The sequence below is a fragment of the Catenuloplanes japonicus genome (genome assembly GCF_000717135.1).
Classification (GTDB): Bacteria; Actinomycetota; Actinomycetes; order Mycobacteriales; family Micromonosporaceae; genus Catenuloplanes; species Catenuloplanes japonicus.
In genome coordinates this window covers 169,455-226,294 of the sequence record NZ_JNXY01000017.1, presented here as the reverse complement: position 1 = coordinate 226,294, position 56,840 = coordinate 169,455, and the positions used below count along the sequence as shown (strand labels likewise).

Sequence of the window (56,840 nt, the reverse complement as noted above, 5' to 3'; positions counted from 1 at the left end):
CCCGCAGCACGTCCATGTCCCGCGCGGTGTCCCGCGAGCCGACCGCGCCCAGCACCTGCGCGCCGCCGGACAGTGTGGCGCACCCCTCCGCGATCGCCCGGGTGTTCGCCTCCGTGTACCGGCCCGCCGTGGTGATGAACTCCGCGGCCGTGTCCGTCTGCGCGTCGGTGAAGCAGTCCAGCGCGGGCCGGGACGCGCCCACGCCGCGCGGGTCGAACCCGACCAGGTCGAACCGTTCCGTGATCGGGCTGCCCGCCAGGTTCGCGGCCGTCTGCACCGCGAAGTTCATGCCGGTGCCGCCGGGCCCGCCGGAGTTCAGCAGCAGCGGGCCCAGCGACGCGCCGCGCGCGGGCACCCGCAGCATCGCGATCTCGCCGGTCGGGCCGTCCGGCGCGTCGTAGTCGAGCGGCACCAGCATCCGCGCGCACTCCTGCCCCGCGAACAGCTTCTCGTCGGCCGCCGTGGTCGCGTACCCGTCGCAGGACCCGAACGTCAGCGTCTGCCCGGTGAACCGCTCCAGGCTGTCGGATTCCGCGGGCTGCGGCGCGCAGGCTCCGAGCGCGAGCGTCAGCGCGATGGTCATGAGTCTTCTCATTCCTCGATCCCACCTGCTGCGGCCGTTGACCGGCAGGGCCGCCACGTCACCCCGGAACGTGACGTGGTGTCACTACTCGCCTTTCGGCGGCACGGAGGCCGCAGTCGATCGCTCAGCCGCTATTTCATGAAATTTCGGGACACGGAGTGCCCGGCGGTCGCGCGGGGCCCGGTGGAACTCGGTAACGCCTCAGACCGTGCGCACCACCGGACGCCCGTCCGCGCCGATCGTCACGTCCGCGTCGACGCGGTAGACGCGCCGGATCAGCGCCGGCGTCAGCACCTCGGCCGGCGTGCCGCACGCGACCAGCCGGCCCTCGTGCAGCAGCGCGATCCGGTCGCAGAACGCGGCCGCCAGGTCCAGGTCGTGCAGCGCCGCCACCACGGTCAGCCCGCCGCCGCGCAACCGCCGGAACAGGTCCAGCCGGTGCCGGAGGTCCAGGTGGTTGGTCGGCTCGTCGAGCAGCAGCACGTCCGGCTCCTGCAGCAGCGCCCGCGCGATGTCCGCCCGCTGCCGCTCCCCGCCGGACAGCCCTGCCCACCGCCGCGCCCCGATCCCCGGCAGCCCGGCTTCCACCAGCGCTTCCTCCGCCAACCGCCGATCCGCCACGGTGGCGGGCGCGAACGCGGACCGATGCGGGATGCGCGCCAGCAGCAACACATCAAGAACAGACATGTCCACATCGGCGGGTACGTGCTGGGTGACGATCGCGATCTGCCGGGCCAGCGCGCGGCGCGGCAGCGTGGCCCGGTCCACGCCGTGCAGCAGCACGCTGCCGTGCTCCGGGCGGCGCAGTCCGGCCAGCACCCGCAGCAGCGTGGACTTGCCGGAGCCGTTCGGGCCGAGCAGCCCGGTCAGCTCACCCCCGGGCGCGTCCAGCGTGACGTCGTCGAGCAGCACCTTTCCCCGTACCCTCGCGATGATTCTGTGGGCTTTGATGGTCATCCTGCGGTTCCCCTGCGACGCAGCAGCACCGCGAAGGCCGGCACCCCGATCAGCGCGGTGACCACGCCGACCGGCACCTCCTGCGGCGCGAAGACGGTCCGGGCCGCGGTGTCGGCCCAGATCAGGAAGATCGCGCCGGTCAGCGCGCACACCGGCAGCAGCACGCGGTGCCGCGCACCGGCCAGCGCGCGGGCCGCGTGCGGCACGGTCAGGCCGACGAACCCGATCGCGCCGGACGCGGCCACCAGCGCGGCGGCCAGCACGGCCGTGACCGTGAACAGCAGTGCCCGCACCCGGGCCGGCGAGAAGCCCAGCGACTGCGCCACGTCCGTGCCGAACGTGAACGCGTCCAGCGCCGGCGCGGCCGCCCAGCAGCAGAGCAGCGCGATCGCACCGACCGCCGCGCACGTGGCCGCGGACGCCCAGCTCGCCGCCGTCAACGAGCCCAGCAGCCAGAACGTGATGCTGCGCGTGTTCTGCGCGGTCGCGTCCGACACCACGATCAGGCTGGTCACGGCCGAGAACAGCTGACCCGCGGCCACGCCGGCCAGCAGGATCCGGGCCGGCTCGGTCCAGCGGCGACCGGCCAGCGCCAGCGCCACGGCGAACGCGGCGGCGCTGCCCAGGAACGCGCCCGCGGACAGCGCCGCCGCGCCGCCGGCGAAGCCGAGGACCAGCACCGCGACCGCGCCGGTGGACGCGCCCGCGGAGATGCCGAGCAGGTACGGGTCCGCGAGCGCGTTGCGGGTCAGCGCCTGCAGGACCGCGCCGCAGACCGCCAGCCCGGCGCCGACCAGTCCGGCCAGCAGCACACGCGGCAGCCGCAGGTGCCAGACGATGCTGTCGGCCAGCGGGTCCAGCGGCGTGACCGGCAGGCCGGCGTGCCAGGCGAGCGCGCGCAGCACCTGCGTCACGGACAGGTCCGCGGCGCCGACCGCGACCGCGCCGGCCGTGCTGAGCAGCAGCACGACCGGCAGTCCGATGAGGACGATCGCGCGTCTCATCGGCGGGCGAACACCACGTAGTCGTCGAGGTACTGCCACACCGTGCCCGTCTCGGTGAAGCCCGCGGCCTCCAGCGCGGCCAGGTGGAACGCGAGCGGCGCATCCGGCTGCGGCGGCCGGTCGGCGAACCTCGTCGCGCGCGTCTCGCGCTCCTCGGCCGTGGGGGCGGCATGCTCGTACCACTGCTGGTAGTTCAAGGCCCCCGCGGCGAACGCCGCCGCCTGGGTCTGCGCGTCGTGCCGCGCGGAGATCTCCCGCAGCGACGGATTGGCGGCACCGAAGCGCAGGTGGTCGGCGTTGAGCAGCACACCGCCCGGCTTCAGCAGGCCCGCGGCCGCGGTGTAGACGGCGGACAGCTCGGTGGGGGAGAACCAGTGCAGCGCCGTGGAGCTGAGCACGGCGTCGACCGGCGGGATGCCGTCCGTCCAGTCCGGCGCGGTCAGGTCCGCGTCGATGATGGTCACTCTCCCGGCCGGCAGTGCCCCCGCCGCCACCCGCAGCAGGATCGGGTCGTAGTCGACCGCGACCACGCGCGCGTCCGGGAACGCGGCCAGCACCCGGTCGGAGATCGCGCCCGGCCCGCAGGCCAGGTCCAGCACCGTTTCCGGCGGGTTCTCGCGCAGCACCTCCAGCATCACCTCGAAGCGCTGCTCGCGGTAGGCGATGTACGCCTCCTGCTGACGGTCCCAGGCCTCCAGCAGCTCCCTCATTTCTGCAGCTCCTTGAGCCCGGCCGCGACCTGCTCGGCGGCGGTGACCGACCGGATCGACGGGTCCATCGACGACCCGGCGACCGTGATGAACCGGTTGTCGCGCACCGCGTCCAGCTCCCGGGTGACCGGGTTCGCCCGCAGGAAGTCCATCTTGGACTGTGCGCTGTCGCCGTCGCCGCCGCGCGTGAGGTCGGCCAGCACGATCACGTCCGGGTTGCGCTGCGCGATCTCCTCCCAGCTGCCGGCCGGCCAGGTCTGCGCCGCGTCGCCGTAGGCGTTGCCCACGCCGAGGTGCGCGCCGATCGCGGCCGGCACGCCGTTCTGACCCGCGACATAGGGCGTGGAGGTGCCGGAGTAGTACCAGAGCAGGTCGGTGTCCTTCTTTCCCGTGTTCTCCGTGGCCGCCAGCCGCTGCTGCTGGTCCGCGACCACCTGCGCGCCCCGGTCCGCCACGCCGAAGATCCCGGCGATCTCGGTGACCTCCGCGAGGATCCCGTCGAAGGTCACCGCGGACTCGCCGGTCGCCGGGTCCTCGCAGGCGAACCGCGACAGGTAGGCCGGGACGCCCAGCTGCCGCAGGTCCGCGCGCGGTCCCGCCGCGTCCGGGGCGTAGGCGGACGTGAACGTCGAATAGACGAAGTCCGGCTTCGCCGCCAGCACGGACTCGCGGTTCGGGTAGAGCTTCGCGAGCACCGGGACCGCGTCGTAGCCGGTCTTGAGCGCGGGCAGGACCGGGTCGGTCTGGTAGCTGGTGCCCGCCATCCGGTCCGCGAGCCCGAGCGTCAGCAGGATCTCGGTGGCGTTCTGCTCCATGGCGAGCGCGCGCTGCGGCGGGGCGGCGACGGTGAGCGGAAGGCCGCAGCTGGTTGTCGCGGTGCTGGTGCCGGCGTTGCTCGCGCTGCTTGCGCCGCCCGCGCATCCCGCGGTGACGCCGAGTGTCACCAGCAGGGTGGATATGACAACGGTTTTCATGACGGGGAAGCTAGCACGGCCTCAAAGTTGACCCAGTCGGCGCCCCTGACGTCAGTGAGCAATCGTCGGAAAACGGCGTGACCAGCGGCGCTCCGTCAACTCCGCCACGATGAACGCCGCCAGATCGGCCCGGGTGATCTGCCACCCGCCGGCCGGCGTGCCGCCGTCCCCGACGCGATAGGCGCCGGTCGCCGGGGTGTCGAGCAGGCGCCCCGGCCGGACGAACGTCCAGTCCGGCGCGCTCTCCCCGACGATCCGCTCCATCTCGGCCATGTCCGCGTACTGCTCCCGCACGATCGGCCGCACCAGCCACCGGTAGGCCGCCGAGAAGTGCGGATCATCCGCCCGCACGCCACTGGAGGTGATCCCGATGACGCGTCCCCGCGGTGCCGCTGCGACGATCGCCCGTGCCGCCCCCGAGTAGAGCCCGTGCGCCTTCCGCCCCGCCGGCCCGATCGCGCTGATCACCACGTCCTGTCCCGCGAGCGCCTCGTTCAGCCCGCCTTCCTCCGACGCGTCCGCGCGCACTTCCCTGACCCCGTCGAATCCACCGGGGGTACGCACCGCGGCGGTCACGCGATGGCCGGCGCGGCCCGCCTCGGCGACGATGAGCCGCCCGGTGCGCCCGGCGGCGCCGATGACGACGACGTTCATGGTGGCTCCCTCTGCCCGCACTGACGAACGCTGTTCGTTACGAACAATGCTCGTTACGAACGCCGTTCGTCAAGTAGCCTGGCCCGGTGAGGACCGACACGCCACGCACCCGCCCCGCCAAGCCGCCGCTCAGCCGCGCCGCCATCGTCGCCACCACGCTCGCGCTGGTCGACGAGCTCGGCTTCGCCGCCGTGAGCATGCGACGGGTCGCCCAGGCCCTCGACACCGGTCCCGCGTCGCTCTACGTCTACATCGCCGACCGCACCGAACTGATGGCCGCCGCCTACGACCTGGCGCTGGCCGACGTCGAGATCCCCACCACCGGCCCCTGGCGCCCCCGCCTCGAACTGCTGGTCACCCGCGCCATCGAGTCCCTGGGCCGCCACGACGACCTGGCCTCGGTCACCTTCGCCGACGTCCCCACCGGCCCCCACGCGCTCCGCCTCACCGAGGCCATCCTCACGCTGCTCCGCACCGCCGCCCTGGACGACGCCGCCTGCGCCTGGGCCGCCGACCTCCTCGACGCCCACATCACCTCCTCCGCCCTGGAACTGGCCGCCCGCCACCGCGACCAGCGCACCGCCGCCACGCCTCCGCCCACCACGGCACCCGACCACCACGCGCCCTCACCGACCGGGCCGGCCGATCCCCGCGCCGCGTCACCGACCGCGCTGGCCGAGGCGACCGGCGCCCGCCTGCGCGCTGTCTACGACGCGCTCCCGCCGGACACGTTCCCCTCCATCCACGCGCTCCGCGCCCACCTCGTCGGCGGCGACCGCGCCGCCTGGAAACTCCGCGTGCTGATCGACGGCTTGCTGGCCCAAAGCCGCCCCCACGACTGACCTTTCGGCGTGGAGGCCCGGAGCTGCCGGGATCGACGGGCACTCCGAAGCGCCGCGACGCGCGTCGAGCCGTCGCGCCCCCGTCCCGAACGGTGCGTCCCGCTCCGCACGGCCGGGAGGCCGGGAAGCTCCTCCCGTACCCGCGGAAATGCTCTTAAAGGTCTTTGTGCTGGAAAGCCGCGACAGCCATCGAAAGCATGATCACCACCCACACCCCGGACCACACCAGATAGACCCCGCTCAGCGGCGTCGCGCTGAGAAACGGATGGCCCTTGAAAGCCTCGCTGAACCCGGCGATCAACGTCGGATCCTGGAACGCATGCATCGCCCCGCGCCACAGCCCGTCCGTCGGGAGCAGCGCATGCGCCACCGTCCCGATGCGGCGGATGCTGTCGTTCCCGAGCGCGCCGCCGAAACCGCCGATCACGCCCGCGATCCACGTCGCGCCGAACAGGCCGACCGCGACGATCCCCGACGCCATCGGCGACACCGCGGTCGACAGCAGCAACCCGAGCGTGAGCAGCGCGATCGCCTGAGCCGCCAGCAGTGCGAGCCCGGTCAGCGGCGCCGGCGGCCAGTACCCGGTCGTCACCCACGTGATCATCAACTGCGCGGATCCGGCGACCGCCACGAAACCACTGCCGAACACCACCAGCCCCAGCCACTTGCCGAGCAGCACGGACCTGCGACGGACCGGCCGCGCGAGCACGGCGAGCGCGATCCCGGACTCGGTCTCACCGGCCAGCGTCGGCCCGGCCAGGAACGCGGTGCCGAGCGCGGCGATCAGGCTCAGCCCGAACATCACCAGGTTCAGCACCAGCGCGGCCACCAGACGGGACTCGCCGCTGGTCAGGCCGCCGAACTCGGCGTCGATGCGCGAGAAACCCCACGCGCTGAGCGCCAGCAGCAGCACGGTCAGCACGGCCAGCGAGCGCAGCACCCGCCGCCGTGCCGCCTCCCGCAGCGTCAGCGCGGCGACGGTGAACACGGTGGTCATCGGGCCTCCCGCAGGATGGTGAGCAGGCGGTCCTCCAGGCTGACCCGGCCGGGCTCCACCGCGGACACGCGCACACCCAGAGAAACAAGATCAGAAACCAGGGTGGGTACGTCGTCCGGTAGCGCGATCGTCCACCACTCCCCGTCGCGGGCCGCCTCGGCGCCGAGGCGGGCGGCCGCTTCCGGGCCCACGCCGTCCAGATGGAGGCGCAGCTGCCGGCCGCCGAGCAGCTCGGCCAGCGTGCCGGACGCGGCGACCTTGCCCCTGTCCAGGATGACCACGCGGTCGCAGACGCGTTCGACCTCGCCGATCAGGTGCGAGTTGAGCAGCACGGCGACGTTGCGCTGTCTGAGCGCGAGCAGCAGGTCGCGTACGTCGGCGCGGCCGATCGGGTCGAGCGCGCTGGTCGGCTCGTCCAGGACGACCAGCTCGGGCCGGGCGGCCAGCGCGACGGCCAGGCCGAGGCGCTGCTGCATCCCCTTGGAGAAGCCGCCGACCCGGTCCCCGGCGCGGTCCGCGAGACCGACCGCCTCCAGGACGTCCCGGTCCGCGGGGACGCCGGCGAGCCGGGCGTGCAGCGTCAGCACCTCCTGCGCGGTCAGCCACGGCTGGTAGCGGAACAGTTCGGGCAGGTAGCCGACCCGCGCCCGTGCGCGAGGGTCGACGGCGGGGCGGCCGAGGAGCATGGTCTCGCCGGCGTCCGGGCGTACCAGGCCGAGCAGCATCTTGATCACGGTGGTCTTGCCGGCGCCGTTCGGACCGAGCAGCCCGACGACCTCGCCACGGCGGACGATGAACGAGACACCGTCGACGGCGATCCGGCGGCGGTAGCGCTTCTTCAGGTTGCCGGCCCAGACGGCGGGGCTCTGCGCGGTGGTTTCCCCGGCCGTCTGCTGCGGGCCGGCCGCGGGGCCGGCGGTCATCGGAGCTGCCGGGCCACGGTCAGGACCTCGTCTGCGGTGAGCGAGCCGGCGACGACCGTGACCAGGCCGTCGCGGACCCAGACCACGGCCGCGAGCACGCCGTCCCGCGACGTGAGGAGCGTGGCCGATGCGCCGTTCACGTCCGCGGGCGTGCTGGTCAGCCGCCCACCGCCAATGGGTGACGGGAGCGTGGTGCCGTCGCCGGCGAACTGCCGCAGCATCCCCTCGGGCACCCCCGCCCGGGACACCAGGTAGTCCCGCGCGACCACGAAGTCCGCACCGGACTCCGCGTGTGCCGCGGGCGCGACGGCCCGCCCGACGAACAGCGCCGGCACACCCCGGTCCTCCGCCCACACCGCCGCGACGCCGGGCCCGGCCGTGAGCCGGAACCGGCTGCCGTCCAGGGCCGCGTCGTCCGGCGCGTCGAGCGTGAACAGCAGCGTGGCCCGGTCGCCGGCGTGGAAGATCGGCTCGCCGGTCACGCCGCGCGGCAGCGCGTCCACCACCGGGAGCGCCAGGCCGTTCACCTCGCCGCCGGCCACCTCGCGGACGTGCGGCTCCTCGACGACCTGCACCTCGCCGTACGCGGAGAGGTCCGGCAGCGCGAACAGATCCTCCCGGCTGACCGCGACCGGTACCATCTCCTCCGCGCCGAAGACGGGCAGCCGATCGGTGGCGACGGCGACAACGGCCGCGGCCAGCAGCGCGGCGGCGACGGCATACGTGCTCCTGAAAGTCCTCACGCTGCTGTTATAGGCGTGACGGTGGCCTTTCGGACCCGGCATGCGCGGGATCAGCGCGGGACCTTCACAGATCCATCACGTGGTGCCGGTCAGCGGCAGGCGACCAGGCCCGCGATCAGCGCGTCCAGTTCGGCCGTGCGAGGGGAGTGACCCAGGGAGGCGTAGATGTCGCGGGACTCGGTCCAGGCGGTGATGGCGGCCTCGGGGTCGACCGGGGCCTGAGCGTCGCCGAGCGTGCGGAGGGCGTCGGCGAGGAAGGCGCCCCAGCCGCGCTGCCGCCACAGGCGGATGGAGGCGGAGAGGTGGTCGATCGCGCGGCGGTGGTTGCCGTCGGCCAGTTCGACGGCGCCGAGCACGCCGAGCGCGTCCGCGGTGTGGTGGGGGAGGTTGTACTCGCGGGCTATGGTCAGCGCCTCGGTGGCGTATCCGCGGGACGCCGGCGCGGGCAGATGGGCGCGGGCCAGCGTGAGCATGGTGAGCACCTCGGCATACCGGTCCTGGTAGCGGCGCAGCACACGCAGCGACTCGTCGAGCGCGACGATCGCGGTGCCGACCCGGCCGGCGCGGGTGTGCAGCACGCCGATGAACTGCAGGACGGTGGCGACGTACCGCTGGTTGCCGAGCTCACGGGCCACGCGCAGCGCGGTGGTCAGATGCTTCTCCGCGACCTCCAGCTGCAGCGACTCGCCGTACGCGACCGCGCTCGCCACGTGCGCACGGGCCTGCCCGCCGAGGTGATCATGCTCCTCGGCCAGCCGGATCGCCTCGGCCGCGTGCGCGATGGCCGGCGGATAGTCTCCCTTGGCCGCGAGCGCCCAGGCGACCATCACGGCCGCGTCGGACCTGCCCGGACCGTGCCCGACCTGCGCGAACAGCTCCGCGGTCCCCTCCGCGTCGCTGAGCAGGCGGTCCATCGCAGCGCCGGGGTGGTCGACCTCGTGCCAGGCCGCGAGCTCGGAGATGCCGCGCAGCATGACGGCCTCACCGAGCCGGTGCCCGGCCGCGCGGCAGGCCGCCAGCACGTAGTCGCTGGTGGACCGCCAGTCGATGTAGACGCCACGGATGTCGAAGTACTTCTCCATGCACCCGGCCAGGTCGAACGCGGCCTCGATCTCCCCGGCGTCGCACGCGTGCCGGACCACGGCCAGCAGCGACGTACGCTCGGCCGCGAACCAGTCGATCGGATCCGCGTCGTCCAGGCCCTCGACCGGGACCAGCGGGAACTCGCCGTGGATCGCGGCGTAGCAGGGGCCGGGGATGAGCGTGGCCATCCGGCGCGCGAGCCAGAGGTAGGCTCCGAAGCCGGCGCGCAGCACCTCCGTACCCTCGTGCGGCTCTTCGTCCTCCGCACGCTCGCGCAGGTAGAGCCGGACCAGGTCGTGGAAGTGGTAGCGGCCGGCCCCGGTCTTGTCCGTGCCGGCGTCGAGCAGCAGGTGCGCGTCGACGAGCCGTTCGAGCAGATCCTCGGCCACGGTCACGGGCACGGCGAGCACGGCGGCGGCCAGCCAGGACGGGAAGTCCGGCAGCGTGAACAGGCTGAGCCGCCGCGCGAGGCGCCGGCCGTCCTCGCCGATCGCCCGATAACTGGACGCGATCGACGTGCGCACCGCGAGATCGCCGGCGACCAGGTGGTCCAGGCGGCGCTGCTCGTCGCGCAGCGCGGTCGCGAGCCGGGCCATCGGCCACGCCGGGCGGGACCGCAGGCGCGCGCCCGCGATCCGGACCGCCAGCGGCAGCCGCCCGCACAACCGCAGAATGGTGGCGCTCTCGGCCGGCTCCCGGGCCAGCCGCTGCGGCGCGGCGACGCTGCCGAGCAGCGCGGCCGCGTCCTCGTCGGTGAACACGCCGAGCTGCACGCGGCGCGCACCCTCCAGGCCGTCGAGCCCGGCGCGGCTGGTGACCAGCACGGTGCAGGAGCCGTCGCCGGGCAGCAGCGGGCGGATCTGCGCCTCGTCCGCGGCGTCGTCCAGCAGCACCAGCACGCGCCGGCCGGCCATCCTCGACCGGTACGCGTCCGCGCGCTCGGTCAGGTCGATCGGGATCGCGCGCTCGTCCACGCCCAGCGCGCGCAGGAACCGGGCCAGCACGTCACCCGGCTCGACCGGCTGCGGCTCGGTGCCGCGCAGCGTCGCGTACAGCTGCCCGCCCGGATAGTCGGCGAGCGCGCGATGTGCCGCGTGCACCGCGAGCGTGCTCTTGCCGACGCCGCCCATGCCGGTGATCGTCACGACCGGCAGCGGCCGCCCGACCGGCGTGAGCGCGGCCTCCAGCCGGGCCACCTCGGCGGACCGGCCGGTGAAGTCCACGATGTCCGGCGGCAGCAGCGCAGGCCCGACCGGATCCGGCACCGACTCGTCCTCGCGGAGGATCATCCGCTCCGTCTCCAGGAACGCCGCGCCCGGCTCGAGACCGTGCTCGTCCGCGAGGAACCGGCGCGACTCCCGGCCGGCCGCGAGCGCATCGGCCCGGCGCCCGCACCGGTGCAGCGCCAGCATCAGCGCGATCCACAGCCGCTCCCGGGTCGGCGCGTCACGCGCGGCCCGGGTCAGGTCCGGCACGATCTCCCGGTGCCGGCCCAGCTCCAGCTCCGCCTCGTAGAGATCCTCGCAGGCCGCGAGCCGCTCCTCGCCGAGCTGCAGGCGGGCGGTATCCACATAGGCCCCCGCCGCGTCCGCCAGCGCCGGACCGTGCCACAGCGCCAGCGCCTCGCGCAGCATCGGCACACGCTCGGCCGCGGGCGCACCACGCGACCGCGCGGTCAGCGTGGTGAACCGCAGATAGTCGAGCTCGTCCGGCCCCGCGGCCAGCACGTATCCGCCGGCGCGCGTGGTCAGCTGCAGCGCGCCGACACCGGCCCGCCGGATCGCGGAGATGTCCGCCTGCAACTGGGACCGGGCCGTAGCCGGCGCCGCGCCACCCCACATCGCCTCCGTCAGCGCCGTCACGGTCACCACGCGACCCGCGTTGAGCAGCAGATATCCGAGCACGGCCCGGTGCCGCGGGCGCGGCAGCGCGGCCTGCGCGTCGCCGAGCCACAGCTCTACGCCGCCCAGGATCCGGAAACGCGGACGTGAGGCTGGCATCGAGGCCAGACTATCGCCGATTCCGCTCTACCGGCCGTTTCCGGACACGCCGACACGCCGCCCGGGTCCCCCTCACCCCGGGCGGCGCTCGTCTCCGCGCAACCGATGCGGATACGCCCCGTGTCGCACCGATTCGGTTGTCCCCCGATCGTCGGTCACGGCGCTTATACGAACGCTATATTTGCGGCTCCGCATGACCACTGCGCCCGCGCGCGACCTGCGGAATCACACGTGCGGCAGCAATAGAGTTCAAGATCTGACTGCATCTCCCGCTTCCGGCGTGGTGGCGGTCCGTTTGCTCCCGCGGGCGCTTGAGTTTTCCTGGGGGCGACCCCAGACCCCGAGCCCGCTGGCGCGATGGCCTGATCCGTGGATCGCCGGCGGTAGGCGCGCCGGTGGGGAGGCGGCAGACCCAGATCAAGATCTGGGGCATTTTCCCGCTTCCGGGGTGGTCCGGCAGCGTTGCTCCCGCGGGCAAACCTCGCTGCGCGGCAAGACTCCGCTGGCGCTCCGCTTGCCGCTTCGCGTCGGAGCCGGGTTCGTCGTGGTCGGGAAGAGCTACGCGAGTTCCGGCGTGGTCGCGGTGAGCGAGGCGTGGTCCGGTGCCGTCTCCGTCGCGGGTGTGGGCGCGACGGGATCGCGGGTCCAGTGCCGTCTTGTCGCGGGGGCGGGCGCTGGCGCGCCCGATATTTCGTGTTATTGGTTGCGACGGGTGGGCTGGTTGCGTTTTTGCCTCCGGCGGGAGCCTCCGACGCCGGGGCGGTGTAATGGCAACGTCAACTGCGATGCCCCACACCCGTGGGTGGCTGGGTTTCGTGCGGCCTGGCGGTCACCTGTGTGGGTGCTTGCGCATAAAGACAGAAACCCGCCGGCGGGCGGGTGTCGGGGCTGTTCAAGATCTTTGCGTCTTTGGTGGCCCTTTCGGCCCCCGGGAGAGGGTCGCCATAGACGCAAGGATCTTGGGTCCCGGGCATTGGAATGATGATCTCGGAATGCGGAAAGGGCGGGCGGGGCTGCCGTCGTGCCAGGGCTGCAGCCGGGGCTGCGGTGCGGGGCATCCAGACTGTGAGATGGCCCTGGCGGAAGCGTGCGAGCTGCAGTCGGGGCTGCGGTGCGGGGCTGTGCGCCCGAAATATCGGCGTTTTTCTGGTGGGGCTGTGTGTGATCTACCGATGGGGGCCGCAAGGGCGGCCGTCGAATGTACGGGAGAGGCGTTTTGAGGGGCGAATAACGACTCTCCCGTACATTCGACGGTTGATCTTTCATTTCCCCTGATCGATCGGCTGCGGTGGCGCTGATAAATGCTGAAATTTCGGGCGAGGACTGCGGAGGTGTGGCGCGGGGAGGGCGGGGAGCACCGAAATATCGGGAAATAGTGACCGACGGGTGGGCTGAGGGCGGATGCCGTCGAAGCGGGGTGGGCTCTGGGGTGGCCGGGCGGGGTTTTCGGGACCAGCGGCGGGACCGGCAGGGAGGAGCGCCAGCGACGACCGGTGCCCGCGGGAGCGTGCGGACCGCAACCACCCGCGACGTGGGAAGAAAGGTTTTGGGGGTTGATCTAGCGGTTGAGGTTGTAGCGGCGGTGGATGATTTTTTCCATCAGGGTGGCGGGGGTGAGCCAGCGGACGGTGAAGAGGAAGGGGGCCCGGCTGCCGATCGCGTATCGGGGGTGCGGGCGGTCGGACTCGATGGCCTTGAGGATGGTGGTGGCGACGCGGGACGGTGGGGTGCCGGCGCGTTCGTCGCGGTTGAGGGCGGCGAGCATGGTGTCGAAGTCGCGGCGGTGCGGGGAGTCCGGGGCGATGTGGATGGTGCGGCGTTCGGTGATGCCGGTGGCGATCGAGCCCGGGTCGACCGTGGTCAGCCACACGCCGAACGGGGAGAACTCGTGCCGGGCCGCGTTGCTGAATGCCGTGATCGCGGCCTTCGAGGCGGTGTAGGCGGACCGGTAGGCTACCGGGAACGACGTCTGCATCGACCCGACCATGACGATCCGGCCGTATCCGCGTTCCCGCATTCCGGGCAGCGCCAGCTGCGCGAGCCGCACGGGGCCGAACACGTTGGTCTCGAACAGGCGCCGCAGCCAGTCGCCCGGCACCTCCTCGAACGGTGCGGACTGGCTCTCGCCCGCGTTGTTGACCAGCACGTCCACGGTGGCGAGCGTGCCGGCCAGCGTCTCGACCGAGTCCGGATCCGCCAGGTCCAGCGGCAGCGTCTCCACGCCGGGGATCTCGGCGCCGCCGGGCTTGCGGCTGGTACCGAACACGCGGTATCCGCGGGTGGCCAGCAGTTCCGCCGTAGCTCTTCCAATGCCTGAGGATGTTCCGGTGACCAGCACAGTGCGGCTCATCGCAGCACCATAAGCCCTCAGTCGGTGAATGCGCTCTCGTACCGCAGCATCGTGTCCACGAACGTCCGCCGCTCGTCCGGCGAGAGTGGATCGAGCGCCACCCGCCAGGCCTGGCCGCCGCGCGCGAGCCACGCGGTGATCGCGGCGCGGTGGGTGTCGCTGATGTCGACGATCCGGCGGCGGCGGTCGGTCTCGTCCTCGCGGCGGGCCAGCACGTCCTTCCGGCTCAGGTCGCCGACGAGCAGGCTGACCGTGGTGGGCGCGACGTGGAGCGACGCGGCCAGCTCGGAGACGGTCTGCGGGCCGTCGAGCAGCAGCATCGAGAGCAGTGAGAGGTGGCGCGGGGCGAGGTCGAGCTCGCGGAGCGCCTCCGGGATCTCGATGCGCTTGATCCGGCCGATGATGCGCGGCATCAGCGTCAGCAGTTCGCGGACTTCGTCGTCCGTTGACATCGGACAGCCCCCTGTTTATCTTTGCTTACAAAGCTAATTTGTTGTCAAAGGAGATTGTAATGCCTCATCTGCGCGTGGACGTGCTCGAGTCCGACCTGGCGGGAAACGAGGCGGCGCTCATCGCCGGGCTGACGGACGCGGTGGTGGAGGTGTACGGGCCGTGGGCGCGGGAGATCGCGGTCGTGCGGCTGCACGGTGTGGTCGCGTCACGGTGGGGGATCGGCGGCGTGACCGCGGTCGCGCCGGCGCCGAGCGTGACGTTCGGGATCAAGGAGGCGGCGTTCGCGCGTCCGGAGATGATCGCGGCGCTCGCGTCCGGCGTCACCGAGGCGATCGCGGGCGTGCTCGGCGACCGGGTGCGCGACGGCGTGACCGTCGAGTTCGTCGGCACGCCGGACGGCCGCACGGCCGTCGGCGGGAAGATCTCGTGACGGCGGTGGCCGCGCCCGCGGGCACGGCCACCGGGAGACGTCAGATGAACGGCACGTTCGCGGGCTGGCCGAGCACGATGCGGCCGGCCAGGGAGTACTGGGTGGTCGCCAGGTTGGCGGCCTGGGCCGCGGCCATGCCGTCGCGGAAGATCCGGCCGAGGCGGTTGGCGCGGTAGAGCGGCGTGGAGCTGCCCAGCTCGTACATCGAGGTGAGCACGGTCCGGGAGACGTCGGTGACGTGGCAGATGGCACCGCGGAGCGCGGCCCGCTGCAGGTCGGTGGCCGGGCGGCCGGCGGTCACGGCACGGTCGAGGTCGCGGGCGGTCTCGAGCAGGAGCCCGCGCGCGGCCGCCACCTCGGCGGTCGCGCGGCCGACGGCGGTCTGGACGTGCTCCCGGGCGGCCGGCGGAGAACCATCCATCGTGGACTTCGACCGGGCCGGCGCCACCAGCTCGTCGATCGCGCCCTGGGCCATCCCGATCAGCACCGCGGCGCAGCCGGGGTAGACCAGCGCAACGGACGAGTGGCGGTAGGCGGGACGGTCGTCGAGACGGTTGGGCGCGAAGAAGTCGACGGCCATGCCGGCCGGGACGAACACGTTGTCCGCGACCACGCTGTGCGAGGCGGAGGCCCGCATACCGGCCACGTCCCAGGTGTCGAGGATCCGGACGTCCGCACGCGGCACGACACACAGGAACAGGCCGGCACCCCAGCCCTCGCCGGACGACTCGGCCGAGGCGGGCGTCATGCCGGCCAGCACGAACCAGTCGGCCATCGGCGCGCCGCTGACGATCTTCCAGGTGCCGGTCAGCCGGAAGCCGCCGTCGACCGGCAGCATGCCGCCGGGGGAGCCCGAGTTGGCGATCAGCGGATCGGGGTCCTGCCAGATGCGTGCGACGCCGTCCTCGTCGATCTGGCCGGCGATGAAGCCCATGTTGAGGTTCCAGACGATCCAGGCGGTGGGCCCGTCGAGCCGGCCGAGGCGTTCCAGCACGTCCAGCGCGACCGCGGGCGGCGCCTCGAAACCGCCCAGCTCGCGCGGGGTGTAGAGGCGGAACGCGCCGGCCGTGCGCAGCGCGTCGAGCAGGTCGTCCGGGAGGCCGCCGATGTCCTCGGCCTCGTCGCGGTACTTCTCGATCGCGGACCGCAGCAGGTCGGGCAGCTGCTCGGGCGCAGGGTGGGTCATGAGAACGGTTTCCCTTCCGTAGGTTCACGGACGGGATGCACGGGACCGGGGAAAGTGCGTGTGACCCGCGTCTCTCAGGCGGCGCGCGCGTAGGCCATCTTCAGCGTGCGCACCCGGCCCTCGTGCAGCGCGTGCAGCCAGACCATGCCGGGCGGGCAGTGCTCGGGGTCGTCCGGCGGGTTCACGAACTCGGTCTCCCAGACCATGGTGCCGGCGCCGGCCACGGCCTCCCGCAGCCGCACCTGCACGCCCGCACCGTACGTGTAGTCCATCATCCCGGCCAGCGCCCGCGCCCCGCCGATCGGCCGGCCCTCCAGCGTCAGCACCGCATTCCGGAACCGGCCACCGAACAGGTCGGCGTGGTCGCCGCGGCTCCCGGCCGCCAGCGTCGCCTCGGCCTCGGCGCGGGCAGAAACAGAAACCCTTGCATCGGGGTACGACTCCGCGGTGGCCCGCAGCGTCGCGGTCAGGGCCCGCCGGCCGTCACGGAGGCGGCTGCGCACGGTGCCGACCGGCACCCCGCAGACGTCCGCGATCCGCTGGTACGACGAGTAGTCCGTGAAGTACCGCAGCAGCATCGCCTCACGCACCGGCTCGGACAGCGTGCCGAGCGCGTGCCACACCCAGTCGCGCTCCGCGGCCCGGTCCAACGCCTCGTCCGGGCGCGGCCCACCGGCGGGCAGCAGCGGTTCGGGGTCGGCCACCGGCGTGGCCCGGCGCACGGATCGCAGCCGCATGCGGCAGTTGTTGCGGACGATCGCCTTCAGCCACGGCCCGGCCGCCTCCGGATCACGCAGGCCGGTGATCTGCCGCAGCGCCGTGAGCAGCGCGTCCTGAACAGCGTCGTCCGCGTCGTCGGTATAGCCGAGCAGTGCGATCGCGGTCGCCCGCATCCCGGCCAGGTGCCGCTGGGCCAGCGCCGCGAAGGCGGCCGCGTCACCCTCGCGCGCGTCCGCGACGAGCGTGGCATCGGTCGTCTCCATCGCCACGACGGTACCCGGGCAGGGACGGCGCGCGCGATCCGGCTGGGAACGGCCCGCGCGCGCCGCGATTCAGGAGCCCTGCCTCTCAGGCGGCCGCGCGAACCGTGGCCAGCGCGCCGGACCAGGCGATGACCTGGTCGAGCAGCGTCTTGACGTTCGCCTCGTGGTGTCCGGCAGGCTTGAAGACGCTGTAGTTCTCGAAGTCGGTGACGATCGACAGCGCCACCTGCGCGCGTACGTCCGCGACCTGCAGCTCACCCATGATCAGGCGCAGGTGCTCCACCGCCCGGGTGCCACCCGCCGAGCCGCCGTAGGACACGAACCCCGCCGCCTTGTTGTTCCACTCCCCGTAGACGAAGTCGATCGCGTTCTTCAGCGCGCCGGACGGCGCATGGTTGTACTCCGGCGTCACGAAGATGTACCCGTCGAACGAGGCCACCTTCTCGGCCCAGAGCTTGGTGTGCTCCTGCTGGTACTGCCCGAACGACGCAGGCGCCACCTCATCGAGGTGCGGCAACTTGTAGTCGAGCAGATCCACCAGCTCGAACTCCGCGCCACCGTGCTGCTGCGCCAGCTCAAGCACCCACTTCGCGACGGCCTCGCCGTTCCGGCCGGGACGGGTACTACCGAGGATGATGCCAATCTTCGTCATGGGTTTCGTCTTCCTGAGGAGCAGTTGTGCCGGGCTGCCGATGTGCGCCCTTCACGACGATCATGTAAGCAGATAGTTGTCCTTTCAAGCACCAGAGAGAAGCGCCACAGCGATTGGCCCAGCCCCCTAGGACGCTCAAGCGCGTGCGGCAACCGTCACGCGCCACGGCAGGCCGACCTCGGCACGCGCCGCTCCGCAAGTGCACTATCTACCGAAATTTCGGGCGCGACAGCGCCCGCCCCCGCGACAAGGCGGCGCTGGACCGCGACTCCGGCGCGCCCGCCCCGGCGACAAAGGCGGCACTGGACCGCGCCTCGCTCACCGCAACCACGCCGGGAATCGCGTCGCTCTTCCCCCGACCACGACGAAACCGGCTCCGACGCGAAGCGGCAAGCGGAGCGCCAGCGGAGTCTTGCCGCGCAGCGAGGTTTGCCCGCGGGAGCAACGCTGCCGCACCACGCCGGAAGCGGGAAATGCCCCAGATCTTGATCTTTTGTAAGAAGTGACAGGACCACTGCCGGGCAACGCCCGCGAACGGTGAAGGGCCCCCGGACGACTCCGGGGGCCCTTCACCGAGAACAAGAAGCGAATAATAGCTAGATCATCAGGCCCGCATGACCGTCGCGATAGGGATCCGGGCTGCTCGGATCGCTGGTACGAACCCGCCCAGTACCCCCGCGATCAACCCCGCCACGATCCCGGCCACCGCCGCCTGCCACGGGAACTCCAGCCCGGCCAGGAACGGATCACCGTCCCCCATCACCAGCACCGCGACCTTCAGCGCCCCCGCCGCGAACCCGATCGCCGCGGCCGCCGTCAGTAATCCGGTCAGCAGTGTCTCCGCCAGTACGATTCCGGCCAGCAGCGCGCGTGGCGTGCCCACGGCCCGGCGCAGCGCGAACTCCTCCACCCGTTCGCCGACCGTGGCCAGGCCGACGTTGAGCACGCCGGCGACGCCGATCAGCAGGACGAATCCGGACAGGCCGAGGAACAGCAGCCGCATCAGGCTGATCTGCTCCTTGAAGTCCTCGCGGGACTGGACCTCGTACGGATCGAAGGGCACGTTCTTGGCGCGCAGCTTGGAGGTCAGCACCTGTTCGACCGGCGTCTGTCCGGCCAGCAGCACCTGCATGCCCGCGTTTGCGGTGGTGGTCCAGGCGGTCAGCTCGTCCATTCGCACGTACGCCTGCGGCCAGCCCTGCCCGTCGTCGACCACGCCGATGAACTGCGGCGTGATGCTGTTCGTGGCGACCGCGCCGTCGATCCGCATCGCGGCCGGGACCTGGTAGAGCCCGAACGCGACCGCGGCCTCCTTGTTGAGCACGATCCGCGGCGCCATCGCGGGCACGGTGCCGAACGTCAGCCATTCGCCGCTGACGTGCCGGTACGGCCGGAATGTCCGCACGTCGCCGGTGACCGCGTTGAGCTGCACCGAGATGGCCTTGCCGATCGGCGGGCAGACGGGTGCGGCCTCGGTCATCGTGTTGCAGTAGTCGGCCGGCCCCTCGGTCTTCGCGTCCTCGTAGCTGCCGCTCGGGCCCATCTGGATCGGGCTGACGCCGGCCTCGCCGATGGTGGCCTGCACCTGCACCAGCGCGACCGCGTCCGCGCGCCCGGTGACGGTGTCCACGACGATGTCGACGCTCTCCGGCGGGCCGCCGTAGAGGTCCGCGACGCGGGTGCCGTCGAATCCTGCGGTGAGTTCGATGTCCGCGAGCAGTGCCCGTTCGGCGATGCTGGCGCCGGCCTGGACCGCGACGACCGCGAGGATGCCGAGGAAGAGGCTGACCATGGAGAGCAGCGTGCGCAGTTTCCGGGCGCGGATGCCCTGCAGGCCGATGATGAGCGCGGAGCGGTTGCGCCCGGAGAACCGTCTCACGCGCGCACCCGCTGGGTCAGCACGCCGTCGGTGAGGTCGTGGATGCGGCCCATCCGGGCCGCGTGGTCGCGGTCGTGGGTGACGAGGACGAGCGCGCAGCCGCGGGTGGTGGCGCCGAGCAGCGTCTCGATGACGGAGGTGCCGGTCTCGGTGTCGAGCGCGCCGGTCGGCTCGTCGGCGAGCAGGATGCGGGGCTCGCGGACCAGCGCGCGGGCGATGGCGACGCGCTGCTGCTCGCCGCCGGACATCTTGGCGGGCCGGTTCTTGGCCAGGTGGGCGATGCCGACCTGGTCGAGCGCGGCGAGCACACGGCGGCGGCGCTCGCGGCGGGGGAGCCAGCCCTGGCCGTTGACCAGTGCCATCGCCACGTTCTGCGCGGCGCTGAGGTGTTTGAGCAGGAAGAAGCGCTGGAACACGAAGCCGAAGTGGGAGCTGCGCAGTTTCGCGGCGCGGCGTTCGGCGAGTTTGCCGATCTCCTGGCCGTCGAGCAGGTAGCTGCCCTGGTCGGGCCGGTCGAACAGGCCGAGGATGCTCAGCAGCGTGCTCTTGCCGGAGCCGGACCGGCCGACGATGGCGAGGCTTTCGCCGGCTTCGACGCGCAGGTCCACGCCGTGCAGGATGGTGCGCCGCTGTTCCTGGCCCTTGAGCGTCTTGGTGATGCCGTTGAGCTCGATGAGCGCGGTCACCCGCCCACCCCCACCAGCCCGGGTGCGCCGCTGCCGCCGCCGGCGTCCTGTGGTGGCGCGTCCGGCAGGTTGGGGCCGGGGATGGCGACGGTCTCGTCGCCCTTGAGCCCGGACTTGATCTCGACGACCTTGCCGTCGGTCAGGCCGAGCTCGACGTCGACGGTGGTGCGCTGCCGGTTCGCGTCGACGAGGTCGACCTTGCCCTTGCCCTGGCTGCCCGCGACGGCCTCGACCGGGAGGACCAGCACGCCGGCGGCCTTGGCGGTGACCATCTCGAGCGTGACCTCGACGCCGTTGATGAGCTTGACGTCGTTCGGCGCGGTGCAGACCAGGCGCAGGCCGGTGGCCTCGGAGCCGCCACCGCCAGGGTTCTGCGGCTCCGCGGGGTCGGGGGTGCCGGTCGGCTCGGGCGCGGCCGGGACGGTGCCGGCGGGCAGCGCCGCGATCGCGCCGAGCGGCTTGCAGTCGAACGGGCCGGGCCCGTTCTTGATCTGGGCCTTGACGCTCTCCACGGAGTCGGTGAGCCGGTAGGCGTGCTCGCTGGAGATCTCCGCGACGATCGCGTACCCGGAGTGCTTGGCGGAGACGACCGGCATCCCCTCGGTGACCTTGGTCTTGTCCGCGGCGAGGCGGCCGGCGTAGATCGCGCCGATCGGCACGTTGACCGCGTGTGGCTCGCCGTCCTTCCAGATGCTGGCGACCCAGAGCTCTTCCTCGGCGGGCAGCCCGGTCGGCTGCCGGCTGGCCCAGCGGATCTCGCCGGAGACCGGTGAGACGATGCCGAACACCGGGTCGATGGAGACCTTGCCGGTGAGGCTGATCGCGTTGGTGAGGTCCTGCCGGGTCGGCTGCACCGTGGTCAGCACGGTGTCGGGCGCCTCGAGCGTGGGCGTCTGCGCCTCTTCGCCTGAGGGGAGCGAGCATCCCGTGACGATCGCCAGCGCCGGTACGAGCGCCAGCAGTCTTCGTCTACCCACACGTCCTCCATCACTCGGTGTGACCGGATGATTGCCGGTTTTCGATGCCATACCGGCCGGGCAGACCCTACAAGAACAACGCAATCCAGTGGGGGCGCGGGTTTATTCGCGCCCCCAATAATGACGGTGTGTGACGAATTAAAGAGCCACGATGGTGTGGTTGTGACGGAACATGTTCGATGGGTCGTACTTCTGTTTGACGTCGGCGATCCGGTCGTAGAGCGCGGCGCCGTAGATCGCCCGCAGTGCCGTGGCGGTCAGGCCCTCGTCCGGCGAGATGAAATTGACCATCGACCGCTCGTGCGCCCACGGCCGCAGGCCCTCGATCAACGCGGCCAGTTCCGCGCGGTTGGCGGGCGCGGCCTCGGCCGGACCCACCCCGAAGGCGAAGAGCTGGAAAGGCAGACCCCGCGAGGGTACGGCGTCCGCCGCGGCAGGCGCCCGGTCGAGCGCGTGCGCGCCCAGTCGCGCCAGACCGGAAGCAGTTCGGCGACGCGCTCGCCGGGGAACCAGAGGCCGCCGCCGTACACGTGGGTGATCGGGAAGAGCGAGAACTCGACCGCGGTGACGACGCCCAGGTTGCCCTTGGAGCCGCGCAGCGCGAAGAACAGGTCCGGATCGTCGAACATGCCGACCGTGCGCAGCTCGCCGTCCGCCCGTGCCCGGAGTTCACCGGGGGTGACCGGCGTTACAGGCCCTACCGGTACGGCCTGGTGAACGTCCCTTCGATCCGCACGCCGCGGAACCTGCCACCGCCGCGCTCCATCAGGTCCTCGGACAGGCCGTACCGGTAGGCCTGTTTGAGCAGCCGGCCATGGGTGGGCTCGGCCTTCGCGGCTGCCCGTCCCTGCGCCGTCCAATAGGCGCTGGACGGCGGCTCGGTCCAGTCGCCGGTGCCGGGGATGAACTTGAGGTACTCGGTGACCTGTGCGGTGGCCTGCGTGATGCGCTCGATGTACTGCGTGTCCATGACGCCCTTCGCCGGGATGGCGATGCTCGCGTACCGGCCCGCGGTGCCCAGCCACTCCCCGGCGTCGATCAGCGTGGACGGCTCCGGGCCGCCGTAGAACGTCTCCCAGGTGGTGCCGAAGCCGGGCGCGTCCAGCGCGATCCCGAACGGCTCGCGCGTCGATCGCTTCCCGCACAGCGGGCACGGGCCGTCGAACCAGAGTCCCTCCGGGCGCTGCGAGGCGGCGGGCGGGTCGATCGCGCCGCACGCGCACGGGTGCAGCATCAGGTAGAGCTCGGCCTCGACCAGGGTCCGGGCGGCCGGGACGCGCTTGCGCCGGAAGAGGGGCATGGTGGTCCTCCCTAGGTGTCGAGCCGGTGCGCGAGCCGCTCGGCGAGGTCGGCCTCGTCGTCGCGGTGCAGGCGGTGGAGTGCGGCGGCGCGCAGGCGGTGGAGCGCGGCGCTGTCCCGGCCGATGCCGGACGCGATCTCCAGCATGGACAGTGCCCGCGCGTCGCGGTGCAGGCGCAGCAGCGCCTCGCCGAGCCGGGCGTGGACCTCGGGCAGCCCGGTGAGGTCCGATCCGTCGGTCGCCCGCAGCGCGGTCTCGCCGATGTCGACGACGCGCGGATGGTCGCCGGCCGCGAGCAGCAGCGTCATCCGGGCGGCGGCCGCGGGGAGATGCCCGGGGTAGGCGCGCAGTGCCCGCTCGTAGGCGGCCGTGGCCTCGGCCGTCCGTCCCAGGTGCTCCAGGATCCGGCCGGCCTCGAAGTGCGCGTCGGCGAACGCGGGCTCGTGGCGGGCCTCGGTGAGGAACGCGTCGAGCGCCTCCCGATCCCGCCCGAGCCGCAGCAGCGCGACGCCCCGGCCGAAGTGGGACTCGGGGTGGCGGAAGTCCGCCCGGACCGCCTCGTCGAAGGCGGCGAGTGCCTCGGTGGCGCGGCCGTCCTGCAGGTCGCGCAGTCCGCGGTGGTGCGAGACCTTGGCCGGGGCGATCCGGGCGGCGCTCTCCCGGTCCTCGTCGGCGGTGACCGGCTCGTCGCACACCGGGCAGGTCCGGGCCGGGACGAGCGCGGCCGTGCACCGGTCGCAGTAGGTGCGGCCGCAGCAGGTGCAGTTGGTGTGCGTACGGGACCATCCCTCCGGTGACCGGCGCGCGACCGCGTTTCCGCCGGGCACCTGGGAGACGGAGATCAGCCGGTCGCAGCCGGTGCCGTTGCACGCCAGGACCGTCATCGGGTGCCCCCTTCCGGGAAGTCGAAGTCCCAGTCCAGCTCCCACAGGCGGGCCACGCCGCCGTCCACGACGAGCAGGAGCCGGCCGTCGTCGCCGGACGCGGCCGCGTGCCGGCCCGCGCCCAGCGTGGTCACGATCGTGCCGGTGCCGAGGTCCCAGATCCGGATGACGCCGTCCACGCCGGTCGAGGCCAGGAAGCGGCCGCCACCGACGAGCGTGAGTGTGTCGACTCCGGTGGCCGTCATGCCGGGGTCCGGGTTGATGTGCCCGTCGAGGACGTGCCGGAGCGCGCCGGTCTCGTTGTCCCAGACCCGGACGGCGGTGTCCTGTCCGGCCGTGCACACGGTGCGCCCGTCCGCGGTGAAGAGGGCCAGGCGGATCGCCTCGGTGTGCCCGCTGAGCCGGTGCCGCAGCGCGCCGGTGCCGAGGTCCGACGTCCAGGCCGTGCGGTTGCCCCACTCCAGCAGCAGCGCGGTCTTCCCGTCGCCGGAGACCGCGAGCGGCGTGGGGACCACGGAGCCGGCCGGTCCGGGACGCTGCCCGCCGCCGCGGACGTCCCAGACGGTGAGGCGGGACGACCGCTGCCGGTCGCAGAGGAGCAGCAGGTCGCCGTCGGGGCCCGGCACGGCCGCGACCGCGCTGTCCGGCGCGCCGGCGGGCAGGGGCAGCGGCTGCCGCGCGGCCGGGTCGTAGAGCCAGTAGCGGTCCCACTCCCGGTTCGTGCCGCGGAGGACGGCGAGCCTGCCGTCCGCGCTGATGGTCATCGACTGGACCTCGCCGCCGGGCAGCGGAGCCTCGTGAAGACAGCGCCCGGTGAAGGCGTCCCACACCCGCAGCGGGCCGTCCCGGCCGGCGGACAGCAGGAGGCCGGTCGCCGGGACGAGCGCGCAGGCGGTCACGTGCTCGCCGGGCGAGGTCTGGAACGTTCCGGCGCGCGCGTCCCAGATGCGGAGCACGCCCTGGCTGAGCGTGACCGCGGCGCGTCCGTCCGCGGTCATGGCCACGGTGGAGCCGCTGGAGCGGACCGCGGTCGTCGTGTCGTACAGCGGCAGCTCGCGTACCGGCCAGGCGTCCAGCAGCGCGACCGGGTGGCCGTGCCGTCCCGCCTCCGTCCACAGTCGCCGCAGTTCGGGGTCGCGCCGGTGGCCCGGGTCGGTGCGGGCCGGGCGCAGGATCTCGGCCGCGTCCGCGCCGGTCCGGGTGCTCGCGCTGTCCAGCGCCTCCCGGACCGCGGTGGCGGCCGTGCTGACCGTCTCCGCGCTGCGCGGGCGGGCATACGCCCACGACGCGGCCGGTCCGGCCGTGTGAACCTCCCTCCAGTACCGGGTGACGCCGTCGGCCCACGTGACCCACCCGGCCGCTCCCTGGACGGCCGCGCCGGTGTCCGACTCCCCTGGCCGGATCATGCGGGCGGTACGCAGATCCCACAGGTAGTCCTCGTAGAGCAGGGCGAACGCCCCGTCGATGCCGACGGCCTCGAGCCGGTCGCCGTCCGGGTCCAGGCGCAGGGAGGACGGCAGCGGCCGGGTCAGCAGCCCGGCGAGGTCGTCGTCGTCCGGGCCCTCGTCGTCGGGCGACTGCGTGAGGCGGTAGGAGAGCAGGATCGTGGTCGTGGTGCCCGGGTCGTGCCGGGTGCCGGTCGGGCCTGTCGGTCCCTCCGGGGGCATGGGCCCGCAGTCCCGCCCGTACGGGACGGAGTCGAACAGGATCCCGGTGCTGGTCTCCCACGTGCGCCGCCGGAGCAGCAGCAGGTCGAGCCAGTCGAGGGTGAGCCCGCTCGGGCCGAACCGCAGCCGCCCGGTGACGTCCCGCGCGAACCGGATTCCCGGCTGCATCGTCTGCCGCAGCGTGCCGGTCGCGGTGTCCCAGGTGGTGATCGAGCTGTCCGTGCAGGCCACGGCCAGCACGCCGCCACCGGGGCTGAGCGCGAGCGCGCGCGGTTCGGCGGGCGGCGTGATGCGGGCCCGTTGCGTCCCGTCCCCGGCGTCGTGCACGGTCACGGTTCCGCCGGGCCGTGTGCAGGCCACCGCGGCGCCGTCCGCGCTGATCGCGACGAGGCCGGTGGCACCGCCCCAGCCGCACAGCCGCTGCCCGTCGCCGACCCGGTGGACCTGGACCGTGCCGCCGGTCAGGGTGGCGAGGAGCCGGCCGTCCGGCGTGACCGCGGACGCCTGCGGGTCCGCGCCGGTGAGCAGCTGCGCCGCTGCTGCCGGGTCGCCGCTTTCCAGGCGGATCGTCGCGCGCAGCCGGGCGGTCTCCGGGTCGCCGCCCCGGGCCGCCGCGGCCGCGGCCAGGTCGGCGTCCAGCCGGTCCGGCGTCTCCTCGGCACGCCGCCAGCGGTGCAGGCCGCGGTTGTAGACGGAGTAGCGGTGGTACGGCTCGACCTGCAACGCCTCGTCCCAGGTGCGTTCCGCATCGCCGGGCCGGTCGAGGTCGAGCAGGGACAGTGCACGGTTGTTGAGCTCGTCCGCGCGGAGCGTGGCCGCGACCGGTTCGCGACGGGGGTACGGTGCGCCGGCCTCGGTCTCGTACGCGCGGATCAGCACGTCGATCGCGTCGGCCATCCGGACCGTACGGCTGCGTGGGTCCCGGGTGAAGCACTCGCGCAGCAGGCCGGCGACGCTCGGCGGCATGCCCGGCGCCCCTTCCGCGTGCCAGCGCCGGAAGACCTCGTCCGCGAGCTGGCCTTCGAGCGTGGTGCGGCGCCCGGCGAACAGCTCGAAGACGGTCAGCGCCCACGACCAGACGTCCGTGGCCCGGGTGAGCGCGGCCGCACGGCTCGCCTGCTCGGGCGAGCGGTATTCGGTGGTGTGCAGCCCGGCGCCGGTGGCGGCCAGCGTCGTGCCGGGACTCGCCGGGAGTGTGCCCGCGGCCGCCGCGCGCGCCCTGGCCAGGCCGAAGTCGGTGACCTTGACGGTGCCGTCGCCGGTGACGAGCACGTTGGACGGCTTGATGTCCTGGTGGATCAGGCCGGAGTCGTGCGCGTGCCGCAGCCCCCAGGCGAACTGGATCGTCACGTCGAGCAGCGTCCGGACCGGTGCGGGGCCGGTGTAGAAGCGGCCGTCGGTGATCGCCTTGTCGAGGGTGCCGCCGTCGACCCATTCCGCGAACACCAGTGGTACGTCACCGTCCCGCCGGACATAGGCGCAATTGACGGTGTGCGGATGCAGTCCGAGCCCGACCCAGGCCTCCGCCTCGTGCTGGAAGAGATCCATCCGTTCGGGCGTCATCGATTTCGGCGCCTTGACCGCGAGATCGGTTCCCCAGCCGAGGTGATGGACGCGGTAGACCGTGCCCATGCCGCCGGTGGTGATGACGTCCTTCACCTCATAGAGATCAAGGACGGTCTCTCCGATTATCCAGTTGCCCCCCATGAGATCGAATGTAGACGGAGTGTTCCAGACTTGCCGGATACGCTGGTGTCGGTTCGATGACCTCCAATGGAGTGATTACATGGGATTCCGATATTTCGTCTATATCAGTGACCGCATGGTCGAGATGCTGCTCCCGCAGATGGACCGCGGCAGCACACGGTCGCGGACCTGGGAGATCGGCTTCGACCTGAAGGTGCTCCGCGGCGGGCTGACCGGGGAGCCCCGGGCCGGCGCCGACCGGGTCGAGCGGCTGGAGCGTGTCGTGCGCTGGCTGCACGACCACGGCGACCTCGGCACCGTCGACCAGCCCGGCCAGTTCGTGTGGGGGCTGATGCCGATGCGCTGGGGCCCGATGACCGGCCTGGACGGCCTGCCGATGATCTACCTCGGCGGCGAGGACGGGAAGACCGTGGTCGGGCTCGGCGGCTCCCGGAAGCACGTCTTCGGCCTGCCCGGCGCGGAGGTGGCACCGGAGACGTCGCTCAGCCGGTCGATGCTGCCGTCGCTGCTGAAGGGCATCACGCCGCCGCAGGCCGACCCCGCGCCGGACGGTGAGGCGGCCGCGCTCGCGGCGGTCCACGCGGCCACCACCGGGCTGCGCGGCGTGCCGCAGACCATGGAGTTCATCGCGAAACGCCTGCTGCAGGGCGACGGGCCGGACGGGACCACGGTGCTGCTCGGCTCGCCGCTGTACGTCGCGCAGGCCGACTGAGGTGGACCGGGCGGTCCTGCTCACCGTCGACGGGCGGTGGGGCCGCACCGTCACCGGCCCCCGGCGGATCGTCGTCGGCCGTGGCCCCCGCTGCGACCTGCGCCTCGACGACCCCCGCGTCTCCCGCGAGCACTGCCTGCTCACCATCGACCCGCCCCACGTCGAGGTCCGCGACCTCGGCAGCCGGCACGGCACCCGGCACGACGACCCGCCGATCACCGACGGCGCGCGCCTGCGGCTCGGTGACACCACGATCGGCGTCGCGATCGTCCCGGCCGCGCTGCCCGGCCTCACCATCAGCCACGAGGCCGGCCGCGGCGCGCAGGGCGCGGTCTTCCTCGCGCGCGACCACGACGGCGTCCCGGTGGCGGTGAAGATCCTGCACGACGTCGGCGCGCCCGAGCAGGACCGGCGGATGCTGCGCGAGCTGCACGTCGTCCGCGCGCTGCGCCACCCGAACATCGTGGCGTTCCGCGCGTCCGCGGCCGACCCGGTCCCGCACATCGTCAGCGCCTGGTGTCCCGGCGGCACCCTGCAGCAGTTCGGCGTCCAGACGCCGGCGCGCGCGGTCCGCCTGATCCGCGGCGTGCTCGACGGCCTCGCCTACGCCCACGGCACGGCGCTGCTGCCGGACGTGCCGCTCGCGGACGGCACCACGCGCAGCGCCCGCGGGCTCGTGCACCGCGACATCACGCCGCGCAACGTGCTGCTCGACGGCGACACCCCGCGGATCGCCGACTTCGGCCTGGCCAAGGCGTTCGCGCTGGCCGGCCGCTCCGGGCACACCCGCACCGGCGAGCACGGCGGCAGCTTCGGTTTCATGCCCCGCGCCCAGCTGTTCGCCTACCGGGATGCCGAGCCCGCGGTGGACACCTGGGCGGCCGCGGCCACGCTCTACTGGATGCTGACCGGCAGCACCCCGCGTGACTTCCCCGACGGCTGCGACCCGGCCGGCGTGGTGATGCGCGAGCAACCGGTGCCGCTCGCCACCCGCGACGACCGGCTGCCCACGCGGCTGACCAGGCTCGTCGACGAGGCGCTGTCCGAGACCCGGCCGATGTCCGCGGCGGAGCTGCGCGACGCGCTGGACACGGTCAGCCCTTACTGAACCTTTCGGCATCGGCGTGAGGCCGGGGTAGGCCCACGGACCGCTATGTCGTGGAATTTCGGGCGTGGAGCGCCGGCGAAGCGGACCTCGGCGTCGAAAGCTCAGCAAGCGTGCCGCCGGCGCTCAGTCCGCCGTCGTGGCGGCGATCGCGGCCACGCCGAGGATCGCGGCGAAACACGCGACCGCCGCGCCCGCGAACACCAGCTGCGGATACCGGGGGAACAGCACCGGCCCGCCGAGGCGCAGCCGCAGCTCGGGGAGGCGGGCCGCGAGCGCGACCGTGGTCAGCCAGGCCGAGCCGAGGATCCAGCCGGCCAGCACGTCCGTCGGGTAGTGCACGCCCAGGTAGATGCGCGACAGGCCGATCCCGGCGCCGAGCAGGACCGCGGCGACCCAGGCGGTCGCCCGTACCATGTGCGCGTTTGTGGTCATGGAAACCAGCCAGGCGACCGTGCCGAGCACGACCACGGAGGTGGTCGAGTGCCCGGACGGGAACGAGAAGCCGCTCTCGGTCACGGCGCGCAGCAGCGGGTCCGGGCGGTCGCGCGCGATCAGCGCCTTGATGCCCGCGACCAGGAGGCCGCCGCCCCCACCGGAGATCGCGGCGATCAGCACCGGACGCCACGCCCGCAGCCGCCACGCGGTCCACACCGCGGCGCCGGTGAGCAGCGCCGTGATCAGGATCGTGCCGCCGATGTCGGTCAGGCTGATCACCAGCGTGTCGCTCCATGCCGCCCGCTGTTGCGCGATCCAGGAGACGACCGGCCGGTCGATCACGGTCAGGTCGTCGCCCTCCAGCACCGCCTCCATGATCTCCATGAACACGTTGAGCAGCGTCACCACCAGCAGCAGGCCGGCCGCGGTCAGCAGCAGGCTCGGCGACACGCGCGCCACCACCCAGCCGAGCACGGTTCGCGGGTGCCGTGCGTCGCGCAGCCGCCGGGCCGCCGGGCGTCCGGCCGCGACCGCGCCGAACGCGACCAGCACGGTCAGGAGCGCCAGCGCGACGCTGATGATCGTCGTTGAACTCATGTCACCGATCCTCCACCTTCAGGACAGTTCCCGGCCTATACCCCGCTTACCGTGGTGTGCATGGCATACACCACGGTCGCGCCGTGGGTCGTCACCGACGACACCGGCGCGTTCCTCGATTTCGTGTCCACTGCCTTTCAAGGCGAAGAGCTCGCGAGGGTACGCACGGAGGACGGCCTGATCGGCCACGCCGAGATCCGCGTCGGCGACACGGTCGTGCTCGGCTTCGACCGCCGCCCCGAGTGGCCGGCGCTGCCCAGCCTGCTGCGCGTGTGCGTTCCCGACGCCGACGAGGCGGTGGCCCGCGCGCTGTCCGTCCCCGGCACGCGCCTGGTCACGCCGGTCGCGGACGATGCGTTCGGGCAGCGTGGAGGCAGGGTGCGGGACCCGTTCGGCAACATCTGGTGGGTCGTGGCCCGCGTGGAGGCGGTGTCCGAGGACGAGATGTGGCGCCGCCTCGCCGACCCGGTCCACGCCGGGACCATGCGCATCGCCCAGCAGACGCTGGACGCCGAGCTCAGCGGGCGCGCGCTCGGTCGCGACAGCACACCGGTGCGCCCGCCCCGCGCATAGTCAGTTGCTCTTATAGTCAGAGTGTCTTTATATTGTCGGTCATGCACGAAGCGACGCTCTGGATCCTCTCCGCGCTCGCCGACACGCCCCGGCACGGCTACGGCGTGATCCGCGAGGTGCAACGACTCTCCGACGGCAAGGTGCGGCTCCTGGCCGGCACGCTCTACGGCGCGCTCGACCGGCTGGCCGCGGAGGGCCTGATCGCCATCGACCGGGACGAGGTGGTCGGCGGCCGCAGCCGTCGCTACTACCGGCTCACCGGCGACGGCGAGTCCGCGCTCGAGGCCGAGTCCGAGCGCCTGCGCCGCGCCGCCGAGGCCGCCGCCGCGCAACTGGCCGTCCGCCGCCGGCTCGCCGGACCGGCCGCGGCCCAGAGGATCGCCTGGTGATCCCGCTGCGCCACCGCCTGGCCGGGCTCGCGTTCCCGCCCGGGGAACGCCGCGACGAACTGATCGGCACGCTCGCGGACGCGGAGGAGGACGGCACGCGCGCGCCCGGCCCGCTCGAATCGGTCAACATCCTGTGGCACGGGCTGCGCGCCCGCCTCGGCCGGCCCGGCAACCACCTGGTGGTCCCGTTCGCGCTGGTCATGATGCTGCTCGGCGCGTTCGCCGGCGGCGCGGTCGCGACGCGGCTGGCCTGGGCGTTCGTGCCACCGCTGCCGACCGGCGACCGGGCCGCGGAGATCAGCGGCACGGTCTTCCCCGGCCTGACCGTCTACGGCGGCGGCGAGGCCGCGGACTTCGCCACCGAGCCCAGCGCCGAGGGCGGCCCGGTCTACGGCTTCGTCGACCACACGGTCACGCACACCGCCGAGACCCGGAACACGGTCGACTACGGCCGGGACGCGCGTGCCCGGCTCACCGCCGCGGGCTGGGAGACCCACGACCTGTACGACCAGGAGCGCGGCGGCGACTACCAGTTCTGGGCGCAGCGCGACGGCCTGATCCTGCGGTTCACCATCGTCTACCGGGCGGGCGTGCCCTCCTACGACTCGGACGGCGGCGCGACGTACACGCTCAGTCGTACCCCGCCGGCCTGGATCTGGTGGGCGGCTCCCGCCGGTGCCCCGATCGGCGCACTGGTCACCTACCTGGTCTTCGGATGGGTCAGCCGCCGCACCGACCGCGAGGACAGCCCGATCGTCGTCCTTGCGATGATCTACCTCTTCCCGCTGCTGTTCACGTCGCTGTTCGTGTGGGAGGGCGTGAAGGAGTGGTGGCGGCCCGGCGTCGCGTCACCGCAGCTCCGGCCGTTCTGGGCGCCCACGCTCTACGACTTCGCCGCGTTTCCCACGATGTTGCTGCTGTTCATGACGGCCGGCGCGATCCTGCTGGCGGCCGCGCACCGTCCGTACCCGCTGGCGGGTCTGTGGTCCCTGCTCTCCCGTCGCCCGCGCCTCCGGCGGGCCGGGACGGCCGCCGTTGCGCTCCTGCTTCTCGTGCCGGCCGGGGTCTGGGCCGTCGGGGCGCTGCGACCGTGCGGGCCGGACGGGCTGCCGGTGCAGCCGACCGCTACTGAGGCGCGACTCAGTCTCCAGGCCCGGGTCTACGTCACCGCGGAATCCACCCAGGACGAACGCAACCTGCTCCAGGCCGCGATAGGGCGTACCGGCGGCTCGCCCGGCTGGCACGGTGATCAGCGTGGCGAGCTTCCGATCGGGTGCGGGGCGCCGGTTCCGTGGTTCGACGTCGCCTTCACCGGTCCGGGCATGTTCGGCCGGCTTCAAGCCGAGGTCACCGGACTTCCCGGCGTGCTGGCGGTCCACCGCGCGGCCTGAGCCTGACAGGGACCGTGTGACGGCCATGCCGGCCCGCCTCGGCGAGTCCGCGCGGGGCCGCGCACGGCCTGCCTAGGCAGGGGTACAGATCCAGCGGCCGTCGTGCCAGCCGCAGGTCTGCTCGTAGCCGGAGCGGAACGACCCGAGCCACGGGATGTCGTCCCGGTAACGCGTGGGCGGCGGGGCCGGCGTGAAGTTCGCCGCGTCGTCGGTGCTGCCGCTCCCGTCGTAGCGGGCCACGGTCGGATACGGGTAGACCGGCCGGGTCCGTGCCACGGTGTCGTCCTCGCGTTTCGTGGCGACGAGCCGGCCGGGTGCGACGCCGTTCTCGACCCAGGCGAGGGTGGGGGTGAGCGCGTCGATCGCGTCCGGTCCCTGACCGGCGCCGCAGTGGGCGACGCCCGGGAGCATGAACAGCCGGGCGAACCGCTGCGTGGCGTCCGTCCCGCCCATCCGCTCGGTGACGGCGTGATAGTAGGCGATCGTCCCGTACGGCGAGATCGCCTGGTCCGCCCAGCCGTGCCAGAGGAGCAGCTTCCCGCCCGCGTCGCGGAACGCCGTCAGGCCGGGGTTGCTCGCGTCGTAGATGCCGGCCTGCCGGGCGATCTCGTGGAACGTCGCCGAGTCGTAGCGCAGGTCGCGCAGCGTCGCCGTCGGCCGGGCGTACGGGTAGGCGAGGTACTTCAGCGCGTTCGTGGCGTTGCCCTCGGCCACGGCCGGGGCGCCGGTCGCGGTCGGGGTGACCCATCGGGCCCAGTTCGCCTCCGAACCCACCGGCTCACCCCCGGGGTACATCAGCCGGCCCCGCTCGTCGCGTGGCCCGTCGTACAGCTTGCGTACCGCCTCGGCCTGCGCGTCGGAGAGACAGTTCGCACCGTCGGTCCCGGCCGGGCAGCGCAGGCTCCGCGGGTCGAACGCGCAGGCCCGAGGGTCGTCGATCTGCCCGTCGGCCAGGCCGTCCCGCGCGTCGCACTCGCGCAGGACGGCGGCGTGCAGCGCGGGCAGCTTCGCGGCGGTCAGGACGGGCCGGCCCCGCGCGTCGGTGTTCGCCGTGGCGTGCCAGCCCGCGGACCACACGATGAGCGAGGTGAGCAACGACGCCGGGGCGCCGGCGATGATGCCGTCGAAGTCGTGCGGGTAGCGCTGCGCCTCGGTCAGCCCCTGATGGCCGCCCTGCGAGCAGCCGTCGAAGTAGGAGTAGCGCGGGCCCTGCCCGTAGTAGACGGCGATGAGCCGCTTGGCGACCAGCGCGACCACGTGGTCGGCCCGGTAGCCGAAGTCGACCCGCAGCTGAGGGTCGGCGCCGAAGGTGGCGTCGAAGCCCGAGACGCCGACGTGCCCCTGGTTGTCGGTGGCGATCACGAAGTCGCCGCGGTCCAGCGGCACGCACCCGTCCGCCGCGTCCGCGAAGAAGTCGACGCTGCCGCAGAACGCCCCGCACCCGGTCTGCAGATATCGCTGCCGCCACGTCTCGGTGGGAAGGAGCACGTCGAACTGGATCTGCGGCGCCACGGTCCCCTTGACCTCGCAGACCGGCCAGCCGCCCGGGGACGTCGTCTCCGTCGCGGACCCGATGACCGCCGGGGCGTCCGGTGTCCCGGACAGGTCCTGCCCGGCGAGCGCCGCGCAGCCGATCCTCGGCAGCACCACGGGAGGGGCACCGTCCGCTGCGGCTTCGGCGAGCGGGGTCATCCGGGGCACGACGGCCTGGCCGCTGCCGGCCAGCATGAGCACGGCGAGCACGACGCCGGCACGGATGGCGCGTCCCGGCGTCCGATGTGGTGGGTGTGCGTGCATGCGTCCCCTCCGGTTCGCGGCGTGCGCGCGATCGCGGGATCTCGTGACGCCTGCGACCGCACGACACGAGCACGGACAGCTAAATCCGGCCACTGACGCGCGTCAATCCCGAACCCGACAACCCGGCTTGGGTGATCTACCCGGCCGCGGGGAGGCGGGGGACGCCGGCGAGGAGCTTGCGGGTGTAGGGGTGGGACGGCGCGCCGAGGACGCCGGTGGTGGGGCCCTGTTCGACGATGCGGCCGTGTTCGAGGACGGCGGTGCGGGCGCAGAGCGTGGCGACCACGCCCAGGTCGTGCGAGACCAGGAGCATCGTCAGGTCGCGGGTGGCGCACAGGTCGGCCAGCAGGTCGATGATCTTCACGCGGGTGGTGAGGTCGAGGGCGCTGACCGGCTCGTCCGCCAGGAGTACGCGCGGGTGGCAGACGATCGCGCGGGCGATCGCGATCCGCTGGCGCTGGCCGCCGGAGAACTCGTGCGGGTAGCGGGATCCCGCGTCCGCGGGCAGGCCGACCGAGTCCAGCGCCTCGGTGACGCGGGCGGCGCGTGCGGTGGCGGTGCCGCCCACGCCGAGACCGTGCAGCGGCTCGGCCACGATCCGGTCGACGCGCTGCCGCGGGTCGAGCGACGAGTACGGGTCCTGGAACACGGTCTGCACGCTGCGCCGGTACTCACGCAACCGGTTGCGCCGCAGCGGCCCGCCGTCGAACCGGATCTCGCCGGACGTGGGGCGGGCCAGGCCGAGGAGCAGGCGCAGCAGGGTGGTCTTGCCGGCGCCGGACTCGCCCACCAGGGCGACGCTCTGGCCTCCGTGGACGGCCAGCGAGACGTCGGTCAGCGCGGGAACGCCGGTGCGGTAGGCGAAACCGACGGCAGCGGCCTCGAGGATCGGCTCAGTCATGCGAGGCCCCGTCGTCTTCGGTGCGAACGCTGCCACCAGGCGCGTTGTCCTGCCCCGCGTCGTCGTCGGGTGCCGGGGCGATTTTCTGTGCGTCGCCGCCGGTGCGTGCCGAAGCGGCGCCCTCTTCCGCGCTGCCGCTGGATGCCGGCGCGGGTTCGCCGCTGGACGCGGGGCCGAGGCCCTGCCCGGCGCGGCTGCGGGAAGCGATCGGCGCGATGGTGGCCGGATCGTCGCCGGGCCGGGCGGTGAGGTCGAGAGCCGCGTCGAACCGGCGGGCGCTCTCCACCAGCGTCCGCGTGTAGTCGTGAGAGGGGGAGGTGATCACCGAGGCGGCCGGGCCGGACTCGACCACCCGTCCGTCGCGCAGTACCAGCAGATGGTCGGCGATGCGGGCCGCGACCGGTAGGTCGTGCGTGATGAAGAGCAGCGCCATGCCACGCTCGCGGACCAGGGTGTCGAGGAGGTCGAGGATCTCCGCCTGTACGGTCACGTCGAGCGCGGTGGTCGGCTCGTCCGCGATCAGCAGCCGGGGGCGGCAGGCCAGCGCCATCGCGATCGCGACCCGCTGTCGTTGCCCGCCGGAGAGCTGGTGCGGGAAGGAGGACGCGGCCGTGGCGGGCAGCCGGACCTCCTCCAGCGCGGCGCAGACGGCCGCTTCCAGGGCCTTGCCGCGCGGTTTCTGCCAGCGCCGCAACGGTTCCGCGAGCTGCCGGCCGACGCGCATCAGCGGGTCGAGCGCGGTCAGCGGCTCCTGGAACACCACCGCGGCGATTCCGCCGCGTGCGCGGATCCGTTGCCGCTCCGAGGCCGTGATCATGTCGATCGCGGGAGAACCGGATGCGGCCGGATCCAGCACCGCTGAGCCGGACGCGACCAGACCCGGCGGGAGCAAGCCCGTCACCGCCAGTGCGGTCAGCGACTTTCCCGATCCTGACTCGCCGATCAGACCGACCCGGGCGCCGGCCGGTACGTCGAACGACACGTCGTCGACGAGGACACGGCCGCCGCGGACGGTCAGCGCGGAAACGGACAGCAGCGCGGTCATCGGGTGCTCCGGCAGCGCCGGCGGGTGCGGACACGCGGGGCATCGGAGCGGGGCGGAGGCGGAACCGGGCGAGCGTGCGGGCCTGGCGATCGCGCGGAGACGAACTGCGGTGTGATCGTCCGGGCCGGGGCGGAGACGGACAGCGAAAGAGTCATCGGGATCTCCGGCGGGTCGGGTCGGCGAGGTCGCGGAGGCCGTCGGCGGTCAGGTTGATGCCGATGACCAGCGCGACCAGCGCCACGCCGGGTGCGATCGCGGCGACCGGCGCGGTGAGCACGGTGGCCTGGGCCTCGAACAGCATGCGGCCCCAGGACGCGTTCGGCGGCGGTGTCCCGAGGCCGAGGTAGGACAGCGACGCCTCGGCCAGCACCGCGAGCCCGGCCTGCAGCGCCAGGTTGACCAGCACGACCGGCCAGATGTTCGGCAGCACGTGGGTGAGCACGATCCGCGGCCACGAGATCCCGGAGATCCGGGCGGCGGTCACGAAGTCCTTGGACAGCACCTGTTTCACCAGGATGCGGGTCAGGCGGGCGACGATCGCGGCCATGGCCAGGCCGATGGCGAGCACGGCCGCGCCGAGCGACGCGCCGAATCCGGCGACGATCAGCATGGCCAGCAACAGCGTGGGGAACGCGATCAGGATGTCCAGCGCGACCGCGACCGCGTCGTCCAGCCAGCGGGACGCGAAACCGGCCAGCAGTCCGAAGAGGACGCCGAGCAGGCCGCCGACCGTGACCGCGCCGAGGGCGGTGCCGAGCGCGATCCGGCCGCCGACCAGCAGCTGGGAGAACAGGTCACGGCCGAGCTTGTCGGTGCCGAGCCAGTGGTCGCCGCCGGGCGGGGTCAGGCGCCCGCCGGAGGTGTCGTCAGGAGCGAAGGGCAGCCAGAGGTACGACATGAGCACCGCCCCGCCGATCACGGTGACGAGCAGGAGCCCGGCGATCAGATGCAGTCGTCTCACCGGTGGCCTCGCAGCAGGCGCGGGTCGGCGACGCGCTGGGCGAGGTCGCCGAGGAAGCCGACGGCCAGCACCGCGAACGTGCTGACCAGCATGACGCCCTGGATGACCGGGTAGTCGCGCTGACTGATCGCCCTGATCAGCATGCTGCCGAGGCCGGGCAGCGCGAACACGCTCTCGATGACGACCGCGCCGAGGAACGTGGTGGCCAGCTCGATCGCGAGGACCGCGATGACCGGCGCGGCCGCGTTGCGCAGGCCGTGGCGCCACATGGCGGCGGGGAGCGAGGAGCCGAGCGCCCGCGCGGTACGCAGGAAGTCGCTGCCGAGCACGTCGAGCGTGGCGGCCCGCACGTACCGGATGAGCGAGGCGGACATGACCAGCGCGATCGTGATCACGGGCAGCGTCAGCGCCTCGACCGACGCAGCAGGATCACTCCAGCCGGCGGGCGGGAAGCCACCGGCCGGCAGCACACGCAGATTCAGCGCGAAGACCGAGACGAGCAGCAGCCCGACCCAGAACGCCGGCACCGCGAGCCCGAGCTGCGCGACGCCGTTGAGCAGCGGCCCGTCCCAGCGGTCCGCGCGGTAGGCGGCGAGGAACCCGACCGGGACCGCGATCAGCACGGCCAGCACGAACCCGGCCAGCGTCAGCGGTACGGTCACCGGCAGCCGCGCGGCGATCTCCGGCCCGACCGGCAGCCGGCTGATCAGCGAGCTGCCCAGGTCGAACGTGGCGACGTCGCCGAGCCAGGCGAGGAACTGCGTGGCCAGCGGCGCGTCCGTGCCGAGTTCGCGCCGCGCGGCCGCGATCTGCGCGTCGGTCGCGCCGACGGACAGCAGCGCGTTGACCGGGTCGCCCGGCAGCAGGCGCAGAAGCACGAACAGCGCCACGCCGGCGAGCGCAAGGCTCGCCAGCAGCAGCGCCGTCCGGCGTATCAGGTATCGGACCACTAGCTCTTCACGATGTCGTAGACGAAGAACTGGGAGTTGCGGCCGTTGAGCGGGTAGCCGGACAGCGACGACGAGGCGACCACGATCTGCGGGTAGAGGTAGAGCCAGTCGCTGGCCGCCTCCTCCGCGATGATCTTGTTGGCCTGCTTGAGCAGCGCGGCCTGGTCCGCCTCGGTCTTCGCGGCCTCGGCCTGCGCGACCAGATCGGTCACCGTGGCGTTGCTGTAGCCCCAGTAGAAGTCCGGGTTGCCGTACCAGACCACGTCGCGGTCGTTGACGTGCTCCTGCATCGTGGCCTGGAAGTCACGCTGCTGGTAGACCTTCGTGTACCACTCGTCGGACGTGATCGTGTTGATCTCGACGGTGACGCCGATCTTCGCCAGCTCGGATTTGATGAACGTGGCCGCGGTCGGGTGCGGGTCGTAGTTCGGCGTGTCCAGCGTGAACGTGAAGCCGCCACCAACACCGCCCTCGGCCAGCAGCTTCTTCGCGGCCTCGACGTCGTAGGCGTTGACCGAGGTCAGGTCCTCGTACCACGGGTCGCCCGGCGGGACCATCGAGCCGATCAGCGTGCCGTACTCGCCCCAGATCGAGGTGAGCAGCTTCGCGTTGTCGATCGCGGCGCTGACCGCCTTGCGCACCTGCGGCTTGTCGAACGGCGCGACCCGGTCGTTGAAGGCCAGCAGCAGCTTCGTCGTCGACGTACCCTCGTTGATGGTGTATAGGGGGTTGCTCTCGAACTGCGCCAGCGCGTCCGGGGACTGCTCGCTGGTCACGACGTCGATCGCGTTGGTGAGCAGCGCGTTGTTCAGCGCGGTCGCGTCCGTGTAGTAGTGGTAGACCGCGCCCGCGTTCTTCGCCTTCGACGCGCCCCAGTAGGCGTCGTTGCGGGTCAGCGACAGCGTGGCGCCGCGCTTCCACTCACCGAGCTTGTAGGGGCCGGTGCCGTCCGCGGTGGTGCTCAGGTCGCCGGCCGCGGTGTTCACGATCCACACGTAGCTGAGGTGGTAGACGAACGAGATCGACGGCTTGGACAGCGTCACCGTGACTGTCCTGTCGTCCGGCGTCGCGATCGCGGAGATGACGGAGAGGTTGCTCCTGCGCGCGGACTTCGACGTCTCCGCCGTGACGCGCTCGATGCTCGCCTTCACGTCCGCGCTGGTCAGTGCCTTGCCCGAGTGGAACGTCACGCCCTGCGCCAGCGTGAACGTGTAGGTCAGGCCGTCCTCGGACACGGTGTGCGCGGTGGCGAGCAGCGGCTCGACCGTGCCGGCGTCGGTCAGCCGGAACAGTCCCTCGTAGACGTTGCCGTTGAGCGCCTCGGTGACGCCCTGTCCGCCGCCGGCGGTGTTGTCGAGGTTCTGCGGCTCGTAGACCGAGCCCACGTTGATGATCGCGCTCGCGCCGTCCGTCGGCGTGCTCTCGCCGCCGTCACCGCAGGCCGTCAGCAGCAACGCCGAAGCGGCAGCGACGGCTATCCAAGCCCTCTTCACGGGAAATAACTCCTAATAAATGGAAAAACCAGCAGAAAACACGGGAAGCTTCTCGCCTGCCTCGACCGGCAGTGCCAGACGGTTCTGCGGCGGCGGCATCGGGCAGTTGAAGTGCGCAGAAAAGCCACACGGGGGTACGTAGGCGCGGTTGAAATCCAGCGTCACCGTCGAGGCGCCCGGCGTGCGTGGCACGGACAGGAACCGGCCCGGCGCGTAGGTGCCGTCGGCGGTGGTGGAGTCCGCGAAGACCAGCAGCAGCGTGCCGCCGTCGTCGAACGCGAGCAGCGTGTAGTCCCGGCCGTCCAGCGTCAGCGCGATGTCGCCGGGAACCGCCAGCTCACGCGTACCCCCGTTGTCCTTGATGTGTTCGAACGGGACCTTCCGGGCACCGGGCACCTCGGTGTAGGCGGCCTCGAGCACCCACCGGGGGTCGTAGGCGAAGCGGTCCACGTCCTGGAACGCCCGGATCGCCGCGGAGTCCGCGTCCCACAGGCGCACGCCACGCTCGATCTCGCCGGTCAGCGGGTCCGTGCGCCGCAGCCGCGTCGCGGTCACCGTGTCCCGCTGCCCGGCGAGCGCGGCCTCCGGATCGTCGGCACCCCACCGCGTCTCGATCAGCGCGAGGTTGCCCTGCGGCGAGACGAGTCGCGCGGTCCGGGCCCGTTGCCAATCCACAAAACCATCCGGCGGTACGACGTGCGCCATGCCCTCCGAGCCCCCTCAGCTGCTGATTCCCTGCTCAACGCGGAGAACCCTACAACTTCGGTAGGTTTAGGAGAAAGGTTAGTGACGAGGGCTACTGCGCAGCGGCTCACGTTCGCGGGCATCGGGTGTGCCGGGGCCGCCGTGTACGCGGTCGGCATCGGATGACTGCCGCCGCGCGGCCTCGGAAAGGTAGGTCCGGCGGGCCTGGCAACGGTGTGTATCCGCGTGCTGGCGCAAAGTTATCGGACTGTTTTGGCTAATGGCTGAAATTTTGCAGAGAAGTTGCAGATCAATGGCGAGATCAGAGATCTCGGCAAAGAAATATCGCCGAACGGCATATACATTCCGGCACCCACAGAGAGTTATATGCGGACGGGCGCCGAATTCTGTGGGGGAGAAATGATCGAGCTGGGGGAGGGGCGGGCGTGAGCCATCCGCACCACGCTGCCCGTTGGGACGAGCCGGAACATCTCGACGACCGCTACGACACGGAGTTCAACGAGCTGGTCTTCCAGACGTACGCCAAGGCCGAAGGCGTGCTCCGGCTCGGCGGCGACCACCAGGACCTGGTCCGCGACGCGCTGCACGAGGCGTACCTGATCGCCCGTCGCAAGTGGGCGGAGATCCGCGAGTTCGACGCGCCGCTCGGCTGGGTGATCAAGACCGCCCACAACGTGCTGCGCCGCGAGAAGGCCAAGGCCGGCCGCGAGACCATGCTGCCCGAGGAACTGCCCGGCGCGCCCGGCACCCCGGCCGACTCCTGGGAGGCCGAGCAGCTGCGCCGCCACTGGCTCGGCCAGCTCCCGCCCCGCCAGGCCCGCGTCTTCGAACTGGCCGAGGAGGGCTTCACCAACCCCGAGATCGGCCGGATCCTCGGGCTCGCGGACAGCAGCGTGCGCTTCTACAAGCACGCGGCCCGCCGGCGCCTGCGCGAACTGGCCGGCGAGACCCTGGGAGGAGACGCCGATGCGGCTCGATGACGTGCTCCAGCTCGCGGCCGCACACCGGCCCAGCACGCTGGAACAGATGCGCTTCCGTCGCGTCGCCCGCCAGGTGCTGGCCGACCACCGCCGGCACGCGGAACCCACCGGCCTCGACCTCGACCTCACGGATCCGATGACCACGCCGGAGGACGAGTACACCCGGATCGCCCGCGCCGCGCACCGCACCGGCCGCGGCGTCGTGCGCTGGGACCGGGTCCGCGGCGGCCTGACCTGGACACCCGGCATGGCCGCGATGCTCGGCCGCCCCACGACCGACGAGGTGGTCACCGCGGCCACGCTCATGGGCTACCTGCACGCGGACGACCTGGTCACGGTCACGGCCGCGATCGAGAAGGCGTGGGCGCTGACCCGGCCGGACGAGGTCACGTTCCGCGCCCGCCGCCTCGACGGCACGATCCGCTACCTGCACGCGCTCATCGAGATCCTCGACGACGGCATCGTGGCCACCTGCGAGGACGTCACCGCGCGCGAGCTGGCCCGGCGTGAGCGGGAACGGCAGGCGCGCCGCGAGGAGATGCTCTGCGCCGAGCTCGGCGCGCGTGAGGCCGGCACCGGGCTGGCCGCGCGTGACTACCTGATCGACGAGGTGGACCGCGCACGGCGTACCGGCGAGGGCATTGTCGTTGTCGTCGCCACCGAGCCGAAGGCGCCGGTCGACCGCGACGAGCTGGCCGCCGACATCGGACGGCTGCTCACCGAGGCGAACCCGTCCCGTGCCGTGCTCGGACTCGCCGCACCCGGCCAGTTCGGCGTGCTGCTGCGCGGCGCCACCACGCCCGCCGAGGCCGAACGGCTCGCGGTCACCGCGGTCGAGCGCGTCCGCAGCCACCTGTTCTCCGGCGTGCGCGTCAACGCGTGGGCCGGCGCGGTCCGCTTCCCGCAGGGCGCCGAGGCCAGCGGCTTCGAACTGCTCTCCGACGCCGAGCACGCGGCCCGCCAGGCACGCCGCAGCGGGCACGTCGCCCAGATCGCGGCCACGCCCGCCGGCCGCGCGGTCCGGCTGCGACGCAGCCGCGCCACCGTGCTGAGCGCCGTGGCGAACGAACGTTTCGCGCTGTTCGCCCAGCCGATCCTGGACCTGGACCTCAACCGCGTCACCCGGCACGAGATCCTGCTCCGCGTCCGCGGCGAGTCCGGCGACCCGGTCGCGCCCTGGGCGTTCCTGGACACCGCGGAGCGCATCGGCCAGATCCTGCCCGTCGACCGCTGGGTCATCGACCACGCGATCAAGCTCATCGGCCAGGGCGCGCTCGACTCGCACTGCCAGATCAACGTGTCCGGCCGGTCGCTCGCCGACCCCGGCCTGCTCGACCACGTCACCCGCTCGCTGACCAAGCACAACGTGCGCGCCGGCCGCCTCACCTTCGAGATCACCGAGACCGCCGCGATCGAGAACCGCAACGAGGCGCTCGCGTTCGCCACCGGCATCCGGCAGCTCGGCGCCCAGCTCGCGCTGGACGACTTCGGCACCGGGCACGCGTCCCTGCTGCACCTGCGTACGCTCCCGGTCGACCTGGTCAAGATCGACGGCCGCTTCATCACCGGCCTGACGCGTACGCCCGCGGACCGCTCACTGGTCGAACGCCTGACCATGATCTGCCACGACCTCGGCATGCGGGTCGTGGCCGAGTGCGTCCCGGACGACGAGACCGCCGCGCTCCTGCGGGGATACAGTGTGGACTTCGCACAGGGATTCCATATTGGACGCCCGGTGCCGATGGCCGACCCCGCGGAGCACATCGAGCTCGATCTCCGCCCGATATCGAAGCTGGGATAGTCGCATGCATCCGCTGGCGGACTGGTGGGCCGCGAACGCCGTCGAGGTGTGCGCCGAACGCCGGATCCTGCGCGACTACGTCGCCACCCTCACCTTCACCATCGGCTGGTGGCACTGGATGTCCTCCGCCAAGCCCATCCGCCGCGACCGCCTCAGCCTCCGCATCGACGACCACGTCACCACGCTGCGCACCCTCTGCGCCCCCGCGGCGCCGCTGGACCCGCGCCTGGCCACCTTCGACCACGAGGCCGCCCGCTTCCTCGCCACCGCAGACACCGCCACCATCGAACACGAGGACGTCGTAGCCCTCCGCACTCCGCTCCGCGCCGCCCTGGACCTCCTCGACGAAATCGAATCCGAACTCCTCCGCCACCCCTGACCCCGTCCCCTTTTCCGGCGCCCCTGATCTCACAGTGCCTCGGCTCGCGGCTCGCGGCTCGCGGCTCGCGGCCCGCTGCCCGCTGCCCGCTGCCCGAAATTTCAGCATTTATCAGCGCCGCCGCAGTCGATCAATCAGGGGAAATGAAAGATCAACCGTCGAATGTACGAGAGAGGCGTTATTCGCCCCTCAAAACACCTCTCCCGTACATTCGACGGCCGGCTTTACGACCCCCGCCGATAGATCACACACAGCCCACCAGAAAAACGCCGATATTTCGGGCGCGCAGCGCCCGCGCCGCACCGCAGCCCCGACACCCGCCCGCCGGCGGGCTTCTGTCTTTTATGCGCAAGCACCCGCACAGGTGACCGCCAGGCCGCACGAAACCAGCCACCCACGGGTGTTTGAAGGCCTTCCGCTGCCCCGGTGTCGGAGGCTCCCGCCGGAGGCCCGCCGGAGGCAAAAACGCAACCAGCCCACCCGTCGCAACCAATAACACGAAATATCGGGCACGGAGTGCCCGGTTGCCCACGGCAGATCCGGCCCTCGACGCCGAAAGCTCAGCAAAGCTCCAAGCCGGTGAATCTCAGCCCTTCGCCACCGTGAACGAGCTGGCACGGGCGAACTCGTCGCTGTCGTCCGACTCGTCGATCCACAGTTCAACATTGCGGTGGTGCACGACGTGGTCCGGGTAGTTGACGGAGCGCAGCGTGACGGTCCCCGGCTCCACGCCGTCCTCCGGGCAGAAGGTGGCGTCCTTCTTGAAGAGGTCCGAGTCGTCGTTCGCGTCGAAGCGGAGCCGGTATCCGGAGTGCCGCATGTACGTGTCGTCCTCGGTGTGGAACGAGAAGCACGCCGGGTCCGCCAGCCCCTGGACGACCTGCAGCCCGCCGCCGGTCGCCGTGATCACCGCCAGGCCGTCCACCTTGGACATGATGCTGCCGGGGCTCTTCACCGACTCCAGCTTGAACGCGCCCACGCCCAGCTCCACCGGTCCCTCCGACGGCGTGGGGGAGACCGCACCGGCGGACGCGGGCGGAGCCCCGGCATCGGCGGCGTCGTTCAGGTCGCGCAGCGTGGACGGCTCCGACGTGGTCTGCCAGATGAACCAGCCGAGTGCGAACGCGGCCACCATGCCGAACGCCACGCCCGCCGTGACCCCCGGGTGCACCGCACCGAACCGTCGTTTCGGCGGGCGCGCCTCGGCGCCGCCCTTGCCGTAGACGGTGCCGCCGCCGTATGGATCCATGCCTCTCCTTAACCGGTACCCGAGGGCGAAACTGTACTCAGCGCCCGCCAGTACAAGGCTTCCGGGTACGCCGGTAGGGTGATCGTCCGTGGCGGTACGCATCGATGGTGAGGCCTTCCGGGAGTCCGTCCCGGCGGACGTGGCGGCGGAAGCGGATCGGCTGGCCGGTGAGGTCGGCGAGCTGGAGTCGCTGGGCGGCGGCGTGCAGGCGGAGGTCGCGGGCGTGCGGGCCTGGGTCGGCATCGTCGGCGGCGCGATCACCGGCGTCTGTGACTGCGCGGCGGAGGGCCCGTGGTGCGCGCACGCGGTGGCGCTGGCGCTGACGGCGATCGAGGCGCGGTTCCCGCTGCTGGCCTCGGCCGTGCCGCCGGGCCCGGATCCGGCGGACCCGGAACAGGCGCGATTTTTGCAGGCGTTGCGCCGCCTCACGCCGCGGCAGTTGAGCACGCTCGTGGTCGAGGAGGCGTTGCGGGACCGGCTGTTCGCGGTGCGGCTGCTCGGCGAGGCCGGGCTGCTGGACGCGGCGGCCGCGGCGTCGGGCGCGGAGGACTTCCGGGCGGCGGTACGGGACGCGTCCGACCTGGCCGACGCCGATGCGTGGAACCTGGACGACATCGAGGACGCGGGCGAGCGGCTGGTGGAGGAGGCGGAGATCCTGCTGGCCTACCCGGCGTCGGCGGCCGCGCTCGCGGTGGTCGGTGAGGCGATCGTGGTCTGGGACGAGCTGGCCGGCGCGCTGATCGACAACTCGGATCAGGCGCGGACCGAGCCGCGGGAGGTCGGGGACCCGCTGGTCGCGGCGCACCGGGAGCTGTGTGAGCGGCTGGGGCTGGACGAGGACGAGATCGCGGCCCGGGTCGAGGTGCTGGCGGGCGAGTGCGGGTACGGCACAATTGAGCGGTGACGTTCGCGCCCGACGGCATCGACCAGCTGCTCGGCGTACCCTATGAGCGGTTTGTCCTTGATTGTGGGCGGGACGCCCAGGGGGACGTGATCGCGACGCTGGTGCGCCGATGGGCCGACCACGGCGACGGGCAGCGCGCGGTGCTCATGATCCACGGGTTGGCCGACTACTTCTTCCAGACGCACGTGGCGGATCATCTCGCCGCGTCCGGGTGGAACGTCTACGGCATCGACCTGCGGCGGTACGGGCGCAGCCTGCTCCCGCACCAGAGTGCGAACTTCTGCAGCTCGCTCGCGGAGTACTACGACGAGCTCGACGCCGCGGCCGCCCGGATCACGGCGGACGGCGCGCGCGAGATCGTGGTCTGGGGGCACTCCACCGGCGGGCTGATCGGCGCGCTCTGGGCGGCGGACCGGCCGGAGAGCCACCTCCGCGGCGCGTTCCTGAACAGCCCGTTCTTCGACTTCGCGCTGCCGTGGGCGCTGCGCCGGCCGGTGCTGGCCCTGGCCTCGTCCGCGGCCCGGCTGGCGCCGCACGCGGTGGTGCCGCATCCGGTCAGCGACGCGTTCGCGGTGTCGACGCACGCCACGCTGCGCGGCGAGTGGAGCTACGACCTGGCGCTGAAGCCGGCGCTCGGGCATCCGATCCGGCTCGGCTGGCTGGCCGCGATCCGGGCCGCGCAGCGACGCGTCCGGCGCGGGCTGAAGCTGGGGATCCCGGTGCTGGTCGGCTCGTCCGCGCGGTCGTTCAACTGGCTGCGGGACCCGATCGAGGACACGCACGGCACCGACATCGTGCTGGACGTGGCGCAGATCCGCAGGTGGGGGCTGAGCCTCGGGCCGCACGTCACGCTTGTCCGGTTCCCGGGCGCGCTGCACGATCTGACGCTGTCCGCGCCGGAGATCCGGGGTGCGGTGCTGCGCCGTTTCGACGAGTGGGCGGCGCTGCACCTGTCAAGCTGAGGTCGGCCCGCCACGCCGAAACTTGAACTATTCCAGAAAAGCCGACTAAGGTCTGTGCCGTGACGTCGTCCGAGGATCAGTTGCGGGCGGTCTCGCTCCGCGTGACTCGGCCGCGACTAGCCGTGCTTGCCGCGCTGCGTGACCACCCGCACGTCGACACCGACACCGTGATCACGCTGGTCCGCGGCGACCTGCCGACCGTGTCCCACCAGGCGGTCTACGACGTGTTGCGGGTGCTCACCGACACCGGCCTGGTCCGGCGCATCCAGCCGGCCGGCGCGACCGCGCGCTACGAGACCCGGGTGGGCGACAACCACCACCACCTCGTGTGCCGCACCTGCGCCACGATCGTCGACGTGCCGTGCACGGTCGGCGAAGCCCCCTGTCTCACCGCCCCGGACGGCCACGGTTTCGCGGTCGACGAGGCGGAGGTCGTCTTCTGGGGCGTCTGCCCCGACTGTGCGGCCACACGCACTGCCAAGGAACCGGAAGGAATCTCATGAGCGACGAAGACAACAAGAGCGGCGGCTGCCCTGTGGCACACGACTCCGTGACCGCGTCCGGCAGCGAGAGCGAGAACCCGGTGATCGACGCGCCGGAGCCGAAGACCGGCGGCCGCCCGCGCACCAACCGCGACTGGTGGCCGAACCAGCTCGACCTGTCGGTGCTGCACGCCCACTCCTCCAAGGGCAACCCGCTCGGCGAGAACTTCGAGTACGCCAAGGAGTTCGCCAAGCTCGACGTCGACGCGATCAAGCGCGACATCACCGAGGTGCTCACCACCTCGCAGGACTGGTGGCCGGCCGACTTCGGCCACTACGGCGGCCTCATGATCCGGATGAGCTGGCACGCCGCGGGCACCTACCGCATCCAGGACGGCCGCGGTGGCGCCGGCGACGGCGGGCAGCGGTTCGCGCCGCTCAACAGCTGGCCCGACAACGCGAACCTGGACAAGGCCCGCCGCCTGCTCTGGCCGGTCAAGCAGAAGTACGGCCAGAAGATCTCCTGGGCCGACCTGCTCGTGCTCGGCGGCAACGTGGCGCTGGAGTCCATGGGCTTCAAGACCTTCGGCTTCGGCTTCGGCCGCGCGGACGTGTGGGAGCCCGAGGAGATCTTCTGGGGCCCCGAGGACGCCTGGCTCGGCGACTCCCGCTACGCGGACGACGCGCTGCCCGAGGGCGTCGGCGCGGCCGAGATGGGCCTCATCTACGTCAACCCCGAGGGCCCCCGCGGCAGCGCGGACCCGCTGCTCGCCGCCACGTTCATCCGCGAGACGTTCGCCCGGATGGCCATGAACGACGAGGAGACCGTGGCGCTCATCGCCGGCGGTCACACGTTCGGCAAGACGCACGGCGCCGGCCCCGCGGACGGCCACGTCGGCCCGGAGCCGGAGGGCGCGCCGCTGGAGGCCCAGGGTCTCGGGTGGCTGAACACGCACGGCAGCGGCAAGGGCGGCGACACCATCACGTCCGGCCTCGAGGTCACCTGGACGGACAAGCCGACCCAGTGGTCCAACCGCTTCTTCGAGATCCTTTTCGGGTACGAGTGGGAGCTGACCACCAGCCCGGCCGGCGCGAAGCAGTACGTGGCCAAGAACGCCGAGGCGATCGTCCCGGACGCGCACGACGCCACGAAGAAGCACCTGCCGACGATGCTGACGACGGACCTGTCGCTGCGCGTCGACCCGGCGTACGAGAAGATCTCCCGCCGCTTCCTGGAGAACCCGGACGAGTTCCAGCTCGCGTTCGCCAAGGCCTGGTACAAGCTGCTGCACCGAGACATGGGCCCGGTCAGCCGCTTCCTCGGCCCGTGGGTCCCCGAGGCGCAGCTCTGGCAGGACCCGGTGCCGGCCGTCTCCGGCGCGCTGGTGTCCGCCTCCGACGTGGACGGTCTCAAGGCCGCGGTGCTCGACTCGGGTCTGACCGTCGCCGAGCTGGTCTCCACCGCGTGGTCGTCGGCCGCGAGCTTCCGCTCCACCGACAAGCGCGGCGGCGCGAACGGCGCCCGCATCCGCCTGGAGCCGCAGCGCTCCTGGGAGGTCAACCAGCCGGAGCAGCTGACTAAGGTGCTCGGCGTGCTGGAGGGCATCCAGCAGAAGTTCAACGCGGCCGGCGGCGCGCAGATCTCGCTCGCCGACCTGATCGTGCTGGCCGGTGGCGCCGCCATCGAGAAGGCCGCGCGCGACGCCGACGTGCAGGTCACCGTGCCGTTCCACCCGGGCCGCACCGACGCGACGCTGGAGCAGACCGACGTCGAGTCGTTCAAGGTCCTGGAGCCGCGCGCGGACGCGTTCCGTCAGTACCTGCGGCCGGGCGAGAAGACCCAGCCCGAGATCCTGCTGATCGACCGCGCGTACATGCTGGACCTGACCGCGCCGGAGACGACCGTGCTGATCGGCGGCCTGCGCGTGCTCGGCAACAACGTCGGCGGCAGCGCGCACGGCGTGCTCACCTCCCAGCCGGGCGTCCTCACGAACGACTTCTTCGCGAACCTGCTCTCCCCGGGCACGAAGTGGAAGGCGTCGGCCTCGGAGGAGCACGTCTACGAGATCCGCGACCTGGCCACGGACGAGGTGAAGTGGACCGCCACCGCGGTCGACCTCATCTTCGGCTCCAACTCGCAGCTCCGCGCGCTGGCCGAGGTCTACGCCAGCGCCGACGCCCGCGAGAAGTTCGTCGCCGACTTCGTCAAGGCCTGGGTCAAGGTCATGGACAACGACCGCTTCGACCTGGCCTGATCCACCCGCATCAGACCGAACGGGCCCGGCCGAAAGGCCGGGCCCGTTCGCGTGCCGGGTCGCACAGCGCCGGGATGGTATCGCCAGCGATAGTATCGGCGCCGATACTATCGCTGGCGATACCATCCTGACCTGCGACGATGCGCTACTTCCAGAACGGCTTGCGGCGGGTGGGCTCCTGGTCGGTGGTCTCGGCCGAGTCGCCGGCGGCGAACTCGGTCAGCAGGCGCAGTGCCTCGGACCAGAGGGCAGGCAGGTCGGTGATGCCGCTGAGGAGATCGCGCTTCAGGGCGAACAGCGGGGCGGCCTCGTGCTCCTGGACGCCGGTGAGGATGGCGTGCAGGCGGGTGCCGAGGTCGTCGAGCAGGTCGCGACGCTCCATGATGGACAGATGGGCGGCCTGCTGGAGGCGAGCGGCCTCGGTGCGGGCGAATTCGACGAGATCGGCACGACCGTTGCGGAGAGCACCGCCGGGGGCGGAGGCGGCGACCGGCATCATCGCGGGCGACGGGCCGGGGCCGCCGATTCCACGGGGCACCCCGTATCCACCGGACGAGGGCGGCGGCGGGGGTGCCGAGGCCGGACCCGCGGACGGCGGGGGTGCGGAGGCCGGAGCGGCGGGCGGCGGGGGTGCCATGGCGGCGCCGAAGCTGCCGACCGGGGGACCGGACGGCTCACTGAACGCGGCCGCGCCGGCACGCCGCACACTGCCCCCGCGGAAGCCGCCGTCGCCACCCGGGCGTCCCGCGGCCGGCGGCGGGGCCCCGGCGGTCAGATAGCGGGCGGGCGCGGCCGCCCGCCGGGAGCGGAAGTCCTGCGGGACCGGCGCGGACGACTCCCACCCGGACGGGGACTCCACCGGCTGCGTCACGCGACGCGACCGACCGCCCTCGGTGACCACCCGCGAGTCGACCGCCAGCCACGCCGTGAAGCGGCACAGCACCCGGTGCCGCAGCGAGGTCGCGACGATCTCCCGCTCAAGGTTGACCTCGCCGATCGTGTAGCGGTCCTCCAGCTCACGCAGCCGCGCGCGGGCCCACTGCGCCGTCACCGCGGCGTCGTCGGACCGCCGTACCGGCACCTCGGCCCGGAACTCGGCGTCGTCGCGCGTGCGGCCGGTCACGACCAGCGTCGACGGCACGGGGCCGGAAGACCTTCCGAAGACCACCAGGGGTACGCCCGGGAAGATCGATTCCGGTCGGCGGAGCTCAAGACCGGAGACGGTCACGCCGGTGACCAGCGGCGCGGCGATGCGGCGGCGAATGACGTCCATCGCGTCGTCCAGGCGGTCCTCGCTCTCCACCAGTTCGCAGCGCCCGGCCCCGGTGGCGGCCAGCCGGCCGAGGAAGCCCGCGTTCACCGCGCGGTCGATGCCGACCGTGTGGATGCGTACCCCCGTGGCAATTGATCCTGCCTGGGCGAGGATCTGGTCCTCGTTGCCCACCTGTCCGTCCGTGATCAGGACCAGCACGCGGTCCCGCCCGTCGCCGTCGGTCAGCAGCCGGAGCCCGGCCTGCAGCGGTTGCAGGATCTCGGTGCCGCCGCGCGCGTCCACCCTGGCCAGGTGCTCGACCGCGCGGTACCGGTTGCGGTCGGTCGCGTCGGACAGGCCCTGGCCGAGGTCGGCCGGCCACTCGATCGTGTTGTCGAACGTGCACACCGCGAACCGGTCGGCCGTGGTGAGCGAGTCGACGACGCGGGCGGCCGCGCGCCGGGCCGCGACCATCTTCCAGCCGTGCATGCTCCCGGACCGGTCGAGCAGCAGCACCACGTCCTTGGGCCGGGGCGCGGTCGTCTCCGTCGGTGGCAGCACGACCAGCTGGTAGGTGCCCTCCTCCGATCCGGTGTCCGGCACGAAGACCGCGCCGGAGCCCGCGCTCGCGTACGGCAGCCGCAGCACGAAGTCACGGTCCGCCCGCTCGCCCGGCAGGATCGCGATCTCGCCGTCGTCGTGCGTGATCGTGTGCAGGCTGGATCGCACCTCGGACAGCGGCAGCCCGGCCGTGTCCACGGCCACGCCGATCGACAGGCGCACCGGGCTGGGGAAACCTGGCAGCAGCACCGGCGGCGTGATCCGGGAGGCGTCCGGTGTCGCGTCCGTGTCCAGGCTCTGGCCGCTGCCGGCCTGCTCGCCCGGCAGCGGGACGCCCGGGATGTAGCGCGGCGCCACGACCAGCGGGAACCGGTACGTCGCCGCGTCGTCCTCCCACGGCAGCGGCCCGGTCAGTGACAGTGTCACGGTGACGTGTTCGCCGGGCAGGATGTTCCCGACCCGCATGGTGAACACGTCCGGCCGGTCCTCCTCCGCGATCGAGGCGCGCTGCCCGGCGCTGATCGCGGCGTCGTAGGCCTCGCGGGCCGCACCGCGCTCCTGCAGGTCGGCCTGGACCGTGCGCCCGTCCGCGGTCATGGTCATGCCGGTCACGGCCGCGCGGTCCGGCAGCGGGAAGATGTAGGTGGCCTCGAGCGGCTCCGCGAACGCGTTGACGAACTCGGTGGTCACGGTGGTGGTGGCGACCAGGCCGCTGATCCGGGCCCGCACGTCGAGCCGGGTGAGCGGCAGGTTGCCGAGGGGCGTGCCGAGCGCGCCCAGCCCGGCGTCGGTGCGCGGCGGCGGCAGGCAGCCGGCCTCGGCCGGTGGCATGTGCATGACGGGTAGTGCGGTCATCGAGTTCCCCCATCGGTGTAAAGGCCACGGGCCTTGAGCAGGTCGATCAGCGGCTGGGCGGCGTGGGCGAGGTCCTCCAGGTCGGTGGCGTCCGGCCGGGCCGGCAGCAGCAGGAAGACGCCACCGCCCAGCGCGACGCCCCCCACCTCCCGCGACTCGGGTGTGTGGTCCGCTGACGTCAGGGGCGCCGCGGGCGCGGTGGCCCAGAACCGCGGGCGCGCCGCAGCCGGCGGCGTGTCACTACCAACAAGAACATCAGTGGGTACGCGTGCGAGCGCGGCCAATTCCGCATCCGTTGCCCCGGCCAGCTCGGCCTGGATCGCCGCCAGCGAGTGCCCCTCCGCCTGCCGCCGCTTCACCGCGACGATCTGCAGCAGGTGCCGCGTCCCGTAGAGCGCGGTGCGCCCGCGCATGGCCGCGGCCCGGTCGACCAGCCCGGTCGTGGTGTACCACCGCACGGACCGCCGATCCGGCAGCTCACGGACCCGGCCGTTGGGCGCGCCGGGATATTCGGCCGCGAGGGCCTCCCGTACGCGCTCCAGCAGCTCGTCCATCGTCCACATGCCCGCCATCCTGACACTGTCATCGTGACAGTGTCAATGGCGTTCGGCCGTCCACGCCCGTTCGTCAGGCGCCGCCCCGGGGCGTCCCCGATGCCGCCCGGAGGACGCCCCGGAGGCCGTTACTGCTCCAGTGAGGCTTCGGCGGCTGTGGGCTGCGGCCCGGCCCGGAGGCCGTAGGCGACCAGTCCGGCCGCCAGCAGCAGGCCGGCAGTGAGCGCGGCCGGCCGGCTCTCCGACGGCTGGACCATCCAGAGCATGGCCTGGCGCGGGGCCGTGACGTCGGTGCCGCCCATCAGGCTCTGCACCGCGGCCCAGACCACCGCCGGCAGCCAGGCCAGCGAGGCGCCGATCAGCGCGGCGGTCAGCCCGGCAAGTCCGGCCAGCCCGGCCGCGTTGCGCAGGATCTGACCGGTGGTGCCGAACTCGACACCGGCCGCCCGCGCCGCGACCAGCAGCCCGGCGACCAGCACGGCACAGGCCAACAGGTGCGCGACGCGGCGCGGCGGCCACGGCCACGCAACAGCCCGTTCGAGCGCGGCGTCGTTCCCGGCCAGCGTGGACGTGAGCGGCGCCACCGCCAGCGTGGCGGCGAGCGCGGCCAGCCCGGGATGCACCGCCGCCTGCTCCGTGAGCGCGGCCAGCGCGAGCGTGACCACCGCACTCGCGCCCACGGAGGTGGCCACGGCCGCCGGGACGCGCCGAGCGCGCAGGTACAGCGCGATCCAGTGCGTCACCGCAGCCGGGACGCGCCGTGTGCGGGGGAGCGGGTGCGTCACGGTTTCGCCTCGCCGGTGAGGTAGGGGAGCAGGTCGGGCTCGCAGCGGAGTGCGGCGTCGCGCATGGCGACCACCCTGGCCGTCTGCTCCGCCTCGGGGATCGCCCGCAGCTGCCGCAGGTGCTCGCGGACCTCCGGCTGGATCGGTTCCCAGACGTCGCCGAAGCCGTAGGTCCAGAAGCCGATGCCGTCCGTGCCCAACAGCCAGGCGCCGGCCACCGCGAAAGGCAGATCGCCGCTCCGGGCGCAGCTGCGGTAGAAGGTGCCCGCGCCCAGCACGATGTTCTCCGTCAGATCCGGATCCCAGCCGCGCACGGGGTCACGGTCCAGGACGAAGTAGACGGTGCCGGGCTCGTCGAGCGGCCCGGAGCGGCGCCACTGCTCGCTGCTGTGGTTGCCGACGTCGTTCATCCGGACCTCGGCCGCCCGGGTCGGCGCGCCCGGCAGTTTCGCCAGCGCGGCGAGCGCGCGCCGGGCGTCCCGCGTCGTCTCGGGCAGCATGAACGCGTTCACGGCGGTCACGCACACCTGCGGGCCGTCGTCGTCCGTGCAGACCAGGCGCTGCGCGGCCGGGTCCAGCCGCCACTTGCCGGCCTGCCCGGGGGTGGCGATCAGGACCACCCCGGCCAGCCCCGCCACCAGCGCCACGCCGGCGCCGGCCCGGGTGAACCACGAGCGGCCCGCCGCCAGCAGGAAGCCGGCTGCCAGCAGCCCGGCGGCCAGGGCCAGGCGGGCGAGCAGCGCGCCGGTCGTCGGCGTCTCCCACGGTGTCGCCGGGACAGGATTGCCCTCCAGCGACAGCCCGGCCCACGGCCCCTGTCCGGTGGGGGTGGCCGAGAGGTTGCTCGCAAGCAGCTGCAGCACCAGCGCGGAGACGGCCAGTGCCGGCGGCAGGATCGGCGAGGGCCAGGCCCGGCCCGCCGCGATACCCACCCAGGACGCGCCGGCGAGGATGAGCGCGTCGATCAGCGCCCAGGCCACACCCCACGGACCCAGGTAGCCGCCGGTCGCCACGGTCACGATCACGCCGGCCGCGAGGATCAGCAGATATCCCGCCGCCGAGCCGAGGCCGATCGCGGCCATCGCCGGGAACGCGCGCTGCCATCGCGGGCGGCCGGTGCTGTCCATCAGGCCGGTCGCCCGGTTGCGGATCTCCCGGCGTCCGAGGACGGTGCCCCCGGCCAGCGCAAGTGGCGCCAGCACGAACATGCCGGCGGTCAGCGTCTGCAGGAACTGTTGCAGGTACCCCGCCCACCAGCTGTACGACGTGACGATGTTGCCCGCCCCGAGCACGATCACCAGCAGCAGCACGGCCGCGGCGTTGGAGCGGCGCAGCTCGATCCGGATCGGCCGCATCATCGGGCGTTCCGGTGCCGCTGCAGCAGCAGCGAGTAGCCGCGCTCGGCCGGGCTGTCGCCGGCGCCGCCCTCGTCGCCGAGCCGGGTCAGGTCCGCGGGCGTGCCCTGGAAGACGTGCCGGCCCGCGTTGATCAGCACCACGTCGGCGCAGGCGGCCACCACGTCCTCGACCAGGTGGGTGGAGACCAGCACGCAGGCGTCCGTGCCCAGGTCGCGCAGCAGCTCGCGGAACTCGACGCGCTGCTCCGGGTCCAGGCCGACGGTCGGCTCGTCGAGCAGCAGCAGCGCCGGGTCGTTGACGATCGCCTGGGCGATGCCGACGCGGCGCAGCATACCGCCGGACAGCGTCTTCAGCCGGGCGCCGGCCCGGTCCGCGAGGCGCACCCGCTCGACCGCGCGCTGGGCCGCGGCCGGGATCTCCCGGGCGGGCACCTCGCGCATCCAGGCCATGTACTCGACGTACTCGCGCACGGTGAAACGCGGGTAGAAGCCGAACTGCTGCGGCAGGTAGCCGAGCCGGCGGCGTAGTCCGCGCAGCGACCGGGCGCCCGTGTCCGCGTCCTCGCCGAGCAGCGAGAGCGTGCCGCCGGCCGGCTTGACCACGGTGGCCAGCGCGCGCATCAGCGTGGTCTTGCCGGCGCCGTTCGGGCCGAGCAGCCCGTGCACGCCGGTGCCGAGCCGCAGGTCGAGCCCGTCCACGGCGAAGTGCCGCCCCGCCTTGACCCGCAGTCCGGCCGCCTCGACGTCCCAGGCGTGCAGCCTGGGCCGGAGTTCTTCCGCGCTGATGGCGCGCATCTGTCGTCTCCCTCGATCATCGCTTGTGGACATGAGCCGGTGCGGACGAATCGCTACCGCCCGCCACGGCTCGTCATTGCCAGCTGCGCAGGCGCAGGAAGCCGTCCGTACGCAGCGCCGCGAGCACCGTGCAGATCACCGCGGCCACCGCCCAGCCCGGCACACCCTCCGGTGCGATCGCGAGCGGCACCCGCAGCGTCATCACCGCCGGTGCCACCACCACGCCGGCCCAGCCGCCGGCCAGGAGCGCCGCGGCCCGGGAGACGCCGATCCGGCTGCCGAGCCAGAGCGTCGCGGACGTGAACGTGAGGCACGGCAGCAGCCACAGCCAGGGGGACGTGCCCAGCAGCGCGCCCGCGGCCCCGAGCGGCGGCAGCGTCGCGGCGAGGACGAGCAGCGTGCGGCGCAGCATCAGTTCCGGTCCGGCGCGCGCGGTCCCGGCCAGGAGCTCCCATCCCGGGTCGGTCTGCCGCGACCAGGCGACCACGAGCCCGGCGATCGGGGCGACCGGCGCCAGCAGCAGCACCAGCGACGGGTTCTCCGGATAGGACAGGTCCAGCAGGAGCGCGACCAGCACCGCGGTCGCGGCCAGCACGGCCCAGCCGAGCGCGGACCAGGCGGCCCACAGGTAGGCGGGCCGCCACCGGAAAGCCGGCGGGGACGGCTGCGGCCCGATGCGTGCCTCGTGCAGGATCGTGGCCCGCACGTCGTCCAGCAGATCCCGGGCCGGTGGCGGGGTCAGTTCTGCCAGCCGGCCGCGGCACTGCGCGCAGGCGTCCAGGTGCGACTCGACCGCCCACACCGCGGCGTCGTCGAGGGCGGGGTCGCCGCCGGCGTACGCGATGAGGGCCCTGATCGTCGCGTGGCTCATGACAGCGCCTCCCGTAGTGCCGCGCGGGCCCGCCGCGCCCGGCTCTTGACCGTTCCCTCGGGCAGGCCGAGCAGCACCGCGGTCTCCCGGACCGTGAGCCCGTCTAACACCATCGCGCGCAGCACGGCGCGCAGTTCCGGTGCGAGGTCGGCCAGCGCGGCCCCGACCTCGTCGCCGACCGCGCCGGCCAGCGCCTCCTCGTCCGCGCCGGGCGCGAGCGGCGTGGGCAGCACGTCCGCGGGCGTCTCGCGCCGCCGGCCCTGCCGCCGCAGCGCGTCGACGAGGCGGCGGGCTGCGATGGTCCAGAGCCAGCCGAGCGGCCCGTCGTCGCCGGGCCGGAGCGTCGCGAACGACCCGGCCGCGCGCCACACGGTCAGGTAGGTGTCCTGCAGCACCTCCGCGACCAGTCCGTCGTCGGCGCAGCGCCGCCGCAGCCGCATCAGCAGCCACGGCGACGTGCGCCGGTACAGCTCGTCGAACGCGTCGAGGTCCGCGTGCGCGATCCGGCGCAGCAGCCGCGCCTCGTCGGAATCGCTCGCTCTCACACCCTGATGATCGGTGCGGGCGCCGCCCACGGATCACCGGCAGCAGTGGCGTGGGTCACATCAAGCGTTGCTGCCGCACCCTGGGGTGACGCCTCGCAGCGTGAAGATCCGTCATCCTCGGGCGCCGCCCGGTGCATCCTGGTCCTCTGCGCCACTCTGCGCCTCCGCATCGGCCCCGCCGGTGTCGTATTGCTCGGCAATCGCCGGCGCGGTGGCACCTGATTTCCCGGCCGGCTTTCGACGTCGGCGTGAGGCCGCGGTTGGCTGGAGTCGCTATTTCGCGAAATTTCGGGCACAGAGTGCCCGTGGATCAAGGCGGTTCCGGACCTCGGTACCGAATGTCGGCCGGGGAACAGGTCCCACCGCAGCCAGGGAATGAGCAATTGTCACGCCTTCGCGGCGCAATGGTCGACGGCGCTCAGCCGAGGGACGCGCGGCCGTGCCTCCAGTAGCCGACGCACGTGACGGAGGAGCGGGGCCGGCCGCGGTCGTTGACCAGGTGGCGGCGCAGGCCGGTGGGCAGCGCGCTCTCGCCGGCGACGAACGTGTAGAACTCGCCGGGCGGCAGCGCG

Annotated in this window: 54 protein-coding genes (2 of these 54 cut by a window edge); 14 read left to right on the top strand and 40 right to left on the bottom strand. The window is 72.7% G+C overall.

Annotated elements, in window-relative coordinates; genetic code table 11:
• From OP04_RS24485 to OP04_RS24460, 6 genes are all read right to left on the bottom strand, one after another.
• A protein-coding gene (locus OP04_RS24485) for an alpha/beta hydrolase (protein ID WP_198153959.1) crosses the window boundary here: on the bottom strand, positions 1–583 show its 5' end (the start). Its footprint begins 884 nt before the window's first position; only the first 583 of its 1,467 coding nucleotides appear in the window; the start codon lies at positions 581–583; its stop codon lies off the left edge, out of view.
• A gap of 201 nt (positions 584–784) precedes the next feature.
• The gene (locus tag OP04_RS24480) at positions 785–1,540 is read right to left on the bottom strand and encodes an ABC transporter ATP-binding protein (RefSeq protein WP_033342125.1); all 756 of its coding nucleotides are present in this window, start codon (positions 1,538–1,540) and stop codon (positions 785–787) included.
• On the bottom strand, positions 1,537–2,544 hold the full coding sequence (locus tag OP04_RS24475; RefSeq protein ID WP_033342124.1) for a FecCD family ABC transporter permease: 1,008 nt from the start codon (positions 2,542–2,544) through the stop codon (positions 1,537–1,539). The genes OP04_RS24480 and OP04_RS24475 overlap by 4 nt, the downstream gene beginning before the upstream one ends.
• The gene (locus OP04_RS24470; protein WP_033342123.1) at positions 2,541–3,254 is read right to left on the bottom strand and encodes a class I SAM-dependent methyltransferase; all 714 of its coding nucleotides are present in this window, start codon (positions 3,252–3,254) and stop codon (positions 2,541–2,543) included. The genes OP04_RS24475 and OP04_RS24470 overlap by 4 nt, the downstream gene beginning before the upstream one ends.
• Positions 3,251–4,228, bottom strand: coding sequence for an ABC transporter substrate-binding protein (locus tag OP04_RS24465; protein ID WP_033342122.1), 978 nt, complete (start codon positions 4,226–4,228; stop codon positions 3,251–3,253). The genes OP04_RS24470 and OP04_RS24465 overlap by 4 nt, the downstream gene beginning before the upstream one ends.
• 51 nt (positions 4,229–4,279) lie before the next feature.
• Positions 4,280–4,882, bottom strand: a complete 603-nt coding sequence (locus OP04_RS24460) for an NAD(P)-dependent oxidoreductase (protein WP_033342121.1) — start codon at positions 4,880–4,882, stop codon at positions 4,280–4,282.
• Between the two features lie 86 nt (positions 4,883–4,968).
• Here OP04_RS24460 and OP04_RS24455 point away from each other — a divergent pair, with 86 nt between their 5' ends.
• Complete coding sequence (locus tag OP04_RS24455; RefSeq protein WP_033342120.1) at positions 4,969–5,724, top strand: TetR/AcrR family transcriptional regulator; 756 nt, start codon at positions 4,969–4,971, stop codon at positions 5,722–5,724.
• 154 nt (positions 5,725–5,878) lie between these two features.
• Here the strand turns inward: OP04_RS24455 and OP04_RS24450 are convergent, their stop codons facing one another.
• From OP04_RS24450 to OP04_RS24425, 6 genes are all read right to left on the bottom strand, one after another.
• Positions 5,879–6,721, bottom strand: a complete 843-nt coding sequence (locus OP04_RS24450; protein ID WP_033342119.1) for an ABC transporter permease — start codon at positions 6,719–6,721, stop codon at positions 5,879–5,881.
• Positions 6,718–7,644, bottom strand: coding sequence for an ABC transporter ATP-binding protein (locus OP04_RS24445; protein ID WP_051798856.1), 927 nt, complete (start codon positions 7,642–7,644; stop codon positions 6,718–6,720). The genes OP04_RS24450 and OP04_RS24445 overlap by 4 nt, the downstream gene beginning before the upstream one ends.
• Positions 7,641–8,387: a hypothetical protein gene (locus OP04_RS24440; protein WP_157240265.1), complete on the bottom strand. Its 747-nt coding sequence runs from the start codon at positions 8,385–8,387 to the stop codon at positions 7,641–7,643. Before OP04_RS24440 ends, OP04_RS24445 begins: the two co-directional genes overlap by 4 nt.
• 89 nt (positions 8,388–8,476) lie before the next feature.
• Positions 8,477–11,470, bottom strand: coding sequence for an AfsR/SARP family transcriptional regulator (locus OP04_RS24435; protein WP_051798851.1), 2,994 nt, complete (start codon positions 11,468–11,470; stop codon positions 8,477–8,479).
• 1,558 nt (positions 11,471–13,028) lie between these two features.
• The gene (locus OP04_RS56505; protein WP_033342118.1) at positions 13,029–13,820 is read right to left on the bottom strand and encodes an SDR family oxidoreductase; all 792 of its coding nucleotides are present in this window, start codon (positions 13,818–13,820) and stop codon (positions 13,029–13,031) included.
• 17 nt (positions 13,821–13,837) lie between these two features.
• Positions 13,838–14,272, bottom strand: coding sequence for a MarR family winged helix-turn-helix transcriptional regulator (locus tag OP04_RS24425; protein ID WP_033342117.1), 435 nt, complete (start codon positions 14,270–14,272; stop codon positions 13,838–13,840).
• A gap of 59 nt (positions 14,273–14,331) precedes the next feature.
• Here OP04_RS24425 and OP04_RS24420 point away from each other — a divergent pair, with 59 nt between their 5' ends.
• Complete coding sequence (locus OP04_RS24420; protein ID WP_033342116.1) at positions 14,332–14,703, top strand: tautomerase family protein; 372 nt, start codon at positions 14,332–14,334, stop codon at positions 14,701–14,703.
• 40 nt (positions 14,704–14,743) lie between these two features.
• Here OP04_RS24420 and OP04_RS24415 read toward each other — a convergent pair whose 3' ends face one another.
• From OP04_RS24415 to OP04_RS24365, 11 genes are all read right to left on the bottom strand, one after another.
• Entirely contained in the window at positions 14,744–15,889 is a 1,146-nt protein-coding gene (locus OP04_RS24415) for an acyl-CoA dehydrogenase family protein (RefSeq protein ID WP_033342115.1), read from the bottom strand.
• Positions 15,890–15,963: 74 nt separating this feature from the next.
• A complete protein-coding gene (locus tag OP04_RS24410) occupies positions 15,964–16,872 on the bottom strand; it encodes an RNA polymerase sigma factor (RefSeq protein WP_033342190.1) in 909 nt (302 codons plus the stop codon).
• Positions 16,873–16,957: 85 nt separating this feature from the next.
• Positions 16,958–17,524: an NADPH-dependent FMN reductase gene (locus tag OP04_RS24405; protein WP_033342114.1), complete on the bottom strand. Its 567-nt coding sequence runs from the start codon at positions 17,522–17,524 to the stop codon at positions 16,958–16,960.
• 604 nt (positions 17,525–18,128) lie between these two features.
• A complete protein-coding gene (locus OP04_RS24400; protein WP_033342113.1) occupies positions 18,129–19,403 on the bottom strand; it encodes an ABC transporter permease in 1,275 nt (424 codons plus the stop codon).
• Positions 19,400–20,089: an ABC transporter ATP-binding protein gene (locus tag OP04_RS24395; protein WP_033342112.1), complete on the bottom strand. Its 690-nt coding sequence runs from the start codon at positions 20,087–20,089 to the stop codon at positions 19,400–19,402. Before OP04_RS24395 ends, OP04_RS24400 begins: the two co-directional genes overlap by 4 nt.
• Positions 20,086–21,066, bottom strand: a complete 981-nt coding sequence (locus OP04_RS24390; protein WP_232323723.1) for an efflux RND transporter periplasmic adaptor subunit — start codon at positions 21,064–21,066, stop codon at positions 20,086–20,088. Before OP04_RS24390 ends, OP04_RS24395 begins: the two co-directional genes overlap by 4 nt.
• A gap of 138 nt (positions 21,067–21,204) precedes the next feature.
• Positions 21,205–21,357: a BBE domain-containing protein gene (locus OP04_RS53570; protein WP_157240263.1), complete on the bottom strand. Its 153-nt coding sequence runs from the start codon at positions 21,355–21,357 to the stop codon at positions 21,205–21,207.
• A gap of 35 nt (positions 21,358–21,392) precedes the next feature.
• Positions 21,393–21,695 carry a hypothetical protein gene (locus OP04_RS24380; RefSeq protein WP_033342110.1) on the bottom strand — a complete coding sequence of 101 codons (303 nt, stop codon included), beginning with the start codon at positions 21,693–21,695 and terminating at the stop codon, positions 21,393–21,395.
• Positions 21,696–21,763: 68 nt separating this feature from the next.
• Positions 21,764–22,366, bottom strand: a complete 603-nt coding sequence (locus OP04_RS50060) for a hypothetical protein (RefSeq protein WP_051798848.1) — start codon at positions 22,364–22,366, stop codon at positions 21,764–21,766.
• An 11-nt stretch (positions 22,367–22,377) separates the two neighbouring features.
• Positions 22,378–23,250 carry a tetratricopeptide repeat protein gene (locus OP04_RS24370; protein ID WP_033342109.1) on the bottom strand — a complete coding sequence of 291 codons (873 nt, stop codon included), beginning with the start codon at positions 23,248–23,250 and terminating at the stop codon, positions 22,378–22,380.
• On the bottom strand, positions 23,247–26,624 hold the full coding sequence (locus OP04_RS24365) for a serine/threonine-protein kinase (protein WP_085066718.1): 3,378 nt from the start codon (positions 26,622–26,624) through the stop codon (positions 23,247–23,249). Before OP04_RS24365 ends, OP04_RS24370 begins: the two co-directional genes overlap by 4 nt.
• A 79-nt stretch (positions 26,625–26,703) precedes the next feature.
• Between OP04_RS24365 and OP04_RS24360 the strand changes: the two genes are divergently transcribed.
• The gene (locus tag OP04_RS24360; RefSeq protein WP_033342107.1) at positions 26,704–27,336 is read left to right on the top strand and encodes a DUF7019 family protein; all 633 of its coding nucleotides are present in this window, start codon (positions 26,704–26,706) and stop codon (positions 27,334–27,336) included.
• Between the two features lies 1 nt (position 27,337).
• Entirely contained in the window at positions 27,338–28,444 is a 1,107-nt protein-coding gene (locus OP04_RS24355) for an FHA domain-containing serine/threonine-protein kinase (protein WP_051798846.1), read from the top strand.
• 123 nt (positions 28,445–28,567) lie between these two features.
• On the opposite strand, the gene OP04_RS50055 is transcribed toward OP04_RS24355, so the two are convergent.
• Positions 28,568–29,476: a phosphatase PAP2 family protein gene (locus OP04_RS50055; protein ID WP_051798844.1), complete on the bottom strand. Its 909-nt coding sequence runs from the start codon at positions 29,474–29,476 to the stop codon at positions 28,568–28,570.
• A 60-nt stretch (positions 29,477–29,536) separates the two neighbouring features.
• On the opposite strand from OP04_RS50055, the gene OP04_RS24345 reads away from it, so the two are divergent.
• From OP04_RS24345 to OP04_RS24335, 3 genes are read left to right on the top strand one after another with little or no spacing between them, the layout of a single operon-like run.
• Positions 29,537–30,049, top strand: a complete 513-nt coding sequence (locus OP04_RS24345) for a VOC family protein (RefSeq protein WP_033342106.1) — start codon at positions 29,537–29,539, stop codon at positions 30,047–30,049.
• 41 nt (positions 30,050–30,090) lie between these two features.
• Entirely contained in the window at positions 30,091–30,438 is a 348-nt protein-coding gene (locus OP04_RS24340; RefSeq protein WP_033342105.1) for a PadR family transcriptional regulator, read from the top strand.
• A complete protein-coding gene (locus OP04_RS24335) occupies positions 30,435–31,829 on the top strand; it encodes a hypothetical protein (RefSeq protein WP_033342104.1) in 1,395 nt (464 codons plus the stop codon). The genes OP04_RS24340 and OP04_RS24335 overlap by 4 nt, the downstream gene beginning before the upstream one ends.
• A 72-nt stretch (positions 31,830–31,901) precedes the next feature.
• On the opposite strand, the gene OP04_RS24330 is transcribed toward OP04_RS24335, so the two are convergent.
• The 7 genes from OP04_RS24330 to OP04_RS24300 form a co-directional block, all read right to left on the bottom strand.
• Positions 31,902–33,626 (bottom strand): tannase/feruloyl esterase family alpha/beta hydrolase, encoded by a 1,725-nt coding sequence (locus OP04_RS24330; protein ID WP_033342103.1) that lies wholly within the window; start codon positions 33,624–33,626, stop codon positions 31,902–31,904.
• Positions 33,627–33,762: 136 nt separating this feature from the next.
• A complete protein-coding gene (locus tag OP04_RS24325; protein WP_033342102.1) occupies positions 33,763–34,527 on the bottom strand; it encodes an ABC transporter ATP-binding protein in 765 nt (254 codons plus the stop codon).
• Positions 34,520–35,572: an ATP-binding cassette domain-containing protein gene (locus OP04_RS24320; protein WP_063746677.1), complete on the bottom strand. Its 1,053-nt coding sequence runs from the start codon at positions 35,570–35,572 to the stop codon at positions 34,520–34,522. The genes OP04_RS24325 and OP04_RS24320 overlap by 8 nt, the downstream gene beginning before the upstream one ends.
• Positions 35,573–35,723: 151 nt before the next feature.
• Positions 35,724–36,533, bottom strand: a complete 810-nt coding sequence (locus tag OP04_RS24315; RefSeq protein WP_033342101.1) for an ABC transporter permease — start codon at positions 36,531–36,533, stop codon at positions 35,724–35,726.
• Entirely contained in the window at positions 36,530–37,483 is a 954-nt protein-coding gene (locus tag OP04_RS24310) for an ABC transporter permease (RefSeq protein WP_033342100.1), read from the bottom strand. The genes OP04_RS24315 and OP04_RS24310 overlap by 4 nt, the downstream gene beginning before the upstream one ends.
• A complete protein-coding gene (locus OP04_RS24305) occupies positions 37,483–38,976 on the bottom strand; it encodes an ABC transporter substrate-binding protein (RefSeq protein ID WP_033342099.1) in 1,494 nt (497 codons plus the stop codon). Before OP04_RS24305 ends, OP04_RS24310 begins: the two co-directional genes overlap by 1 nt.
• 12 nt (positions 38,977–38,988) lie before the next feature.
• Positions 38,989–39,651, bottom strand: a complete 663-nt coding sequence (locus tag OP04_RS24300) for a DUF1684 domain-containing protein (protein WP_033342098.1) — start codon at positions 39,649–39,651, stop codon at positions 38,989–38,991.
• Between the two features lie 455 nt (positions 39,652–40,106).
• Between OP04_RS24300 and OP04_RS24295 the strand changes: the two genes are divergently transcribed.
• The 3 genes from OP04_RS24295 to OP04_RS24285 are packed head-to-tail and all read left to right on the top strand — an operon-like array spanning position 40,107 to position 42,841.
• Positions 40,107–40,661: an RNA polymerase sigma factor gene (locus OP04_RS24295; RefSeq protein ID WP_051798839.1), complete on the top strand. Its 555-nt coding sequence runs from the start codon at positions 40,107–40,109 to the stop codon at positions 40,659–40,661.
• Positions 40,648–42,462 (top strand): EAL domain-containing protein, encoded by a 1,815-nt coding sequence (locus OP04_RS24290; RefSeq protein WP_051798837.1) that lies wholly within the window; start codon positions 40,648–40,650, stop codon positions 42,460–42,462. Before OP04_RS24295 ends, OP04_RS24290 begins: the two co-directional genes overlap by 14 nt.
• A gap of 4 nt (positions 42,463–42,466) precedes the next feature.
• Positions 42,467–42,841, top strand: a complete 375-nt coding sequence (locus OP04_RS24285; RefSeq protein ID WP_033342097.1) for a hypothetical protein — start codon at positions 42,467–42,469, stop codon at positions 42,839–42,841.
• Between the two features lie 586 nt (positions 42,842–43,427).
• Here the strand turns inward: OP04_RS24285 and OP04_RS50050 are convergent.
• On the bottom strand, positions 43,428–44,090 hold the full coding sequence (locus tag OP04_RS50050; RefSeq protein ID WP_051798836.1) for an AbfB domain-containing protein: 663 nt from the start codon (positions 44,088–44,090) through the stop codon (positions 43,428–43,430).
• An 88-nt stretch (positions 44,091–44,178) separates the two neighbouring features.
• Between OP04_RS50050 and OP04_RS50045 the strand changes: the two genes are divergently transcribed.
• From OP04_RS50045 to katG, 4 genes are read left to right on the top strand one after another with little or no spacing between them, the layout of a single operon-like run.
• The gene (locus OP04_RS50045) at positions 44,179–44,994 is read left to right on the top strand and encodes a hypothetical protein (RefSeq protein ID WP_051798835.1); all 816 of its coding nucleotides are present in this window, start codon (positions 44,179–44,181) and stop codon (positions 44,992–44,994) included.
• Entirely contained in the window at positions 44,991–45,956 is a 966-nt protein-coding gene (locus tag OP04_RS24270) for an alpha/beta hydrolase (protein WP_051798834.1), read from the top strand. Before OP04_RS50045 ends, OP04_RS24270 begins: the two co-directional genes overlap by 4 nt.
• 59 nt (positions 45,957–46,015) lie before the next feature.
• Complete coding sequence (locus tag OP04_RS24265) at positions 46,016–46,459, top strand: Fur family transcriptional regulator (protein WP_033342096.1); 444 nt, start codon at positions 46,016–46,018, stop codon at positions 46,457–46,459.
• The gene (gene katG, locus OP04_RS24260) at positions 46,456–48,693 is read left to right on the top strand and encodes a catalase/peroxidase HPI (RefSeq protein WP_033342095.1); all 2,238 of its coding nucleotides are present in this window, start codon (positions 46,456–46,458) and stop codon (positions 48,691–48,693) included. Before OP04_RS24265 ends, katG begins: the two co-directional genes overlap by 4 nt.
• A 145-nt stretch (positions 48,694–48,838) precedes the next feature.
• Here the strand turns inward: katG and OP04_RS24255 are convergent, their stop codons facing one another.
• The 8 genes from OP04_RS24255 to OP04_RS24220 all read right to left on the bottom strand — a co-directional run.
• Positions 48,839–51,361: a VIT domain-containing protein gene (locus tag OP04_RS24255; protein ID WP_033342094.1), complete on the bottom strand. Its 2,523-nt coding sequence runs from the start codon at positions 51,359–51,361 to the stop codon at positions 48,839–48,841.
• On the bottom strand, positions 51,358–51,924 hold the full coding sequence (locus OP04_RS24250; protein ID WP_051798880.1) for a MerR family transcriptional regulator: 567 nt from the start codon (positions 51,922–51,924) through the stop codon (positions 51,358–51,360). The genes OP04_RS24255 and OP04_RS24250 overlap by 4 nt, the downstream gene beginning before the upstream one ends.
• Positions 51,925–52,043: 119 nt before the next feature.
• Positions 52,044–52,700, bottom strand: coding sequence for a hypothetical protein (locus tag OP04_RS24245; protein ID WP_232323722.1), 657 nt, complete (start codon positions 52,698–52,700; stop codon positions 52,044–52,046).
• Positions 52,697–54,058, bottom strand: a complete 1,362-nt coding sequence (locus OP04_RS24240) for an ABC transporter permease (RefSeq protein ID WP_033342092.1) — start codon at positions 54,056–54,058, stop codon at positions 52,697–52,699. The genes OP04_RS24245 and OP04_RS24240 overlap by 4 nt, the downstream gene beginning before the upstream one ends.
• A complete protein-coding gene (locus OP04_RS24235) occupies positions 54,055–54,852 on the bottom strand; it encodes an ATP-binding cassette domain-containing protein (RefSeq protein ID WP_033342091.1) in 798 nt (265 codons plus the stop codon). Before OP04_RS24235 ends, OP04_RS24240 begins: the two co-directional genes overlap by 4 nt.
• Positions 54,853–54,925: 73 nt before the next feature.
• Positions 54,926–55,723, bottom strand: a complete 798-nt coding sequence (locus OP04_RS24230; protein ID WP_033342090.1) for an anti-sigma factor — start codon at positions 55,721–55,723, stop codon at positions 54,926–54,928.
• A complete protein-coding gene (locus tag OP04_RS24225) occupies positions 55,720–56,268 on the bottom strand; it encodes an RNA polymerase sigma factor (RefSeq protein WP_033342178.1) in 549 nt (182 codons plus the stop codon). Before OP04_RS24225 ends, OP04_RS24230 begins: the two co-directional genes overlap by 4 nt.
• A 418-nt stretch (positions 56,269–56,686) precedes the next feature.
• A protein-coding gene (locus tag OP04_RS24220) for a siderophore-interacting protein (protein ID WP_198153958.1) crosses the window boundary here: on the bottom strand, positions 56,687–56,840 show its final stretch. 653 nt of this gene lie beyond the right edge of the window; only the last 154 of its 807 coding nucleotides appear in the window; the start codon falls outside the window, past its right edge — the gene reads right to left on this strand; its stop codon occupies positions 56,687–56,689.

Coding starts and splice junctions, on each gene's coding strand:
- OP04_RS24480 (WP_033342125.1), bottom strand. CDS start 1,540: ATGACCATCAAAGCCCACAGAATCATCGCGAGGGTACGGGGAAAGGTG.
- OP04_RS24475 (WP_033342124.1), bottom strand. CDS start 2,544: ATGAGACGCGCGATCGTCCTCATCGGACTGCCGGTCGTGCTGCTGCTC.
- OP04_RS24470 (WP_033342123.1), bottom strand. CDS start 3,254: ATGAGGGAGCTGCTGGAGGCCTGGGACCGTCAGCAGGAGGCGTACATC.
- OP04_RS24465 (WP_033342122.1), bottom strand. CDS start 4,228: ATGAAAACCGTTGTCATATCCACCCTGCTGGTGACACTCGGCGTCACC.
- OP04_RS24460 (WP_033342121.1), bottom strand. CDS start 4,882: ATGAACGTCGTCGTCATCGGCGCCGCCGGGCGCACCGGGCGGCTCATC.
- OP04_RS24450 (WP_033342119.1), bottom strand. CDS start 6,721: ATGACCACCGTGTTCACCGTCGCCGCGCTGACGCTGCGGGAGGCGGCA.
- OP04_RS24445 (WP_051798856.1), bottom strand. CDS start 7,644: ATGACCGCCGGCCCCGCGGCCGGCCCGCAGCAGACGGCCGGGGAAACC.
- OP04_RS24435 (WP_051798851.1), bottom strand. CDS start 11,470: ATGCCAGCCTCACGTCCGCGTTTCCGGATCCTGGGCGGCGTAGAGCTG.
- OP04_RS56505 (WP_033342118.1), bottom strand. CDS start 13,820: ATGAGCCGCACTGTGCTGGTCACCGGAACATCCTCAGGCATTGGAAGA.
- OP04_RS24425 (WP_033342117.1), bottom strand. CDS start 14,272: ATGTCAACGGACGACGAAGTCCGCGAACTGCTGACGCTGATGCCGCGC.
- OP04_RS24420 (WP_033342116.1), top strand. CDS start 14,332: ATGCCTCATCTGCGCGTGGACGTGCTCGAGTCCGACCTGGCGGGAAAC.
- OP04_RS24415 (WP_033342115.1), bottom strand. CDS start 15,889: ATGACCCACCCTGCGCCCGAGCAGCTGCCCGACCTGCTGCGGTCCGCG.
- OP04_RS24410 (WP_033342190.1), bottom strand. CDS start 16,872: ATGGAGACGACCGATGCCACGCTCGTCGCGGACGCGCGCGAGGGTGAC.
- OP04_RS24405 (WP_033342114.1), bottom strand. CDS start 17,524: ATGACGAAGATTGGCATCATCCTCGGTAGTACCCGTCCCGGCCGGAAC.
- OP04_RS53570 (WP_157240263.1), bottom strand. CDS start 21,357: ATGGTCAATTTCATCTCGCCGGACGAGGGCCTGACCGCCACGGCACTG.
- OP04_RS24380 (WP_033342110.1), bottom strand. CDS start 21,695: ATGTTCGACGATCCGGACCTGTTCTTCGCGCTGCGCGGCTCCAAGGGC.
- OP04_RS50060 (WP_051798848.1), bottom strand. CDS start 22,366: ATGCCCCTCTTCCGGCGCAAGCGCGTCCCGGCCGCCCGGACCCTGGTC.
- OP04_RS24370 (WP_033342109.1), bottom strand. CDS start 23,250: ATGACGGTCCTGGCGTGCAACGGCACCGGCTGCGACCGGCTGATCTCC.
- OP04_RS24365 (WP_085066718.1), bottom strand. CDS start 26,624: ATGGGGGGCAACTGGATAATCGGAGAGACCGTCCTTGATCTCTATGAG.
- OP04_RS24360 (WP_033342107.1), top strand. CDS start 26,704: ATGGGATTCCGATATTTCGTCTATATCAGTGACCGCATGGTCGAGATG.
- OP04_RS50055 (WP_051798844.1), bottom strand. CDS start 29,476: ATGAGTTCAACGACGATCATCAGCGTCGCGCTGGCGCTCCTGACCGTG.
- OP04_RS24345 (WP_033342106.1), top strand. CDS start 29,537: ATGGCATACACCACGGTCGCGCCGTGGGTCGTCACCGACGACACCGGC.
- OP04_RS24340 (WP_033342105.1), top strand. CDS start 30,091: ATGCACGAAGCGACGCTCTGGATCCTCTCCGCGCTCGCCGACACGCCC.
- OP04_RS24330 (WP_033342103.1), bottom strand. CDS start 33,626: ATGCACGCACACCCACCACATCGGACGCCGGGACGCGCCATCCGTGCC.
- OP04_RS24325 (WP_033342102.1), bottom strand. CDS start 34,527: ATGACTGAGCCGATCCTCGAGGCCGCTGCCGTCGGTTTCGCCTACCGC.
- OP04_RS24320 (WP_063746677.1), bottom strand. CDS start 35,572: ATGACCGCGCTGCTGTCCGTTTCCGCGCTGACCGTCCGCGGCGGCCGT.
- OP04_RS24290 (WP_051798837.1), top strand. CDS start 40,648: ATGCGGCTCGATGACGTGCTCCAGCTCGCGGCCGCACACCGGCCCAGC.
- OP04_RS24285 (WP_033342097.1), top strand. CDS start 42,467: ATGCATCCGCTGGCGGACTGGTGGGCCGCGAACGCCGTCGAGGTGTGC.
- OP04_RS50050 (WP_051798836.1), bottom strand. CDS start 44,090: ATGGATCCATACGGCGGCGGCACCGTCTACGGCAAGGGCGGCGCCGAG.
- katG (WP_033342095.1), top strand. CDS start 46,456: ATGAGCGACGAAGACAACAAGAGCGGCGGCTGCCCTGTGGCACACGAC.
- OP04_RS24255 (WP_033342094.1), bottom strand. CDS start 51,361: ATGACCGCACTACCCGTCATGCACATGCCACCGGCCGAGGCCGGCTGC.
- OP04_RS24250 (WP_051798880.1), bottom strand. CDS start 51,924: ATGTGGACGATGGACGAGCTGCTGGAGCGCGTACGGGAGGCCCTCGCG.
- OP04_RS24240 (WP_033342092.1), bottom strand. CDS start 54,058: ATGATGCGGCCGATCCGGATCGAGCTGCGCCGCTCCAACGCCGCGGCC.
- OP04_RS24235 (WP_033342091.1), bottom strand. CDS start 54,852: ATGCGCGCCATCAGCGCGGAAGAACTCCGGCCCAGGCTGCACGCCTGG.
- OP04_RS24230 (WP_033342090.1), bottom strand. CDS start 55,723: ATGAGCCACGCGACGATCAGGGCCCTCATCGCGTACGCCGGCGGCGAC.